Annotated in this window: 56 protein-coding genes and 2 tRNA genes (2 of these 58 running past the window's edge); 28 read left to right on the top strand and 30 right to left on the bottom strand. The window is 52.9% G+C overall.

Annotated features, from left to right (window positions below; translation table 11 throughout):
• The 7 genes from pqiB to ACT3RP_RS14195 form a co-directional block, all read left to right on the top strand.
• Positions 1-429: the 3' end of an intermembrane transport protein PqiB gene (pqiB, locus tag ACT3RP_RS14225; RefSeq protein ID WP_096279802.1), read on the top strand. Its footprint begins 1,269 nt before the window's first position; the window shows 429 of its 1,698 coding nt (coding positions 1,270-1,698); its start codon lies beyond the left edge, outside the window; its stop codon occupies positions 427-429.
• An 11-nt stretch (positions 430-440) separates the two neighbouring features.
• Complete coding sequence (locus ACT3RP_RS14220) at positions 441-1,046, top strand: PqiC family protein (RefSeq protein WP_096279800.1); 606 nt, start codon at positions 441-443, stop codon at positions 1,044-1,046.
• Between the two features lie 319 nt (positions 1,047-1,365).
• A complete protein-coding gene (locus ACT3RP_RS14215) occupies positions 1,366-2,625 on the top strand; it encodes a DEAD/DEAH box helicase (protein ID WP_096279798.1) in 1,260 nt (419 codons plus the stop codon).
• Between the two features lie 106 nt (positions 2,626-2,731).
• A complete protein-coding gene (locus ACT3RP_RS14210; protein ID WP_096279796.1) occupies positions 2,732-3,235 on the top strand; it encodes a hypothetical protein in 504 nt (167 codons plus the stop codon).
• 7 nt (positions 3,236-3,242) lie between these two features.
• Positions 3,243-4,454 carry an MFS transporter gene (locus tag ACT3RP_RS14205; RefSeq protein WP_444672473.1) on the top strand — a complete coding sequence of 404 codons (1,212 nt, stop codon included), beginning with the start codon at positions 3,243-3,245 and terminating at the stop codon, positions 4,452-4,454.
• A gap of 28 nt (positions 4,455-4,482) precedes the next feature.
• Positions 4,483-5,559, top strand: coding sequence for an asparaginase (locus ACT3RP_RS14200; protein ID WP_444625581.1), 1,077 nt, complete (start codon positions 4,483-4,485; stop codon positions 5,557-5,559).
• A gap of 84 nt (positions 5,560-5,643) precedes the next feature.
• Complete coding sequence (locus ACT3RP_RS14195) at positions 5,644-5,883, top strand: DUF2789 domain-containing protein (RefSeq protein WP_483394026.1); 240 nt, start codon at positions 5,644-5,646, stop codon at positions 5,881-5,883.
• A gap of 8 nt (positions 5,884-5,891) precedes the next feature.
• On the opposite strand, the gene ACT3RP_RS14190 is transcribed toward ACT3RP_RS14195, so the two are convergent.
• Positions 5,892-6,560: a TVP38/TMEM64 family protein gene (locus ACT3RP_RS14190; protein WP_483394025.1), complete on the bottom strand. Its 669-nt coding sequence runs from the start codon at positions 6,558-6,560 to the stop codon at positions 5,892-5,894.
• Positions 6,553-6,969, bottom strand: coding sequence for an SRPBCC family protein (locus ACT3RP_RS14185; RefSeq protein WP_483394024.1), 417 nt, complete (start codon positions 6,967-6,969; stop codon positions 6,553-6,555). The genes ACT3RP_RS14190 and ACT3RP_RS14185 overlap by 8 nt, the downstream gene beginning before the upstream one ends.
• Positions 6,970-7,177: 208 nt before the next feature.
• Between ACT3RP_RS14185 and queC the strand changes: the two genes are divergently transcribed.
• The 4 genes from queC to ACT3RP_RS14165 are packed head-to-tail and all read left to right on the top strand — an operon-like array spanning position 7,178 to position 9,637.
• Positions 7,178-7,888, top strand: a complete 711-nt coding sequence (gene queC / locus ACT3RP_RS14180; RefSeq protein WP_483394023.1) for a 7-cyano-7-deazaguanine synthase QueC — start codon at positions 7,178-7,180, stop codon at positions 7,886-7,888.
• Positions 7,888-8,532 (top strand): 7-carboxy-7-deazaguanine synthase, encoded by a 645-nt coding sequence (gene queE, locus ACT3RP_RS14175; protein ID WP_441686616.1) that lies wholly within the window; start codon positions 7,888-7,890, stop codon positions 8,530-8,532. The genes queC and queE overlap by 1 nt, the downstream gene beginning before the upstream one ends.
• The gene (locus ACT3RP_RS14170) at positions 8,532-9,383 is read left to right on the top strand and encodes a 6-pyruvoyl trahydropterin synthase family protein (RefSeq protein ID WP_483394022.1); all 852 of its coding nucleotides are present in this window, start codon (positions 8,532-8,534) and stop codon (positions 9,381-9,383) included. Before queE ends, ACT3RP_RS14170 begins: the two co-directional genes overlap by 1 nt.
• Entirely contained in the window at positions 9,380-9,637 is a 258-nt protein-coding gene (locus tag ACT3RP_RS14165; RefSeq protein WP_096279779.1) for a YkgJ family cysteine cluster protein, read from the top strand. Before ACT3RP_RS14170 ends, ACT3RP_RS14165 begins: the two co-directional genes overlap by 4 nt.
• Before the next feature lie 17 nt (positions 9,638-9,654).
• Here ACT3RP_RS14165 and ACT3RP_RS14160 read toward each other — a convergent pair whose 3' ends face one another.
• Together ACT3RP_RS14160 and ACT3RP_RS14155 are read right to left on the bottom strand one after the other, a co-directional pair.
• Positions 9,655-13,554: an ATP-binding protein gene (locus ACT3RP_RS14160; RefSeq protein WP_483394021.1), complete on the bottom strand. Its 3,900-nt coding sequence runs from the start codon at positions 13,552-13,554 to the stop codon at positions 9,655-9,657.
• Positions 13,555-13,584: 30 nt separating this feature from the next.
• Positions 13,585-14,241: a MiaE family protein gene (locus ACT3RP_RS14155; protein ID WP_441684287.1), complete on the bottom strand. Its 657-nt coding sequence runs from the start codon at positions 14,239-14,241 to the stop codon at positions 13,585-13,587.
• A 510-nt stretch (positions 14,242-14,751) separates the two neighbouring features.
• Between ACT3RP_RS14155 and acnB the strand changes: the two genes are divergently transcribed.
• The 3 genes from acnB to ACT3RP_RS14140 all read left to right on the top strand — a co-directional run bounded on the left by acnB (position 14,752) and on the right by ACT3RP_RS14140 (position 19,982).
• Positions 14,752-17,355, top strand: coding sequence for a bifunctional aconitate hydratase 2/2-methylisocitrate dehydratase (gene acnB, locus ACT3RP_RS14150; RefSeq protein ID WP_441684288.1), 2,604 nt, complete (start codon positions 14,752-14,754; stop codon positions 17,353-17,355).
• A 126-nt stretch (positions 17,356-17,481) separates the two neighbouring features.
• A complete protein-coding gene (rraA, locus tag ACT3RP_RS14145; RefSeq protein ID WP_441684289.1) occupies positions 17,482-17,979 on the top strand; it encodes a ribonuclease E activity regulator RraA in 498 nt (165 codons plus the stop codon).
• Between the two features lie 116 nt (positions 17,980-18,095).
• Positions 18,096-19,982, top strand: coding sequence for a glycerophosphodiester phosphodiesterase family protein (locus tag ACT3RP_RS14140; protein WP_483394020.1), 1,887 nt, complete (start codon positions 18,096-18,098; stop codon positions 19,980-19,982).
• 4 nt (positions 19,983-19,986) lie between these two features.
• Here ACT3RP_RS14140 and ggt read toward each other — a convergent pair whose 3' ends face one another.
• Together ggt and ppsA are read right to left on the bottom strand one after the other, a co-directional pair.
• A complete protein-coding gene (gene ggt / locus ACT3RP_RS14135) occupies positions 19,987-21,777 on the bottom strand; it encodes a gamma-glutamyltransferase (protein WP_444625717.1) in 1,791 nt (596 codons plus the stop codon).
• A 205-nt stretch (positions 21,778-21,982) separates the two neighbouring features.
• Complete coding sequence (gene ppsA, locus ACT3RP_RS14130; RefSeq protein WP_096279764.1) at positions 21,983-24,358, bottom strand: phosphoenolpyruvate synthase; 2,376 nt, start codon at positions 24,356-24,358, stop codon at positions 21,983-21,985.
• Positions 24,359-24,652: 294 nt separating this feature from the next.
• On the opposite strand from ppsA, the gene ppsR reads away from it, so the two are divergent.
• Positions 24,653-25,486, top strand: a complete 834-nt coding sequence (ppsR, locus tag ACT3RP_RS14125) for a posphoenolpyruvate synthetase regulatory kinase/phosphorylase PpsR (protein WP_096279762.1) — start codon at positions 24,653-24,655, stop codon at positions 25,484-25,486.
• Between the two features lie 17 nt (positions 25,487-25,503).
• Here ppsR and ACT3RP_RS14120 read toward each other — a convergent pair whose 3' ends face one another.
• The 4 genes from ACT3RP_RS14120 to ACT3RP_RS14105 all read right to left on the bottom strand — a co-directional run bounded on the left by ACT3RP_RS14120 (position 25,504) and on the right by ACT3RP_RS14105 (position 28,458).
• Complete coding sequence (locus tag ACT3RP_RS14120; RefSeq protein WP_096279759.1) at positions 25,504-26,082, bottom strand: hypoxanthine-guanine phosphoribosyltransferase; 579 nt, start codon at positions 26,080-26,082, stop codon at positions 25,504-25,506.
• A gap of 51 nt (positions 26,083-26,133) precedes the next feature.
• On the bottom strand, positions 26,134-27,165 hold the full coding sequence (gene nagZ, locus ACT3RP_RS14115) for a beta-N-acetylhexosaminidase (protein ID WP_483394019.1): 1,032 nt from the start codon (positions 27,163-27,165) through the stop codon (positions 26,134-26,136).
• Between the two features lie 101 nt (positions 27,166-27,266).
• Positions 27,267-27,803, bottom strand: coding sequence for a L,D-transpeptidase (locus ACT3RP_RS14110; RefSeq protein ID WP_096279755.1), 537 nt, complete (start codon positions 27,801-27,803; stop codon positions 27,267-27,269).
• Positions 27,781-28,458, bottom strand: coding sequence for a TetR/AcrR family transcriptional regulator (locus tag ACT3RP_RS14105; RefSeq protein ID WP_483394018.1), 678 nt, complete (start codon positions 28,456-28,458; stop codon positions 27,781-27,783). The genes ACT3RP_RS14110 and ACT3RP_RS14105 overlap by 23 nt, the downstream gene beginning before the upstream one ends.
• A 278-nt stretch (positions 28,459-28,736) precedes the next feature.
• Here ACT3RP_RS14105 and lexA point away from each other — a divergent pair, with 278 nt between their 5' ends.
• Positions 28,737-29,414 (top strand): transcriptional repressor LexA, encoded by a 678-nt coding sequence (gene lexA / locus ACT3RP_RS14100; RefSeq protein ID WP_096279751.1) that lies wholly within the window; start codon positions 28,737-28,739, stop codon positions 29,412-29,414.
• A 102-nt stretch (positions 29,415-29,516) separates the two neighbouring features.
• On the opposite strand, the gene purU is transcribed toward lexA, so the two are convergent.
• Complete coding sequence (gene purU / locus ACT3RP_RS14095; RefSeq protein ID WP_483394017.1) at positions 29,517-30,371, bottom strand: formyltetrahydrofolate deformylase; 855 nt, start codon at positions 30,369-30,371, stop codon at positions 29,517-29,519.
• 269 nt (positions 30,372-30,640) lie between these two features.
• Here purU and ACT3RP_RS14090 point away from each other — a divergent pair, with 269 nt between their 5' ends.
• A complete protein-coding gene (locus ACT3RP_RS14090; RefSeq protein ID WP_441684326.1) occupies positions 30,641-32,224 on the top strand; it encodes a ribonuclease J in 1,584 nt (527 codons plus the stop codon).
• Positions 32,225-32,264: 40 nt separating this feature from the next.
• Here the strand turns inward: ACT3RP_RS14090 and moaE are convergent, their stop codons facing one another.
• The 10 genes from moaE to ACT3RP_RS14040 form a co-directional block, all read right to left on the bottom strand.
• A complete protein-coding gene (moaE, locus tag ACT3RP_RS14085) occupies positions 32,265-32,726 on the bottom strand; it encodes a molybdopterin synthase catalytic subunit MoaE (protein WP_096279745.1) in 462 nt (153 codons plus the stop codon).
• A gap of 2 nt (positions 32,727-32,728) precedes the next feature.
• On the bottom strand, positions 32,729-33,526 hold the full coding sequence (gene moaC / locus ACT3RP_RS14080; protein ID WP_096279743.1) for a cyclic pyranopterin monophosphate synthase MoaC: 798 nt from the start codon (positions 33,524-33,526) through the stop codon (positions 32,729-32,731).
• A 5-nt stretch (positions 33,527-33,531) separates the two neighbouring features.
• Entirely contained in the window at positions 33,532-34,155 is a 624-nt protein-coding gene (gene mobB / locus ACT3RP_RS14075; RefSeq protein ID WP_441684292.1) for a molybdopterin-guanine dinucleotide biosynthesis protein B, read from the bottom strand.
• A gap of 72 nt (positions 34,156-34,227) precedes the next feature.
• Positions 34,228-35,460 (bottom strand): uracil-xanthine permease family protein, encoded by a 1,233-nt coding sequence (locus tag ACT3RP_RS14070; protein ID WP_096279739.1) that lies wholly within the window; start codon positions 35,458-35,460, stop codon positions 34,228-34,230.
• 86 nt (positions 35,461-35,546) lie between these two features.
• A complete protein-coding gene (upp, locus tag ACT3RP_RS14065) occupies positions 35,547-36,176 on the bottom strand; it encodes a uracil phosphoribosyltransferase (RefSeq protein WP_235039476.1) in 630 nt (209 codons plus the stop codon).
• 94 nt (positions 36,177-36,270) lie between these two features.
• A complete protein-coding gene (gene ung / locus ACT3RP_RS14060) occupies positions 36,271-36,954 on the bottom strand; it encodes a uracil-DNA glycosylase (RefSeq protein ID WP_483394016.1) in 684 nt (227 codons plus the stop codon).
• 2 nt (positions 36,955-36,956) lie between these two features.
• On the bottom strand, positions 36,957-37,436 hold the full coding sequence (gene gpt, locus ACT3RP_RS14055; protein ID WP_096279733.1) for a xanthine phosphoribosyltransferase: 480 nt from the start codon (positions 37,434-37,436) through the stop codon (positions 36,957-36,959).
• 5 nt (positions 37,437-37,441) lie between these two features.
• Positions 37,442-37,987 (bottom strand): adenine phosphoribosyltransferase, encoded by a 546-nt coding sequence (locus ACT3RP_RS14050; RefSeq protein ID WP_096279731.1) that lies wholly within the window; start codon positions 37,985-37,987, stop codon positions 37,442-37,444.
• A 69-nt stretch (positions 37,988-38,056) separates the two neighbouring features.
• Positions 38,057-39,355 carry an NCS2 family permease gene (locus tag ACT3RP_RS14045; protein ID WP_096279729.1) on the bottom strand — a complete coding sequence of 433 codons (1,299 nt, stop codon included), beginning with the start codon at positions 39,353-39,355 and terminating at the stop codon, positions 38,057-38,059.
• Between the two features lie 246 nt (positions 39,356-39,601).
• Entirely contained in the window at positions 39,602-40,228 is a 627-nt protein-coding gene (locus ACT3RP_RS14040; protein WP_444625590.1) for a riboflavin synthase subunit alpha, read from the bottom strand.
• 499 nt (positions 40,229-40,727) lie between these two features.
• Here ACT3RP_RS14040 and ACT3RP_RS14035 point away from each other — a divergent pair, with 499 nt between their 5' ends.
• The 4 genes from ACT3RP_RS14035 to ACT3RP_RS14020 all read left to right on the top strand — a co-directional run bounded on the left by ACT3RP_RS14035 (position 40,728) and on the right by ACT3RP_RS14020 (position 43,941).
• Complete coding sequence (locus ACT3RP_RS14035) at positions 40,728-41,801, top strand: methionine ABC transporter ATP-binding protein (protein ID WP_483394015.1); 1,074 nt, start codon at positions 40,728-40,730, stop codon at positions 41,799-41,801.
• Entirely contained in the window at positions 41,782-42,435 is a 654-nt protein-coding gene (locus ACT3RP_RS14030; RefSeq protein WP_096279723.1) for a methionine ABC transporter permease, read from the top strand. Before ACT3RP_RS14035 ends, ACT3RP_RS14030 begins: the two co-directional genes overlap by 20 nt.
• Positions 42,436-42,550: 115 nt before the next feature.
• Positions 42,551-43,342, top strand: coding sequence for a MetQ/NlpA family ABC transporter substrate-binding protein (locus ACT3RP_RS14025; protein ID WP_096279721.1), 792 nt, complete (start codon positions 42,551-42,553; stop codon positions 43,340-43,342).
• A gap of 113 nt (positions 43,343-43,455) precedes the next feature.
• Entirely contained in the window at positions 43,456-43,941 is a 486-nt protein-coding gene (locus ACT3RP_RS14020) for a GAF domain-containing protein (protein WP_444672460.1), read from the top strand.
• 52 nt (positions 43,942-43,993) lie between these two features.
• Here the strand turns inward: ACT3RP_RS14020 and ACT3RP_RS14015 are convergent.
• Both ACT3RP_RS14015 and ACT3RP_RS14010 read right to left on the bottom strand, forming a co-directional pair.
• Positions 43,994-44,070, bottom strand: a tRNA-Val gene (locus tag ACT3RP_RS14015).
• A 21-nt stretch (positions 44,071-44,091) separates the two neighbouring features.
• Positions 44,092-44,168 (bottom strand) — tRNA-Val (locus tag ACT3RP_RS14010).
• Between the two features lie 209 nt (positions 44,169-44,377).
• Between ACT3RP_RS14010 and ACT3RP_RS14005 the strand changes: the two genes are divergently transcribed.
• The gene (locus ACT3RP_RS14005; RefSeq protein ID WP_483394014.1) at positions 44,378-45,448 is read left to right on the top strand and encodes an endonuclease/exonuclease/phosphatase family protein; all 1,071 of its coding nucleotides are present in this window, start codon (positions 44,378-44,380) and stop codon (positions 45,446-45,448) included.
• Between the two features lie 25 nt (positions 45,449-45,473).
• On the opposite strand, the gene ACT3RP_RS14000 is transcribed toward ACT3RP_RS14005, so the two are convergent.
• Positions 45,474-46,850, bottom strand: coding sequence for a class II fumarate hydratase (locus tag ACT3RP_RS14000; RefSeq protein ID WP_096279715.1), 1,377 nt, complete (start codon positions 46,848-46,850; stop codon positions 45,474-45,476).
• Positions 46,851-47,171: 321 nt separating this feature from the next.
• On the opposite strand from ACT3RP_RS14000, the gene ACT3RP_RS13995 reads away from it, so the two are divergent.
• The gene (locus tag ACT3RP_RS13995) at positions 47,172-47,546 is read left to right on the top strand and encodes a phasin family protein (protein WP_096279713.1); all 375 of its coding nucleotides are present in this window, start codon (positions 47,172-47,174) and stop codon (positions 47,544-47,546) included.
• A 119-nt stretch (positions 47,547-47,665) separates the two neighbouring features.
• On the opposite strand, the gene hda is transcribed toward ACT3RP_RS13995, so the two are convergent.
• Positions 47,666-48,373 carry a DnaA regulatory inactivator Hda gene (gene hda, locus ACT3RP_RS13990; protein WP_483394013.1) on the bottom strand — a complete coding sequence of 236 codons (708 nt, stop codon included), beginning with the start codon at positions 48,371-48,373 and terminating at the stop codon, positions 47,666-47,668.
• The gene (locus ACT3RP_RS13985; RefSeq protein ID WP_096279709.1) at positions 48,370-49,500 is read right to left on the bottom strand and encodes an AI-2E family transporter; all 1,131 of its coding nucleotides are present in this window, start codon (positions 49,498-49,500) and stop codon (positions 48,370-48,372) included. The genes hda and ACT3RP_RS13985 overlap by 4 nt, the downstream gene beginning before the upstream one ends.
• A 208-nt stretch (positions 49,501-49,708) precedes the next feature.
• On the opposite strand from ACT3RP_RS13985, the gene purM reads away from it, so the two are divergent.
• The gene (gene purM / locus ACT3RP_RS13980) at positions 49,709-50,776 is read left to right on the top strand and encodes a phosphoribosylformylglycinamidine cyclo-ligase (protein ID WP_441684298.1); all 1,068 of its coding nucleotides are present in this window, start codon (positions 49,709-49,711) and stop codon (positions 50,774-50,776) included.
• Positions 50,773-51,528: a phosphoribosylglycinamide formyltransferase gene (gene purN / locus ACT3RP_RS13975; protein WP_096279705.1), complete on the top strand. Its 756-nt coding sequence runs from the start codon at positions 50,773-50,775 to the stop codon at positions 51,526-51,528. Before purM ends, purN begins: the two co-directional genes overlap by 4 nt.
• Before the next feature lie 98 nt (positions 51,529-51,626).
• Here purN and dcd read toward each other — a convergent pair whose 3' ends face one another.
• The 4 genes from dcd to cobA form a co-directional block, all read right to left on the bottom strand.
• Positions 51,627-52,193, bottom strand: coding sequence for a dCTP deaminase (gene dcd / locus ACT3RP_RS13970; RefSeq protein ID WP_096279703.1), 567 nt, complete (start codon positions 52,191-52,193; stop codon positions 51,627-51,629).
• Between the two features lie 11 nt (positions 52,194-52,204).
• Entirely contained in the window at positions 52,205-53,005 is an 801-nt protein-coding gene (apbC, locus tag ACT3RP_RS13965; protein ID WP_483394012.1) for an iron-sulfur cluster carrier protein ApbC, read from the bottom strand.
• A gap of 188 nt (positions 53,006-53,193) precedes the next feature.
• Positions 53,194-54,231, bottom strand: coding sequence for a coiled-coil domain-containing protein (locus ACT3RP_RS13960; RefSeq protein WP_483394011.1), 1,038 nt, complete (start codon positions 54,229-54,231; stop codon positions 53,194-53,196).
• Positions 54,232-54,436: 205 nt separating this feature from the next.
• Positions 54,437-55,252 (bottom strand): uroporphyrinogen-III C-methyltransferase, encoded by an 816-nt coding sequence (gene cobA / locus ACT3RP_RS13955; protein WP_225734427.1) that lies wholly within the window; start codon positions 55,250-55,252, stop codon positions 54,437-54,439.
• Positions 55,253-55,379: 127 nt separating this feature from the next.
• On the opposite strand from cobA, the gene ACT3RP_RS13950 reads away from it, so the two are divergent.
• From ACT3RP_RS13950 to ACT3RP_RS13940, 3 genes are all read left to right on the top strand, one after another.
• A complete protein-coding gene (locus ACT3RP_RS13950) occupies positions 55,380-55,502 on the top strand; it encodes a diguanylate cyclase domain-containing protein (RefSeq protein ID WP_407647811.1) in 123 nt (40 codons plus the stop codon).
• Between the two features lie 73 nt (positions 55,503-55,575).
• Positions 55,576-55,914, top strand: coding sequence for a 4a-hydroxytetrahydrobiopterin dehydratase (locus ACT3RP_RS13945; protein ID WP_096279697.1), 339 nt, complete (start codon positions 55,576-55,578; stop codon positions 55,912-55,914).
• A protein-coding gene (locus ACT3RP_RS13940) for an amino acid aminotransferase (RefSeq protein ID WP_096279695.1) crosses the window boundary here: on the top strand, positions 55,915-56,593 show its 5' portion. Its footprint extends 512 nt past the window's final position; the window shows 679 of its 1,191 coding nt (coding positions 1-679); its start codon is at positions 55,915-55,917; the stop codon falls past the right edge of the window. It begins immediately after the preceding gene.

The following is a 56,593-nucleotide window of genomic DNA, read 5'->3' as shown; positions in this document are numbered from 1 at the left end:
AAAGTATTTCCAACGGTGGCTGGTGGTTTTGCACAAATACAGGCGCAGGTGACCGACTTACTCGACAAGCTCAACTCGCTGGAAGTAGAGCCCCTGTTGACCGGCCTAGATCGTAATCTGCAGGCCTCTGAAAGCGTTCTCAACGAAGTGCGTGACGTTAGTGCCTCTATCAATCAGCTGCTTAGCAACCCTGAAACTCAAGCCGTAGGCGGCAACCTCAACGCCACTCTTGAAGAGCTGCGTAGCACACTGCAAGGATTGTCCCCGTCTTCACCCGCTTATCAGGATCTTACGGCGGCTATTGAACGCCTCGACCGCTTGATGCGTGATTTACAGCCATTGACACGCACGTTGAGCGATAACCCAAGGGCGCTTCTGTTTGATAATTTAGATACCCAAGATCCCATTCCGCGCGCACCACGCGACTAAAGGAGACAAATATGTTGATAGGGACAAGTTGGTTGACGTGGCTGAGGTGCCTACCGGCACTGCTGATTTGCCTTTTGGTGTCAGCGTGCGCCAGTAGCGTTTCGCCACCGGCCCGCTATATGCTGCCGAGCGATCAGGCGGTTATTGCATCAGGCCAGCCCAGCAATACACTGCGGCTGAGCGCTCCACGACTCGCCCATTACCTAGATGTCGACGGCATCGTAATGCAGCTGGACGACATTACGCTGAACGCCGCGCGTGAGCATCAGTGGGCCGAGGGTCTGGGTAGGCAGCTTGAACGCGGGCTGCGCGCTCGCTTAACTCAAGCACTGCCGACGGTCAGGGTAGTCCGTGCCGAAGGCTCACAGTCAGATGCCCTCACGCTACGCCTAGATATTGATCAGTTCCAAGGCCGCTTCGATGGTTTTGCCGTGACGAGTGGCCAGTGGCAACTGCTGGATAGCCAGGGTGAGCTGCTGGTAATGGAAAACTTCTATGCACAAACAAGGCTTGAGGAAGACGGCTACCCCGCGCTGGTGCGCGCCCTAGGCAGTAGCTGGGATCAAGCCGCTGAGCTTATCGCCCAAGAGATACGTCAAGGCGGTTACGTCGACTGACCTGTGACATCAGGTCATCACGGATACTAGGCAGCTAAACAAGCTGCCTAGTTATAACCGTGTTACACTGCCCGGCTTATTACCGACACGTAAGTTTTCTGATGTGTCCGTGCACATCAATCCGCAGCGCTTCTCAGCGCTGTCGCTTTCATGTCACCTGTCACGGTCACACACGGCTAACCAACGACCATCGCTGTCCAGTGAATTATCTGACACACTTCGCTGCCGCGCTGGTGAATCAACCTCGCTTTTTGAACATTACATCTAGTGGCACCCACTACTTACCAGTACTGACTCACTAGGTGGCTGCGGAGAACGCATGAGCTTTTCTGATCTTGGCCTGCACGCCGATTTGTTACGCGCTGTCACAGCGCAAGGTTACACCGAACCTACTCCGATTCAACGACAGGCTATCCCTGTCGTACTAGAAGGTCGTGACATGTTAGCCAGTGCCCAAACGGGCACTGGCAAAACAGCTGGTTTTACACTTCCCATGCTGCAACGACTTAACGACGGCAAACGTCCGGCAAAACGTCAGGTGCGTGCGCTAGTGCTGACACCGACACGCGAGCTTGCCGCTCAAGTAGGTGAAAGTGTTTCCACCTACGGCCAGCATCTCTCGCTGCGCTCACACATTATCTTTGGTGGCGTTGGCCAGCAGCCTCAAATCGATGCGCTTAAAGCCGGTTTGGATGTGCTCATCGCAACGCCCGGCCGCCTGCTCGACTTACACCAGCAGGGGCACGTTGACCTGTCCGCGGTTGAAATTTTAGTGCTTGATGAAGCCGACCGTATGCTCGACATGGGCTTTATTCACGACATTAAGCGCCTATTACGCTTAGTGCCTAAAAAACGTCAAAATTTACTTTTCTCGGCAACATTTTCTAATGAGATTCAAACGCTTGCTCAGCAGCTTCTGGACAACCCTGCGCTGATTGAAGTGGCACCGCGCAATACGACTGCCGAAAAAATTGAGCAAGCTATCTATCGCGTCGATCGTGAGAAAAAACGCGAGCTGCTAGCCCATTTAATCCAGCAGAACGGCTGGTTCCAAGTACTTGTTTTCACACGTACCAAGCATGGCGCTAACCGCCTAGCCGAGCAGCTCTCCAAACAAGATATTCCTGCTATGGCTATCCATGGCAATAAAAGCCAAGGTGCCCGCACTCGCGCACTAACGGCGTTTAAGAGCGGCGACCTGCAGGTGTTGGTAGCGACCGATATCGCTGCGCGCGGCCTGGATATTAACGAACTGCCTCACGTGGTCAATTTTGACCTACCCAACGTGGCTGAAGATTACGTCCACCGTATTGGCCGTACGGGGCGCGCTGGCAGCAATGGCGAAGCTATTTCGCTGGTATGTGTCGACGAAGACGCATTGCTGGGCAGCATCGAACGCCTGATCAAACAGACGCTGCCAAAGCATATTGAACCCGGATTTGAGCCTGATCCTAGCATCAAGGCTGAGCCGATCGAAAACGGCCGTCGTAACCAGCGGCAGCCGCGAGCTAAACGTAAACCCGAAGGCCAAAGTGCCAATGCCGGTGGCGGTGAACGTAAACGGCGCGCTCGTCGTTAATTGATACTGTCGGAATATGTAAAGGGCAACCCTTTGCATATTCCAAACAGCTGTTTTAGCATCTCTTTCCAGCCTTTTGGCGTGAACAATTTTTCATGGAGTGATTATGGCGTCATCCCACCTTATGGCCGACTACCGCCAATGGCTGACCTTTCAACGTCAAGAACAGCTCAGCCGTGAACATCAAGGCATTGTGCAGCGTCTCGAAGATGCGCGGGCCTCCGCAAAGCAAGTGATGCAGGCCTATCGCAGCATGGCTGAAAAGGCATCCGTTGAAGGTGCCTGCTACCGCACACTGTTTTTACGTCAGCGTGACGATGATCATGCTCTGCCTTGCGAAGGCTGGCTGTTCGTGCGGCGCGTGCTGAGCGAAGGCAACAGCACTCGCGTTCGGGTCACTCTGCTGGAAACCTTCACTCTTGAAGATGGCATTATGGCGCCCGGTGATAAGCCTGCACGCAAGCTGACCTTAGAAATATTTGATCAGCTGCACATGGATAAGGGTATGCGCACTAGCGTTAAAGTGGACAGCCTGGATACCGCACAGGACTATCACTTCATTACGTTACTTGATGCGGTTCGCGGGGACTTGCGCCCTCACCTCAAGTAACTCGTCAATGGCTAATCGTCGTTCGATTACGTTTATTTTACTGATGGTAGCGGTGGGGCTGAATTTACGCCCCGCCATGTCATCGGTTGCCCCGTTATTAACTCGCCTGCAAGAAAGTGCAGGGCTTTCTGCTACTGCCGCGGGGTTGCTAACAACGCTTCCAGTGCTATGCCTAGGCCTGTCTGCCCCGCTTGCCCCTTTGCTAGCTAAACGCATTGGCAGCGAACGTACGCTTAGTGCCGCGCTGCTATTACTTGCTGCAGGACTGATTTTGCGCGGCTTACCCGTTCCCGGTGCGCTTTTTATCGGCTCGGCAATGGCTGGCAGCGCAATCGGCATTGGCGGCACGCTACTTCCTGCGTTGGTTAAGCGGGAACTTCCCGATAGCGCAGATCTGCTCACCGGCTTATACACCATGGCGCTGTGCCTAGGGGGAGCCTTAGGGGCCGGGCTTAGCGTACCGCTAACGCAGTTGCTTGGCAGTTGGCAGGCAAGTTTAATGAGCTGGTCGCTACTGGCACTCTTTGCGCTCGCTTTATGGCATTTTCAAATGCCCCGCTCTGTGCTGACAGCCTCCCCCACTCGCTCAAAAAGTGGCACATTACGCCTGCTTAAACAGCCGCTCACTTGGCACGTTATGCTGTTTATGGGATTACAGTCCTCCATGGCCTACATTGTTTTTGGCTGGCTGCCGACGCTGCTAGTTGATCGCGGCTATAACGAAGCCGATGCGGGCTGGACAATGGCCGTTTCGATTATGTGTCAGCTTGCCTCTGCTTTGGGCGCACCATGGATTGCACGAATGGGCCGCGACCAACGCCCTGCGCTGCTGCTGGTCCTGCTGTGCACGGGTGTCGGCCTATGGATGTTACTGGTTGCACCGTTAATGTGGAAATGGCCTGGCGCGGCAATATTAGGCATTGGACAAGGCGGCAGCTTTAGCCTTGCACTAAGCCTATTAGTGTTAAGAACCGCCAACTCGCGTCTAGCCGGGCAGCTTTCGGGCCTCGTCCAGGGCGGCGGTTACACCTTGGCAGCTTTAGGCCCTTTCGGCGTCGGAGTATTGCTTCAAGCCGGTGCCGACACATCGACCATCGCCTGGCTGTTGATTGGACTCATCGGCGTTTGCTGCGGTTTTGCCCTGCTGGCAGGTCGCAACCATCGCTTAGACGATCAAACCGGCGAACTGCTAACACAGGGCGTTGGTCGCATCGGCTGATCGTCGATTTCCTACAAAGCCACAGGAGATGGCTATGGCCACCTACTCCCGTCTTGCAGACAACATTCCCCGTCAAGAACGCATTTTAGTTATCTACACCGGCGGAACCATAGGCATGCGCCAAGAGGCGCAAGGGCTTGCACCCAGCGGCGATTTCGCCTCCCGCATGGACTCAGCCTTGGCCCGACTATCTCTGGCACAGCGCCAAGCCCTACCGTCTTATGAGGTCATTAGCTACGCTACCTTGATTGACTCAAGTGCGGCAACGCCACTTACCTGGCAACAGCTAGCCAGTGATATCAATGAGCGGCTGATGGCCTACTCAGGTTTTGTGATTATTCACGGTACCGATACGCTGAGCTGGACAGCTGCTGGCCTTGCTTACCAGCTCCTAGGTTTGGATCGACCCGTGGTTCTCACCGGCTCTATGCTGCCGCTAGAAGCACCCGGCAGTGACGCACTGGATAATTTACACGGTGCGTTGCAGTTCGCCGCCAATCCCGCATTACAAGAAGTGGCTATTTACTTTGCGGGACAGCTTTTGCGCGGCACCCGCGCCATTAAGCACCACAGCCAAGCGCTGAAGGCGTTTGCGAGCCCAAACTATCCACTACTTGGTGAGCGCGTGGGCGACGATTTCGTTTATTACCCTAGCCGCGGGCTTGGCCTGCAGCAGCGCGGCGCTCCTCGGTTTGAATTACCCGATTACCGTTTGGTCGACCGTGGAGAAATCGTACGAATTACGCTTTGGCCAGGCATTTCAGCCTGGCAACTCGGCACATGGCTAAGCGATTCGCGAGTTAAGGGCGCGCTACTGGAGCTATGGGGTGCTGGCAATCTGCCTGACGACCCTAGCTTGCTGAACGTGCTCGCCAAAGCCAGCGGCGAAGGCAAGCTATTAGCCGCAATTAGCCAGTGCCAGCAAGGTAGCATCCACCTGGGTGCTTACGCGGCCGGGCATGGGCTTAGCGATGCAGGCATCCTTTCAGGCGATGACATGACGCCCGAAGCGGCGTTCACTAAGCTTGCGCATCTGCTAGCGCAGCCACTATCTCTAGACGATCAACGCCAACGCTTTTTGACGCCCCTCGTCGGTGAACGATAGCGCACTGATCGTTTTGCACACTGGCTTAAGATGAGATTCACGCTATGGTGTAGAGTAACGTCCCCTTTGCAGGAGCAATAGATCATGGAAAAGCCGGTTCACCATTTCAGCGAGCTCTTCGAGCAGCTAGGCCTTGCATCTGATGCCGATTCCATAGAACGCTTTATTCAGCGTAATGCGCCACTGCCCGACACAATGCCCCTTGCCGAAGCGCCCTGCTGGAATGAAGGGCAAGCCGAGTTTCTGCAAGAAGCGGTCGCTGAGGATGCCGACTGGGCTGAGGTGGTTGACCACTTGGACGCCTCTATGCACAAATCCCATTGACGTATTCTCTAACGATTAACTTGCGCTGCTTCGATTCGACGCCTGAACCAAGCCCCTATTAGCAGCAATAATGCTAAGGCGATGAGCGGCAGCACGACATCAAACTGCAGCGCATTTTCTTCTTCAATAGCCTCTAACGCGCCGTAAATGGCGCTACTGTAAACACTCCATTTCACGGATAAGCCTAGCGCCGCCGCCAGCAGAAACGTTTTTAGCGAAATGCCTCGCAACCCGGCTGCAAAATTAATCACCGAGTGTGGAAAGCCTGGCAATAATCTCAGCGCCGTCTGAGTCATCAAATCACTGCGTTGCTCTAGCGTGTGCATGACTTTTAACGTCAGCCCGCCCGGGTTCCAGCGTTTGCCTGCCCTCGCCGCTATTTTATAAGCGCCCAATGCACCCACAATGCTACTTAGCGTCAACATCATAGTGGCCATTAACGGCGGGTAAAAGGGCGCAATCAGCCATAGGCCGATACTGCCGGGCAACCCTATCGCTAAGGTCGCTGCCATAATCAGCATCACTGAAACGATCACCGCCGGGTGATGCGATGCTTGTGATGCCCACTGCTTAATCGCCATCAAATCAGGCGAATACCATAACCACACATAAGCCAGCATGGCACAGCATGCAAAGCCAAGCGCCCATCGCCACGGATGTCGCGGCGCTTTATTCATTCAGCCTTGCCTCTACGCGCTCAAGAATCTGCCGGCTTACTTTTCCGACCAGCGGCTTAGCAGCTTTATTAACGGCTTTTTCCATTAACCGATTGCGAATTTCATAGCTCAGCGTCAACGCTACTTCAGTACCTTCAGGCACGCCTCTAAGCTGGTAGCGGCCCTGGTTCTTAACGCCGTCCAACGACTCCCAAGCGAGAACATGCGGGGGCTGAATGTCAGTGACCTGCACATCAAATGCCCAATCCATACCTACAGCGCGAACGTGCCACCGATAGCGGTTCTCACCCAGCGTATCTATAGAGCGAATTAAATCTGAATAATCAGCAAAGTCTTCCACACGGCGCAGCAGTTCAAACACACGCTCTGGTGATGCATTAACGATTTCACTGTGCTCAATGGTAGCCATTGGTTGCCCTCTAACAGCATGGACGATTAGCGTAGCATGTTGGTATTAATGCTGCCCGCCAACTCTGCATTCCGCATAATTATGCGCTAAAACTGGTCAGTTTAGCGGTGATTGCGTAAAATGCTGCCCTTCCGGACCGGACCCCGGAACGCCGCAGCCGTTAATCACGGCCCGCGATCAATAAATTCTCCGACAAAGAGTATTTCTTATGTCATCAACACCCCCAGTGGCTGCTGACAGCACCACGACCGTTGTTATCTATTCCGGCGGAATGGATTCTTACACCGTGCTTCATCGCGCGCTGCGTGAAGGGCTCAATGTCCATGCGCTGTCTTTCGACTACGGTCAGCGCCATGCCCGCGAGCTCGATACGGCCCGACAAGTTTGTAGCGCGCTTGGGCTACCTCATCAAGTTGTCGATATTCGCGCCATTCATGGTTTGATCGATAATTCAGCGCTTACTAATCCACACCAGGCCATGCCTCAGGGCGACTACGCCGAAAACAATCTTCGCTCCACCGTCGTGCCCAATCGTAATATGATTTTGATCTCGTTGGCGATTGCCAAGGCGGTTAATATTGGCGCTGGGCGAGTCGACTATGGCGCCCATGGTGGCGATCATATTCTTTACCCCGACTGCCGCCCTGAATTTGTTGACGCTATGAACCACGTAGCGGGCATTGCCAATTTCGAACCTGTAAAGCTGCACGCTCCTTACCTTTCTGCCAGCAAGGCAGATATTCTGCGCGACGGTTTGGCCATGGGCTTAGATTATCGCCATACCTGGACATGCTATGAAGGTAGAGAACTGGCCTGTGGCGTTTGCGGCAGCTGCACTGAACGACTCGCGGCCTTTGCCGCTAATGGCGTGACGGACCCACTACCCTACAGCGCAGATGTCGCAGCAGGTCAGCGCTGATGTATCACGTCAAAGAAGCCTTTTACACTCTCCAGGGAGAAGGCGCTCAGGCGGGCAGAGCGAGCGTATTTTGTCGCTTTAGCGGATGTAATCTGTGGTCAGGCCGAGAGGCCGATCGCGCAACGGCGAAATGCACGTTCTGCGATACCGATTTTATCGGTACTAACGGCCTAAATGGCGGAAAGTTTGCAGACGCCAACGCCCTCGCTGAACACATTGTATCGCTGTGGCCCGAGCTAAATAATAAGGCGACTCCCTACGTGGTATTCACCGGTGGAGAGCCGTTATTACAGCTTGATGAGGCGCTCATAGAGGCCCTACACAGCCATCGCTTTGAAGTGGCGGTAGAAACCAACGGCACTCTAGCGCCACCGGCTGGTATCGACTGGCTATGCGTTAGCCCAAAAGGCAACAATCCGCTAGCCGTTACGCAAGGGGATGAGTTAAAGCTGGTTTTCCCTCAGACGGATGCACCTCCAGAACAGTTTAGCGGCTTTAGCTTTACTCACTTCTACCTACAGCCCATGGACCTTGCGCCACTGAATAAAACTGCGTCTACCGTTGCCCAAGCGACGGCCTATTGCATGGCCAACCCCCAGTGGCGCCTATCGCTGCAAATACACAAATTAGCAGGTTTTGATTAATGTCCTTATTCGTTCAACAACTGACGCATATCGACGTCTCTCTTTGGTGCCCCACGCAAGGTTTGGTGGGCTGCAGCTGGCAAGTAGACGCCATACTCGATGGCGAGCTCGGCGAAGACGGCATGCTGTTTGACTTTGGTGAAGTAAAACCGTGGATTAAGCGCACGCTGGACAGCGGGTTAGATCACACTCTGCTAGTGCCGACGCTTGCACCCGGCGTAAGCATTACGGACTGCGCGGAAGGTATCTGCGTTAATGCTACCGCGCCTTACACGATGGAAGTCCGCGGCCCTAAGGAAGCATTTACTTTACTGCCCTGGCCTGCCATCACCGCCCCCCGTATAGCCGAGCACTTAAGCCAGATACTTACCGAACGTCGGCCTGATAATGTCCATAGCGTTACGCTAACGCTAAGCGAAGAGGCCACTGAAGGTGCCTCGTATGGCTATAGCCACGGCCTCAAACGCCATATCGGTAACTGTCAGCGCATTGCTCACGGGCATCGTTCCAGGCTGTATATATGGCAGCAAAATGCACGTCAGCCACAGCTTGAACAGCAATGGTCGGAGTGGCTGAATAACCGCTACTTACTCGAAGAGGCTGATATCGCCGCCCAGGATAACGAGCGCCTTACCTGCCGCTATCAGGCAGCTCAAGGCGATTTTGTCATTACCCTGCCTCAGCAGCAGTGCACGATATTGCCGGGCCCTACCACGGTGGAAAATATAGCGGTTTGGCTAGCGAAACAAGTTGCCATGCAAAGCGGACAAGCAACGCGAATCCAGGCATTTGAAGGTATTAACAAAGGCGCTATTGCTATGTCTACGCCCAGTCCCAGTGTTACGCCATGAGTGAAGGATGCCGTGCGGGGTGCGGCGCGTGCTGCATCGCGCCTTCAATTAGCTCTTATATTCCCGGCATGCCGGCAGGCAAACCGGCGGGCGTAAGATGCGTGCAGTTGGATGAGCATAACCTGTGTCGCCTATTTGGCGATCCTAGCCGCCCAAGCGTTTGCACGCGCTTTAACTTTGACCCCAGCGTCTGTGGCGAGCACCGCGATGAGGCACTCGCCACACTGACCTGGTTAGAACAAAGTACCTGCTAAAGCGGCGAAGCTCGCCACTAACCTTCCGCACCCACCGGAATAGCCGTACGGCGGTCTAATAAGCTGACCCAGCGCGTCAGCACTGGCGCATCGCTGTGGCTGACCTCGCTCAATAACCGTCTAAAGCTGTCTTTAGCCTGCTGATCATTAGGTTCAATGTGCGTCAGCCATAGCTCTAAGGCCGCTAGTTCCTGATGACGATTGCCGTGCTCTCGAGACTGATTAATAGCCATTTGTGCAAGCGCCTTCACCTCATGAGCCGGGTAGCCAAGCAAGCCGCGAACTTTTGCCAGCTGGGTGGCAAGCTCAGGTAAAAAGAGCGTCGTACGCTCACGGGCAATCACCAAGCACTGCTCAAGATAATCGTCTGCAGCGCTTAATTCGCCTAGCTCAATACAGGCGTCAGAATACCAGAATGCCGGCCGCTGATAGCGGTCGCGCCCATTAAGCTCAGCCATTTGGTCCAAACTGTCGCGAATATGCACTAAGCCTGCTGCGTCTCCCACCAGCGCTCGCTGCCAGCCAAGAATGCTCTGTGCGGAAATTTGCCACAGCTGCAGGTCTGGGGTGGCCGTCATGGCCGCTGCCCGCTCGGCGTGACGCGCGGCTAAATGCACATGACCTATTTGACGGTAAAGCGCCGCGGCGACGAGTAGAGCCATTGCCAACGTACCCGGATGAGCAATCTTTTCAGCCAAGCGAATGGCGGCAGACACTTGGCGCTCGGCGCGTTGATAATCGCCGCGCAAACAAAGCGCCCAGCCTTGAAAGCAGGCGGCCGACACCTGCGGATGATCAGAGAAAGGCAGCCACTCAATCATCATCTGCGCATTGAGGGGATCAATTTCATCTAAATGATCGTGCGCCTGCTGAATACATCCTGCCCAATACTCACAGTTAGCGCGCGCATAGTCCGCCAAACGACGATAACGTGGGTCTTCAAGGCGTGCGGCAATATCAGTAAGCGTTGAAGCCAATGCAAACGCGTCCGCATGAGCATATCGTTGGCTTCGCCCTACCCACAGCCCCCACTTCACTAAAAATACCTGCTCTAAGTCTTCTGGATCTTCCAAGCTATCAATGCCTGATTCGCGCAGCAGCTCACGGGCGCGCACAAAGCTCTCATGGGCGATAGGCGAACCATGGCCTTCTAATGAAAACGCCGCTTGGCCACGCACGGTTAGTAGGCTCACTTCACGCTCAATTTCGTGATCTACGTGGCGTAAACTGGCCAAGCCAGCATCGGCCATACGCAGCGCAGTACGATTAGCACTCACTTTAAGCGCTTCCCGAGACGCCAATTCAAAATAGCGTGCGCCACGGGCATAGTGACCGCTACGCCGGAGGTGCGTTGCAAAATCGCCTGGATGACGACTAATCCACACCGGAAAGCGTTCCTCAATTAAAGTGACTACCTGTTGGTGTAGCTTGACACGCACATCACGCGGACAAGAGAGATAGGCCGCCTCCTGAAGCAGCTGATGGCTAAACTGATACTCGTGCACACCGCTGTCATTCTCGACCGGTTCGACAATTTCTAGTAGCCGCATATGTTCAAGCGCCTGGCCAAGGCGCGCTTGATCCCAACCGCTGCACTCAAGCAGAAAGTCCAGCCTGAAGCGCTTGCCAAGCACGGCAGAGACATGGGCAATTTCGCGATCACCTTCTAGCTGATCAATCCGGCTAGCCAGCAGCCCCAACAACCCTTTGGGAAGCTCATCAAAATGGACGCTGCGCCCTTCTCGACGGTCCATATCTAGACGACGACAAATCTCCTGCATATAAAGCGGCACGCCATCGCAGCGCTCTATAATTTGATTACGCAGCCGCGGGCTTAGGTGGATTCGGTAGCGACGTGAAAGCTGTGACAGCAGCCGCGATGATTGCAGCGCATCAAGATTGCCCAAGCTAATTTTCTGATCCCAATGCAGCTTCACCGGTAGAGCATCACGCCCATGGTGACTAGCAACCAGCATAAAAGCGGTATTGATAGGCAGACGTGCCTGCAGCCCGGAGAGCACTTTAAAAGAAGGTTCATCTAGCCACTGAAGATCATCGATCATCAGCACTAGCGTGCGCGTTTCTGCCTGGCGCTCAATTAAGCGATGCAGCAGCATGACAACTAGCTCTACGGCTTCACCGCTTTGCGCCAGCTGAGTAATCTCTTGCACTTTATGTACGCCCAGCGCCTCTTCCAACAAATGCTGACGATCAGGATCGAGAGGCTCTAATTCTAGCGTTATTTGTAGCGCCTGGATGATCTCTACACTTAACGGCTGCTTTAGATACCAGCTAACCAGCGTACGGGCGACGCCATAGGCATCAAGTGCTGACATACGCGTCGTAGGCTGCCAGCAGATAGCCGCATCGCGGCTAAGCTCCAGTTGGCGAAAACCCACCATGAGCGCAGATTTACCCATGCCCGAGGGCCCGCGAACCAGCACGCTTTGACGCAGGCCAATACCAGCCCGGGCTAACGCATCGCGCAGAGTGCGCAGTGCGGTTTCGCGACCGACTAAGCTAGGCGGCAGCGCATCGCGGCCGCCTTCATTTTGCCCCAGCACCAGTGCGCGTAATCGCACGCGACCATCACTGGCCATCAAACGAGATACTAACCGTGGCTGAAGGTCGAGTGCTGGCGGCATGTGCTGGCTCGCTTCTTGAGAGATAACCAGCTCACTGCCTTCAGCCGCACTCATCAGTTCCAGTGACGTTTGCGTGACCTGGCCCAGCGGGTCAGCCAATTGGCGCTCGGGCAAATACACCACTCGCCCACTGTGCAAACCAGCGGCCAGCTCAAATTGCGGTACGCTGCCTTCACCGGCCCAGTGACGCACGATTTCTAACGTCAGCGCCTGACGGCAATGCTCATAAAGCGCGACTAATTCAGCCAGCTGGTGTGCAGGGCCATGGGTGCCAAAGCAGGCTAACCCTAAACCACCGGTCGCGCCCGGCAGCCAGAAACCGCCTAAATGGCGGCACTGCTGCTCCAGCCAGCGCAATAGTTCTAGCTGTAGCGCAAGGCAGTTACGCATCGCCGCACGGTCTTGCCAATCCCCTTTTAAGCGCAGCCGAATAGCCATGACCGAAAGCTGGCGAAGCTCTATTTCATCTTCACGTAGTGGTTTACTGTCAACCGCCAGTGCGCGAGAAAAAGCGCCCTGAGGACTCATCAAGCGCGAATCGTGATGGCCGTCAGACCAAAAGCTGGCCAACTGCACAAAGCTGGGTTCTGGCTGCTGCCCTGACAGCGCCAATAGCTGTAAATAGCTATTGTAGTGCTCATGAGCAGCGGCCATTTTGTTCTGCTCAGCCAACTGGCGAACCAAACGTTCGTGAAACGGACCGTAGCCGGAAAACCGACTCACCAGTGCTTCTAAAATAGCGCCCGGCAAATCAGCGTGAGCCTCCAGCACTTGCTCAGCAAAGCGAACCACGCGCTGGCGCCATTCATTACGTACCTGCACTAGCCAGCGCTGAAACTCACTACAGCTAGACAGTTGCAGCTCTTCAATGAGATCGCCTTGATAGCAGCACATTAGTGCCTCAAGGGTATCTAAATCTCGCGGCCCCTCAAGCAGCTGCTGCAGGGTATGCAAATCCACCTGCCAGTTTGCCGGCAGTTGAAAGGCAATCGTTTGACGAGACACGCTTAGCACCTGGTCAGCGCTCTCACCAAGCGACTGGCGCAAGCAGTGCAACGCATGACGCAAATTGGTTCTACCGGAGGACAGCCCTTGGTCAGGCCACAAAAGCTCTGCTAGCGCCGCCCTATTAACCGGCTGGCGATGCAGCAGCAGATAAACGAGCAAGGCTTTGACCTTGTCGTAGCTGAAATGGGTTAACGCATCCTCGCCTTGAGTGAGCGAAAAATGGCCGAAAAGAGTTAATTGATCAGTCTCACGAGCATCGCGCATGATAGACATCCTGCCTAGGCTAGTAGCGGCTTAAGCGGGCACACCGCTATGAAAACGAAAAGCCGTATCGGGCGAAGTAATCAGCTCCGCTTCACGCGCCACAAAAAAAGCGATTCGATCATCGATTGCATTCGATGTTTGCTGGCGAGCCAGCATTAGATAATCTTCAAAATGACGACCTTCTGACTTCACTAGCGTACGGTAAAACTTGGCGAGCTCTTCGTCTAAATAGGGAATTAAGCAAGCAAAGCGCTCACAGCTACGTGCTTCAATCAGTGCCCCGATAATTAATATATCGATCAAACGCTCAGGGTCATTGCTGCGCATATGCCGCCGAAGTCCCTCAGCGTAGCGGGAGGCCGTTAAATGCTGATACGCCACTCCTCTCGACTCCATCAGCGAAATCACTTGCTCAAAATGCAGCAGCTCTTCTCGCGCCAGCTGCGACATTTTGCTCAGCAGCAGAGGTTGATCAACGTAGCGATAGAGCAGGCTCATTGCCGTCGATGCGGCTTTCTTTTCACACTGCGCATGGTCAATCAACAGCGTCTCAGGATGTTCGATCGCCCATTGCAGCCACGCGACAGGCGTGGCGCAGGCTAGGAACTGATTGAGGCTTTCAGGCAGAAGATCATCGGCTCGCAGCCCATGAGGGGCGGCCTGCAAAGCACTTAACTGTATCGACATAACACAACCACCGACCCCACGTATCATTATGGTATAGCACATAAGCGCTTGGCGCTTAGTTCCCAGAGACTTACTTAGCACGCTTACTTGCATGACTCATGACTAATATAGTAAAGAGATTAAAAATCCTCCATGCCTTTTATTAGCGCATCAACAGCCTATAGCAGCTCAACCCATGGTAACGCGCTGTAACCACAATCACACCCGCCAAACGCCTAGCCTGTCACCAAAAATGCAAAAATTGCCCTATTTAGTGGCTGAGAAGGTTAATTAAACATGCTTTTAGTGGGTTGCCGTCGCAACATCAGCACAAAGCACAAGTGTCTGTTCTGCTTGCCAGCTTAACATTGTCGACAGTTTGTCGTAGAATCTCAGCCATCCAACCAGGCGCTGTTTGTCAAGCGTGTACCACATGCTATCGGCCACACTTTTGAACGCTGTGCAGCTCACACCCTGCAACGTGCAGACCGTTACCATGAAAATGAAAAAAGCAAATGAGAGGGCCCCAACGTGATTGAAGCTTACCGCCAGCATGTCGAGGAACGTGCCGCTGAGGGCGTCCCGCCCAAGCCCCTAAACGCTGAACAAGTCGCTTCATTAGTTGAGCTACTGAAAACACCGCCGGCTGGCGAAGAGGAATTCATCCTCGAGCTGATCACCAACCGGATCCCGCCAGGCGTTGATGAAGCCGCTTATGTCAAAGCGGGCTTTTTAACCGCTATCGCTAAAGGTGAAGCAACGTCTCCGCTGATCGATAAAGTGCATGCTGTCAAATTACTCGGCACCATGCAGGGCGGCTACAACATCGTTTCTATGGTTGAGCTGCTCGATAATGAAGAGCTAGCCCGTGAAGCTGGCGAACAGCTTAAGCACACGCTACTTATGTTCGACGCCTTTCACGATGTTGAAGCGCGGGCCAAAAATGGCAATAGCGTTGCAAAAGACGTTATTGAATCCTGGGCAGAGGCTGAATGGTTCCTGTCTAAACCTGCATTAGCAGAGAAAATCACCCTCAGCGTGTTTAAAGTACCGGGTGAGACGAACACAGATGATCTGTCACCGGCTCCAGATGCCTGGTCACGCCCCGACATTCCGCTACACGCCAATGCGATGCTCAAAAACGAGCGTGATGGCATTGAGCCAGCAGTGCCTGGCACAACGGGCCCGCTAAAACAGATTGAAGACGTTAAAGCACAGGGCTTTCCTGTCGTATACGTGGGCGACGTTGTAGGCACCGGCTCTTCACGTAAATCAGCAACCAACTCCGTTTTATGGTTTTTCGGTGACGATATTCCTTACGCACCGAATAAGCGCGCTGGCGGCTTCTGCTTTGGCAATAAAATCGCGCCTATCTTCTTCAATACGATGGAAGATTCCGGTGCTCTGCCGGTTGAGATGGACGTAGCCAACCTGCACATGAACGATGTTATCGACATTTATCCCTACCAGGGAAAAGTGTGCAAGCACGGTACCGACGACGTCGTCACCACGTTTGAGCTTAAAACGCAGTTGATTCTTGACGAAGTACGCGCAGGTGGTCGTATTCCGCTGATCATTGGCCGTGGCTTGACAGGCAAAGCTCGTGAATCACTGGGGCTGCCAACATCAGAGGTTTTCCGCCTACCCGACCAGCCTAAAGATACTGGCAAAGGCTTTACCTTAGCGCAGAAAATGGTGGGTAAAGCGTGTGGTCTGGAAGGTGTTCGTCCGGGCATGTATTGCGAGCCGAAGATGACCACCGTTGGCTCACAGGATACGACTGGCCCGATGACCCGCGATGAGCTGAAAGATCTTGCTTGTCTTGGCTTCCAAGCTGATTTGGTCATGCAGTCTTTCTGCCACACCGCCGCGTATCCTAAGCCGGTCGATGTAGACACTCACCACACTCTTCCCGACTTCATTATGAACCGTGGCGGCGTATCGCTGCGTCCTGGCGATGGCATTATCCACAGCTGGCTGAACCGCATGCTGCTGCCTGACACTGTCGGCACCGGTGGCGATTCACATACGCGCTTCCCGCTCGGCATTTCCTTCCCTGCAGGCTCAGGCTTGGTAGCCTTTGCCGCGGCGACGGGCGTTATGCCGCTGGATATGCCGGAATCGGTACTGGTTCGCTTTAAAGGCCAGCGCCAGCGAGGCGTTACGCTGCGCGATTTGGTTCACGCCATTCCGCTTTACGCCATCAAACAAGGCTTGTTGACCGTCGACAAGTCGAATAAGATCAACGCTTTCTCTGGCCGTGTGCTAGAAATCGAAGGCCTTGAAGACTTGACCGTTGAGCAAGCGTTTGAGCTTTCCGATGCATCTGCCGAGCGCTCAGCGGCCGGCTGTTCGATTACGCTTTCGGATGAGAGCGTCACACAATATCTGAAGTCCAACATTACGCTGCTGAAGTGGATGATGGGCAACGGCTATGGCGATGAGCGCACGATTAGTCGCCGTATTGAAGGCATGGAAGCATGGCTTGCCAATCCAAGCCTGATGCGGGCTGACAAAGACGCCGAGTACGCTGAAATTATCGAAATTGATCTGGCTGAAATTAAAGAGCCGGTTCTATGTGCGCCGAATGATCCAGACGATGCGCGCCTGCTATCTGACGTAGCGGGCCAGAAAATCGATGAGGTCTTTATCGGCTCATGCATGACTAACATCGGCCACTTCCGTGCGGCCGGAAAATTGCTTGAAAAGCAGCCGGCAGGTAGTTTAAAAACTCGCCTTTGGCTGGCACCACCGACTAAAATGGATCAGCATCAGCTGACCGAAGAAGGCTACTACGGTATCTACGGCCGCGCCGGTGCGCGGATGGAAATGCCGGGCTGTTCACTGTGTATGGGTAACCAGGCCCGCGTTGCTGCCAAGAGCACCGTGGTGTCCACGTCTACACGTAACTTCCCGAACCGACTTGGCGATGGTGCTAACGTGTACCTCGCCTCTGCGGAGCTGGCTGCCGTTGCCGCAGTAGAAGGACGCCTACCCAGCGTTGAAGAGTACCAACGTTATATGGGTGAATTTGACGCCATGGCTGGCGAGATTTATCGTTACATGAATTTTCACGAAATTGAGGAGTATCAGAAGATCGCCTCAAACGTGATTCCGGTCTCGCAAGAAGCCTGACCGCCCCATCGCCGATGCTCGCACCATCACAGCCAGCGTGACTTATCACACTGGCTGAGTCGATGACCGAACGCCCCGCCACTGTGTAACAGAGCGGGGCGTTTTTTTCTTTTGCATAAGGAGCGCATGATGCCCCATTCCATTCAAATCGTGACACCGGACCTATGCGACGCACATCCTGACGTTGCGGTGCTTGACCCCATGTTTGCCAATTTTGGTGGTCTCGACGCTTTTTATGGCCCTATCCGCACCATCAAATGTTTTGAAGACAACTCACTGGTTAAGCAAGCTGTTACCGAACCCGGCAACGGTGCCGTATTAGTAGTAGACGCAGGTGGATCATATCGCTGCGCCATGCTGGGCGATATGCTAGCAGAACAAGCGGTAGCAAACGGCTGGGCGGGCGTGGTGATGTACGGCTGCGTACGCGATGTTGATATTCTTGCCAACCTTCCACTCGGCGTTCAAGCACTAGGCAGCCATCCGCGTAGAAGCAATAAACACGGTGAAGGCCAGCGCGATGAGCCAGTGGCGTTTGCTGGGGTCACGCTTAAACCCGGCCAGTGGCTGTATGCAGATAACAATGGCATCATTCTTGCTGAGCGCGAGCTGCCGCTATCTTAAGCGAATTTTGCCATAACGGACCAATGCTTGCTTAACCACGTTGCTCTTCTACGATCCTCTTGCCAGGCGTGGCAGTTGCTGCCACTCTGGTAATTCATTCTAAACATTTAATGACAATGCAGCCGTTGACCCACCTTGGCTCTGCCTTACTACGCACATTGCGCGATCATCTGCGTCCATTGATCGCCTATCATTTATTTTTCACTCTGCTCGCTTCGGCCCTGCTGCTGCCCGCTATTACCTGGGTGATACGTGGCTTGCTTGCCCAGCTAAATCGCACCGTAGTTACCAACGATGAACTGATCGCCCTGCTGTTTAGCCCGCTGGGGCTTATCGGCATGCTGGTTGGGCTTGGGTTCACGTTTCTAATTATTTACTGGCAGCAAGCCGGCATGCTACAAGTAGCGGTCAGGCCGCGAGACAACCATTATCGTCTCGCGCTTGAGGCACTCTGGCTAAGCACCCGCCGGCTGCCTGCCCTAGCGGGCCTGGTCTTTCTCCAGGTCGGTACGCATCTACTTCTGCTAGCGCCCTTTATGGCAGCCCTTGCTTGGCTCTATAGCGTGTGGCTAAGCGGCATAGATCCCTACTATTTACAGCGTGTGCATCCACCCGCACTATGGTATTTCATTGCATGCGCCCTGCCGCTAATCGCCGTTTGGATATGGGCAGCATCGTGGCTCTATCTACGCTGGCTGCTGGCCCTTCCATTAGTGGCGCTGGAAAATTGTCCCCCTTGGCTGGCATTAAAGCGTAGTGTTAGCCTAACACAAGGCTGGCGGCGCTCTATTGGTGCGGCTGTACTTCTACTGTTAGTGATTATTATTAGCCTACCTTTCCTGGCTACTTTGCTGTTCGACCGCCTTTTCACGCCAATGTTGTGGTGGCTTCCCGAGCACAGCGCAGTACTTATTCCCGCCATGTTGGCGTATTTAATTGGCTATGTACTACTCACGCTCACCATTACCTTTGTCGGCATTGCGACTAATGCGCTGCTTTCTGCATGCCTCTATATGCAGCTGGCTCATCATGAGCCTCGTCCCGCGCCCCCAGCGACAGATGCCAATGCAGGCAAGCTTGCCTGGGCAGTTGAGCTTAGCGTGTTTATTTTTGCGGGTCTGCAGGCCTGGTGGATACTCAATAGCTTTGAGATACGAGACAATGTTGCCGTCATTGCTCATCGCGGCAGCTCTATAGTGGCGCCTGAAAATACCCTGGCAGCCGTCGATCAGGCGCTAATCGATGGCGCTGACTATGTCGAAATTGACGTCCGCTTGAGCACAGATCAACAGGTTATGCTTTACCATGACCGAAGCTTGGCAAGATTAACCGGTGATAACCGTGAGTTTGATGATTTAACCCGAGAACAGCTTAGCCAATATGATATTGGCAGCTGGTTTGGCGATGCTTTTCAAAACGAGACCATACCGGGCTTAGATGAAGCACTCAGCCTTGTGCGCGGTAAGGCAGGCTTAATGATCGATATGAAGCCGTCACCTGGGCAGGAACAGGCATTAGCCGATGCCGTGATAGATACTTTAAATGCCGAGAGTGATCTGCGCTACCGCTGCTGGGCAACCCAACAAAGCGCCTTCGATGGATACACTGCGTGCGGTTTTCCCAATGCGCTTTTAGCTACGCGCGTTGCCACCATGTCGCCGTCCTTACTCACGCATATTCATGAACGAGCGCCAGCCCTGCGCGTCACGCTGCTGGCACAGCTAATTCTTCCTGGAACGCTAGATAGGCGCGAATTTGATGCGCTCGGGTTAAGACACAACCGTATCACTGAAGGGGAAATTCGTTTAGCGAGGCTATATGGTTACGAGATACACGCCTGGACGGTTAACAGCAGTGCCCGAATGTCGACCTTAATCGACCTGGGTGTCGATGCCATTATCACCGACTACCCAGATCGTTTAACGGCGCTTATTCACGACCGCCGCGAGTTAAGCGACGGTGCGCTAATGCTGGTGAAATTGCGTAACTGGCTACGCCAATAAACCGCTAATCACCCATAACGACGCCTTCACGGCGCGGGTCAGCACCACCAAACAGCGTGCCGTCCTTACGACGCATAATGGCCTGCAGCCCGCTAGTCAGCTCACGTTCGCTGACGGTGTGTCCGCGCTCGCGCAGCGCATCTATCGTGGCTTCAGAAAAACGTCCCTCCTCAACAAACACATCACCGCCCAAGGTAATCGCATGAGGTAGATTCAGTGCTTCTTGCGCATTGAGCCCCCAGTCGCGCAGCGCAACCAATGTACGGGCCGTGTAGTGAATAATCGCTGCGCCACCTGGCGAGCCTAAGCTTGCCACTAGCTCGCCGCTTTCTTGGTCAAACACTAGCGTTGGGCTCATGCTAGAGCGCGGCCGCTTGCCCGGCTCTACGCGATTGGCCACTGGCTCACCATCCACCTCAGGTTCAAATGAGAAATCGGTCAGCTCATTATTGAGGAAGAAACCACCGGCTAAGCCTGTACCACCGTCGGACAAAATTCGTGAGCCAAACGCTTGTTCAATGGTGGTGGTCATGGCTACGGCATTGCCGTCTTCGTCGATAATACTAATATGGCTAGTGCCATATTCAGGCTGGTCTGGCTGAGAAGCCCATGTTATCGCCAGTTCACCAGGATTACCTGGCTCGGCGCTGTCGCCCATGCTCATCTCGCCAATCAGCGCGCTGCGCTGCTGAAGATAGCTTGGTGCCAGCATCAACGACCAATCGCCACCGGGTGCGTCTACAAAGTCGGGGTCTGCAATATAACGACCGCGGTCCGCAAATGCTAAACGCGAGGCTTCTAAGAACTGATGCAACCACCCACTGCTAGAAGCACCATTATTTAACGGCGCTTCAAGCAACGGCTGCTGGTCGAGCATGCCTAGAATCTGCATGACGGTTAGATGGCCAGACGACGGCGGTGGAAAACCACACACTTCCCACTGCTGCCACGGTGTGCACAGCGGCTCGCGGTCAACGGCTTCATAGCCGCTCATATCCTCCAGAGTCAGGGTGCCGGGACGCTCAGGATGGCTCTGAACCAGCGCTACGATATCCTCTGCCACCGCGCCTTCATTTAAAGCATCGCTGCCTTGGGCAGCTACGCGTCGGAAAATTTCTGCTAAGGCTGGGTTTTTAAGCGTTTCACCCACGGCGATGGGCTCGCCTTCCTCATCATAATAAAATTGGCTGGCTAGAGCGTCTTGACGCAGGTATTCATCGCTAGCAAGGGTAGTATGCAGACGATTGCTAACAGCAAACCCTTCCTCTGCTAGCGTAATGGCGGGCTTAAATAGTTCTTCCCAAGCCAGCTCACCATGTTCAGCATGTGCTTTTTCAAGCATTCGAAGCGTACCCGGCACACCCACTGAAAGCCCGCTGGCCACCGCGTCCATAAATGCTATGGGCTCGCCGTCTTCCATGAATAGCTCACCGGTTACGCCTTGTGGCGCCGTCTCGCGGCCATCGTAGGCGCGAATGTCTGCGCCATCGTAATACATCAAAAAAGCACCGCCGCCAATCCCGCTGGATTGAGGCTCAACCAAATTTAATACCATCTGCACTGCGATGGCGGCATCTATCGCGTTACCACCAGCTTTTAAAATCTGGTAGCCCGCGTCGGTCGCCAACGGGTTAGCTGCAGCGACTGCAAATGAGTCGGCGGACCAACCCGGCTTTTCTTCATAGCCCGACTCGACTTCAGGCGAGATTGAAGGTGCTTCATAGCTAAAGCCCCAGCCATATATCGGCACTACCAGCAAACTTGGCAGTGCAAATTTTATCTGTTTTGGGGACATCACAACGCCCTCCCGCGTTTTTTTGAAATGACCAAACTGGCGATAACAGTATCTATAAAAGCTACTTATAAAAATCACTGATGATAGCGATCTTTTGAAAGAGACTACCAGTCAACGGCAAAAACTACCCCTAGCAGGATAGCTTATGGAAACATTAACGCCCGACACACTGGCCGGACGCAACATAAAGACAAGCATTTGTAGATTAATCGATTTTTTGACCTGCCAGCATAAACCATGTTTCCAATACCGCATCTGGATTGAGCGATACAGAGTCAATACCTTGCTCCATCAGCCATTTCGCTAAATCAGGATGATCAGAAGGTCCTTGGCCGCAAATGCCCACGTACTTGCCCTTGGCTTTACACGCCTGAATCGCCATGGCGAGTAGTTTTTTAACCGCTTCATTTCGCTCATCAAAGAGATGAGCCACAATGCCCGAATCACGATCTAGCCCCAGTGTTAGCTGAGTGAGGTCATTGGAGCCAATCGAGAAGCCGTCAAAATACTCAAGAAACTCATCCGCGAGTAGCGCATTTGCCGGCAGCTCACACATCATGATGACTTTCAGATCGGAAGGCCCGCCGCGCTTCAAGCCATTAGCCGCCAGCAGTTCAACGACGTTACGCGCCTCATCTGTGGTACGTACAAAGGGCACCATAATTTCGACATTTTCAAAGCCCATCTCGTCACGCACCCGCTTCAGCGCACGGCACTCAAGCTCAAAGCAGGGGCGGAAGGCCTCTGAAATGTAACGTGAGGCGCCACGAAAGCCCAACATCGGATTTTCTTCGCCAGGCTCATACAGCTTTCCGCCGATCAGATTCTCATATTCATTGGATTTAAAGTCGGACAGCCTCACGATCACGCGCTGAGGGTAAAACGCAGCGGCGAGCGTTGAAATCCCTTCGACCAGCTTGTCGACGTAAAAACTGACAGGGTCCGCATAGCCTGCCGTACGCAGATCGATAACCTGCTGCAAATCCACAGGTAGCGTGTCGTACTCAAGTAGCGCCTTAGGATGGACACCGATCATACGGTTAATAATGAACTCCAAACGCGCTAAGCCAACACCCGCGTGAGGCAAACTTGCAAACCCAAAGGCACGATCCGGATTACCGACGTTCATCATAATTTTAAAGGGAATTTCCGGCATGGCATCGACGCTGGAAATTTTGCAGTCAAAATCCAGCAGCCCAGCATAGACATTACCGGTGTCACCTTCCGAGCACGACACGGTGACATCAATACCCTCTCGCAACTGAGTCGTGGCATCGCCACAGCCAACCACCGCAGGAATACCTAGCTCACGGGCAATAATGGCGGCGTGGCAGGTACGCCCGCCACGATTAGTGACGATAGCCGACGCACGCTTCATGATCGGCTCCCAGTCTGGATCCGTCATGTCCGTGACTAACACGTCACCATCGTTAATCTTGTCCATGTCATCTGGGCTTAAAATGACTTTAACGGCACCGCGTCCAATGCGCTGCCCAATCGCCCGTCCGGTGATCAGCGTGCGGCCTTTCTCTCGCAGTTGAAAGCGCTCAAGCTTGCCGCCCTCCTGCTGGGAAACCACCGTTTCAGGGCGGGCCTGAACGATATACAGCTCACCATCATCGCCATCCAGTGCCCATTCAATATCCATTGGGCGCTGGTAGTGCTGCTCTATCGTCATTGCCTGACGCGCTAAATCCATTACCTGCTGATCATTTAGACAAAAACGCCCACGATCTTTGTGCGGAACATCGATAGTTTCTACCGACTTGCCGGCACTGGTTTCTTTGCCGTAAACCATCTTAATCAGCTTTGAGCCCAAATTGCGGCGCAGGACTGCGGGGCGACCTGCTGCTAACGTCGCTTTATGCACATAGAACTCATCCGGGTTAACCGCACCCTGCACGACCGTTTCGCCCAAGCCCCATGAGGCCGTTACAAACACGGCATCGCGAAAGCCAGATTCAGTGTCAAGAGTAAACATGACGCCAGCTGCGCCGGTTTCAGAACGCACCATTTTCTGCACACCGGCAGACAGCGCAACGTTCTCATGAGCGTAGCCGCGATGCACTCGATAGGAAATCGCGCGATCATTGAATAAAGAGGCAAAGACTTCATGCACCGCGCGCTTAACATTGTCGAAGCCTTCAATATTCAGGAAAGTTTCCTGCTGACCGGCGAAGGAGGCATCCGGTAAATCTTCGGCTGTCGCCGAGCTGCGCACGGCTACTTTTAGCTGAGAATGTTGCGCCTGCAGCTGAACGTAAGCATCACGCAGCGCTGCTTCAAACGCTGGGGGCAGCGGCGTATCAATGATCCACTGACGGATATTGCTACCCGCTTCGGACAGGGCCTTAATATCGTCTACGTCTAAGCGAGCAAGCGTTGCATTAATGCGTTCATTCAGCCCTTCGTGAGAGAGAAATTCACGATATGCGTGGGCAGTAGTGGCAAAGCCGCCGGGCACGGTGACGCCAGCACCTGACAAATTAGAAATCATTTCACCTAGCGAGGCATTTTTACCACCCACGCGCTCGACGTCCGTCATACCCAGCTGATCGAACCACAGAATGTACTCTTCCACGTAACCCCCTCGCTCTTAGACGTCGACATGACCACTGATACAGTCACGAAAACCACGGACCATGAATTATTGACTGAGACACCGTAGCACCGCGCTCACGCATTCGCCATTGGTCTAATAGCGAAGGCAGTGGAGGATTTTTACAACAGCAAGCCGTTTTAGGCCAATTCTGTAGTCAGCGCTATTTTTGACAGACTTTTTTTGCAGGGCCATTTTAGACAGGAGCATTGCGCACGTTGTGCTGTTAAACCGCTCAGCCCACAATAAAGGAATCACTCACAGGCGGATTTTATTATGAAGCGCACGGCTTTTTTTATTTCTGATGGCACCGGCATTACGGCGGAAAGTTTAGGGCGCAGCCTGCTAGCCCAGTTCAGCGATGTTGACATCAACATGCTGACAAAGCCCTATATCGATACGCTAGAAAAAGCACAGGCGCTGGCAGAGATTATTGAAGCAACGGCCAGCCGTGACGGCCAGCGACCTATCATCATTGACACCATTGTTGATCAACAAATTCGCAACGTTATTCGTCAGGCGTCGGGCTTTAAAGTGGATATTTTTTCAACGTTTTTAGAGCCTTTAGAACAAGAGCTGGACACCCACTCATCGTATAGCGTTGGCCGAACGCACTCGATTGGTAGTGACGATGTGTATATGGACCGCATTCACTCGGTGCACTTCGCGCTGGACAACGACGATGGCGCACGAACCCATCAATACGACAAGGCAGACATCATTCTGGTGGGGGTTTCACGCTGTGGTAAGACGCCGACCTCGCTCTACTTAGCGCTGCAGTTTGGCATTCGGGCCGCGAACTACCCGCTGACCGAGGATGATCTGGATGAAGACGGCATGCTAAAACTTCCCAAGGCGCTCGCGCCCCATCGACAAAAACTGTTTGGGCTGACCATTGATCCACGTCGTTTGGCCGCCATTCGCAATGAAAGACGCCCTAACAGTCGCTATAGTTCAATCGATCAATGTTTGCAGGAGGTAGATCAGGCGGAGTCGCTATATCGCACGATGCATATCCCTTTTATTGATGCGACACGCTTCTCAGTTGAAGAGATTTCGACACGCATGATTGCCGAAACTGGGTTAGCGAGGCGCTTTTCACCCCGCTAATATTGAATGGCGAATCGTCACATGCCTTTGGGTGCAAAAATACCCGGAGCGTTGCGCCAGTAGCCTTTATAGTCCATTCCAAAACCAAACACATAGCGGTCGGCCACTTCCAAGCTGCAGTAGTCGGCCTTTAAGCCGGGCACCGCTTTGCGATTGTGCTGTTTATCGACCAGTACAGCCGTCGTAACGCTGGCGGCCTTCGCTTCTTGGCAGTAGGCCAAGATACCGGCTAACGTTGCGCCTTCATCTAAAATGTCATCGACAATAACTACATGGCGTCCGGCCATAGGGACTTCCGGCGAGACGCGCCAAAAAAGCTCGCCGCCGCGCAGCTCATTGCGATAACGGGTGGCATGCAGGTAATCCACTTCTAGGGGGAACCCCAACCGGGTTAGCAGGTGGCCGGTGGTAATCAAACCACCATTCATTACGCAGTAAAAAACAGGTAGCTTATCGCCTAAATCTCGGGTGATCGCTTCCGCCATACGATCAAGCGCCCGCTCTACCTCTTGCTGAGAGATTAAGCAGTCGGCGTTATCCATTAACTCACGCATTGAGTCCAGTGACTCCAACGCTTCTTTATCCAACTTCGACATCTAACAACTCCGCGGCGGTTTAAAAATCGTCATATAGGTTAGCAAGTGCGCTTAAAGAGTACTGGCATTCGACTGGTTGGCCAGCGCTTCTAATTTAGCGTGGGTGCGACGCCAGCGCCCTAACGCGCTGAGTGCATCTAAATCTGGTCGTGCGCGGCTGTAACGAAGCTTGGCGGCACGCTTAGCGTCGATATCTTGGCAGGCGTTCATTACCTCAAGTGCCGCGACGCGGTCATTGCATACCAGCAGCATGTCGCAGCCTGCGGCTAAGGCTGCCCGGGCGCGATCCTTGGGTTCACCGGCTTCGTGGGCACCCGCCATGCTTAAATCATCAGAAAAGACGCAGCCCTTAAAGCCCATCGACTCACGCAGCATGCCTAACCAGCTAGGCGAAAAACCAGCGGGTCGGGAATCAAACGCGCTGTAAATAACGTGGGCGGGCATAATCCCTTCTAGCTGACCTGCCAGGTGATAAAAGGGCACTAAGTCATCCTGTTTAATCACATCAAGCGGCCGATCATCCACCGGCAGCGCGACGTGAGAGTCAGCAGCGACACTGCCATGACCTGGGAAGTGCTTACCGACAGCGGCCATCCCCGCCTCATGAAGACCTTGCACAAAAGCACCGCCAAGCACGGCCACTTGCTGCGGATCATGGCTGAAACTGCGATCGCCAATCACGCTTGATATACCGCTTTCAACATCAAGCACCGGGGCAAAGCTTAAGTCCAAGCCACAGGCGGCCATTTCCATACCCAGCAGCCAACCAGCATCTTTTGCCAACGCGAGGCCGTCTTCTGCGTTAGCGCTATAGCACTCGCCAATGCGCGCCATGGCAGGAAGGCGTGTCAAACCCTCTTTAATGCGCTGAACGCGCCCGCCCTCCTGATCAACCGCGATCAATAAATCCCCCCGCACGCGGCGAATATCACTACAGAGCTTGCGCACCTGGTAGGCGCTTTCGACGTTACGGGCAAATAAAATGACGCCCCCTACCGTGGGTTCAAGCAGCAAGTGCTTTTCATCGCGAGTTAATGCTTGGCCTTCAAGGTCAAGCATGACCGGGCCTAGAGGTTGAGTCATCGTGAGAAGTCCAATAAGAGGGGCAATGATTTTAGACGATCGTTTATCAGTGTCAAAGATGGGGGCATTTGAAGCCCGCCCCCAATACAGCTCAGCGTCGTTTAGTCAAAGCACTGCCTTTCTCCGTGCAACCAAACGGGGGTGCCGGGCAACGACAATGCAAAGATATGTAGCAAATCGCTGTTGCGTAGCCGAATGCATCCGTGCGAAGCGGCGACGCCCATCGGCTGATCGGTAGGCGTACCGTGCAGATAGATATAGCGCCGCTGCGAATCAACCTGACCGCCACGATTCACGCCTCTTTCTAACCCACAAAGCCACAGAATCCGCGTCAAAATCCAATCACGCTGCGGGTAGGCTTCGCCTAACGCTGGCGAGAATACTTCCTCAGTCCAGCGGCGGCCACGAAATACCGCATTCTCGGGCAAGCCACTGCCAATCGCGGCGCGCACATAGTGCCAGCCATGCGGCGTCTTACCGCTGCCATTATGCTCACCAACACCGGCAACGCCAGAAGAAATAGCGCACTCATGCAGCACTTTAGGCCCCCGCCAACAGCGCAGCAGCTGCTCGGTAGTATCTATCTCAAGCCAGATGTTCTCGGTTGGGGGTAGCTCAGCTAACCTTGGCGTTCGCATGGTGTCCTTCTTCTAAAGTTGGGGGTAGTGGCGCATTCATCGCAGCCACGACTACCGGGCGCAAGCGCCGGATTAAGTCCCGCACCGATACCTGCTCGTGGTAATCCTTTTCCGCAATATCACGCAGGGCATCAAGGCCTGACAGGGTGAAGATAACAGTGCCTAGCATGAAGTGTAGCCGCCAAAAGCGCTCTGCATCGGGCAGTTCAGGGGTTGCTTGGCGCACTAGCTCAGTGAAGCGCGTAAATACATCCCCATATTCTTGCTGTATATGTCGCCTTAAATGCCCTTGAGCCTGACTGTAGGCTAAGCCTAGCAGGCGCATAAAGACCTTCAAGCTATTACGCTCAGCGGGCACCGCAAGAACCGTCGTTGCCATAGTTTCAAGCAGCGTTTCCAGCGGTATCACCTGCCCATCATGCTGAGTCTCAAGCTCATCAAGCGCAGTGTGAAAACGCAGCGTAAAAGGATCCAGATAGCGGGAAAAAACAGCCTGAATTAAGGCTTTTTTGGAGCCAAAATGATAATTCACAGCAGCAAGATTGACGCGCGCCTTGCTAGTGATGTTGCGCAGCGAGGTTTCAGCAAAACCACGCTCTGCAAACAGCACTTCAGCGGTATCAAGTATACGGGTCACCGTATCAGATTGAGCCATGATGCTCTCCAGAGAAACAGGTGTTTAAAACATCGCAAAATACTATGCCATAACCTGGGTAGTCTCAACGCTTGATTTGTCACCACAATGCCTCGGCACTTATAAGGAAAAGCTGCATAAGAAAAAGCTTAGTTTCAAATCATTGAAGCTCCCAGAGCGGTAAATATTGGTATTGACAAGGCCATATACTGGACAGAGACACATACTGTATACTTAAACACTTACTGTTTAAGTTACCTTCATTTTATGACTGTCTATTCACAATTCTGGAGCTTGGTATGTCGCGTCCACTAACCGCTCGCCAACAGCACGTATTTGATTTTATTGTTAAAACCATGGGCGAATTTGGCTACCCTCCGACGCGCGCTGAGATCGCTAAAGCACTCGGCTTTCGCTCACCTAACGCCGCTGAGGAGCATCTACGCGCACTTGAACGCAAGGGTGTGATCCGCATCATTCGCAACACGTCACGCGGTATACGCTTGCCTAACCAAGAGCCTCAAGACGTATTGGACACATCTGTCAGTACGCTGTCTGCCACGATCGAGCCTGCTCAGGCGGGCCTGCCGGTCATTGGTGAAGTTGCCGCCGGCAGTCCTATTTTGGCTGCCGAGCATATCGACCGCTACTGCCCGCTACCTGCTGAGTACTTCACCCCCAAAGCGGATTACTTGCTGCGCGTACGTGGCTTATCCATGAAAGATATCGGTATTTTAGAGGGTGACCTGCTGGCCGTGCACCGTACTGAGCGTGTCCGCGACGGTCAGATAGTCGTTGCCCGCTTAGATGATGAAGTCACGGTTAAACGCTTTAAGCGCCAAGGCCATCAGGTCACGCTGTTCGCAGAGAACGCCGACTTTGCGCCGATTGAAATCGATCTACGTTCCCAGTCGCTCGATATAGAAGGCGTTGGCGTTGGCGTGATTCGCGGCGGCAATGGCCAGGCGTTAGGTTAAGCCAGGCATAACGTCATTTATCAATGCCTTCATCAGACCTAATAGAGGTGGTCGCAAAAGCGGCCACCTCATAGCGATAAAGTAGCCTTATTGATAAGCCGCTTAGCTAAATACCACCGTTTTATTGCCATGGATCAACACGCGGTCTTCTAAGTGCCAGCGTAAACCGCGTGCCAGTACCGCTTTCTCAACATCACGCCCAAAGCGCACTAAATCAGTAGGCGTATGGCAGTGGCTGACACGGTGGATATCCTGCTCAATAATGGGGCCTGCATCAAGCTCCTCGGTGACATAATGGCAGGTAGCGCCAATCAGCTTAACGCCCCGCAGGTAGGCCTGGTGATAAGGTTTTGCTCCCGCAAATGAGGGCAAAAAGCTGTGGTGAATATTGATCACTTTGCCTGAATAACGCGCGCACAGTTCGGGCGGTAGGATTTGCATATAGCGTGCGAGTACGATGCAGTCCGCCTGCGCGCTATCGATTTCAGCCTGTACCTTCGCAAATGATGCCTGTTTATCGTCAGGGTCTACCGGCACGTGGTGGTAAGGAATTCCGTACCACTGCGTCAGCGAACGCAAGTCGTCATGATTGGAAATAACGCCGACAATATCGCAATCCAACTCCCCCGACTGCCAGCGATAAAGAAGGTCTACTAAGCAGTGCGATTCTCGCGACACCATCAGCACTACGCGCCGACGCTTTTGAGTATCAACCAATGCCCATTGCATGCTGAATTCGCGGGCTACCGGTTCAAAGGCGGCACGCAGCGCTTCTACCGAGATGCCTACTGAGTCTGCCAAGATTTCATAACGCATAAAAAAGCGGCCGGTCTCTAGGTCCGAATGCTGGCTGGCTTCAGTAATCGACCCGCCTTGCTGAGCAATAAAGCTCGACACGCGTGCAACAATACCCACCCGATCAGGGCAAGAAACAACTAAACGATAATAATGCGACATGTGGGCTACTCTTGACCTATTTCAAACATCACTAATGAAAAACTAACCGGATAAACCGGCTTAACAAACCATCACCTTGGCATGTTAACGACGCTGCATAGTGTATCGGAAGGACAACGATGATTGTTAGCCGCCCCTGCCTTCCCGTATAGTTAAGTCACTACTTTTTAGGCTTTTCATAACTGATGCATTCTTCACGCGTTCAAATTCGTCCCCGTCGTCGTCCACCGCTGCGCATATTGCCGCTGGGGGGATGTGGTGAGATCGGAATGAATCTAACGCTATACGGCTATGACAATCACTGGATTGCCGTTGATTGCGGCATGATGATTCGCCAGGATCTTCCTAACTCACCGCTTCAAGTACCCAACGTAGATACGCCGAAGGCGCTGGGGATCGTACCCAAAGCACTGTTTATCACCCATGGTCATGAAGACCACATTGGCGCAGTCGCTTGGCTCTGGCCCATGTGGAACTGCCCTATTTATGCCACGCCGCTGGCAGCAGGGCTACTCAGATTAAAATTCGCCGAACATCAGCTTAGCAGTGCGGCAATACACGTCATTGAGCCTGGCGAAGCTCTAGAAAGCGGCCCATTCACTCTACGTTATTTGCTTTTAACGCATTCCATTCCCGAAAGCTGTGCCCTGATGATGCTGGCCGGTGGCTACCGCGTTTTACATACCGGCGACTGGAAACTTGATCCCGAGCCGCTGATTGGCACGCCCATCAGTGCCGCTCAATTTAAAGCACTTGCCCCCATCGATTTAGTCGTCGGCGACTCAACCAACGCCCCTATGCCCGGTCACTCAGGCAGCGAGGGGGACGTCGCTCGGGCGTTAGCAAAAACGCTCAGCCGCTGCGAAGGCCGCGTCGTGGTCTCGTGCTTTGCAAGCAACTTGGCCCGCGTGCTGGCTATAGGCCGCGCCGCACACCAGTGTGGCCGGCGTATCAGCTTAATGGGCCGCTCGATGGAGCGCATGGTCAGCGTAGCGCGCGGGCTGGGATACATGGATGACTTACCGCCCCTGGTGCCCAATCACGACTTGGGCTACCTGCCGCCCGATGAAGTCGTCATTATTGCGACAGGCAGCCAAGGTGAGTCCCGGGCAGCGCTGCAGAGGCTGGCTCAGGGCCGCCACCCTTCTGTCGACTTACAGCCCGGCGATAACGTTATTTTTTCGGCCAAGGTCATACCCGGTAACGAGCGCCCTATTGATCAGCTTAAAAAGCGCTTAACCCAGCTGGGTGTACGTATTTACGACGAGGTGAATCACCCTGAGCTGCATGCGACCGGCCACCCTGCTCAAGAAGAGTTAATTAAGCTCTACCAGTGGCTGAAGCCTAAACACTTGATGCCTGTTCACGGCGAAGCAAGACACCAGCAGGCGCATCAGACAATCGCTGAGCAGTTGGGTATTAGCGCACCGCTAACGCCGGTCAACGGTGATTTATTACGCTTTGACAACTACGGCCTTCACTGTGAAGCACACCATGTGCAGCCACCCTGCATTGTTAATCAGAACAGCGTTGTTCCACACCCCGGATTAGATGCGGCCATTTCCACGGCTCGACGCGGTAGCCTATATTTAGCACTGCCCGTGACCATTAGCGATCACGGCTGGGCGCGTATTGGCCGCTTAATGCTAGATGCAACGAATGCCTGCCCGCTGGATGAAGACAGCTTTATTGACTGGCTTGATGAGCAGCTTGATGAGATTGCCGCCGACACGCTCGCAGATCTGCGACAGGCGCTGCAGCCACGCTTGATTCATTGGCTGGCAGATCATATGCAGCACATGCCTGACGTGCACCTGCAAATTACCGCGGCTGAAATGCAAGAGACGTCCTAGCAGACCAGCGTTCTTAATCGTTAGATTTTTTTCTGGGTAGCTAGATGTTTTTCCAACGCGCCACATCCTGTTGATCAGAGTGACGCTCTGCGACCCAATACTCGCCCTGTGCGGAATGCTCTTTCTTCCAGAAAGGAGCCTGAGTTTTTAGATAGTCCATAATAAAATCACAGGCTTCGAATGCTTCACGGCGATGAGCGCTGGCTACAAGCACCCGCACAATTGCATCGCCTGGCTGCATATGTCCTACGCGATGAATAATGCGCACAGCGTTTAGCGCCCAGCGCTGCCCGGCCTGCTCACCGATCGCCTCGAGCGTTCGCTCAGTCATGCCAGGATAGTGCTCAAGTGTTAAACCGGTGACATCGGGCGTTTCATTGAAATCACGCACCAGGCCCGTGAAGCTCACCACCGCACCAATATCGGTGCGCTCTGATAATACCTCATCATATGCGTAGGCCATCGAGAAAGGCGCTGCTTGAATGGCAACCTTAATATCCACGCTTAGCCCCCCGTGACCGGCGGAAAAAATGCCACTTCATCGTTATCGGTCACCAACGCATCATCATTCGCCATCACTTGATTGATCGCGCATAGGGTACGCTGATCGGCCAATAGGTTGTATCGCGAATCGCGTGCAGCCAGTGTCGCTTTTAATCCGCGAATATCACGGCTGGAAAGTGTATCCAGCCCCACGAAGGTCTCGCTCTCGCCGACGCGCTCGCGTAGCTCGGCTAAAAACTTAACGCATACGCACGGCGAAGGACAGCGCTCACTCACGCTGACTTCACCTGCAGAGCCCTCGCCGGTGACAATGGGTGCCTGCTCGCTTAAACGCTGGTAATTACCGCGTTGTCCGCCCTGCTTGCTATCGAGCTGAATGGCATCGATACGCATATTTTTATCGACCGCTTTGCACATATCGTAAAGGGTCAAACAGGCGACGGAGACAGCTGTCAGCGCCTCCATTTCAACTCCTGTACGGCCATTTAAGCGACACAACGATGTGACGTGAACACAAGATTGTGCCACATCAATTTCAAACTCAACCGATACCTTAGAGAGCGCTAAAGCATGGCAGAGAGGTATTAGCTCATGGGTTCTCTTCGCTGCCTGAATACCAGCGATACGCGCAGTTGCCAGAACATCACCCTTGGGCAATTGTCCGTCACTGAGTAGCGTTAATGTTTCGGGCTGCATCACAATACGCCCTGAGGCAACGGCTTCGCGGCGGGTTTCTTGCTTATCGCCAACGTCTACCATATTGGCTTCACCACGGGTGTTGAGGTGGGTTAGATGCATAGTAATCACCTTTGCTTTTGTGAAGGCCGCGTCGTTGAGGATTGGGGCATTGAAGGTTGGGTCATTGAAGAATCGGATGCTGAAGGCAGCGCCTTATTTTTTGCATCTACCCAGGTCACGATCCAGCGCGCGATAGCATCAATATCATCAAGATCTAGCCGGGGCACACCGTCAGTCACATCAATTGAAGGCGGCTGGTTCGCTGCTATCGCCGCCACCCATGTCCCCGTCAAAATTGACGCATCGCCAATGCCATCCCGGTACAGTACCAGCTTAGGTATTGGCCAGGTTTTAAAACCTTCGACAATCACAAGGTCGGGGTGATGCGGCACCAGCATGGCGATCAACTTAGCCAAGTCAGGCTCAGCCTGCCCGGGCGTTTCCTGCATCAGTGCAAACCGCTGATGTGAAGCCACCAGCACCGGAGCCGCACCGGCGCAGCGTAGCTTATGACTGTCCTTGCCGGGCTGATCTACATCAAACGAGTGATGGGCATGCTTAATCACGGCCACTTGTAGGCCATGCTCATTCAACTGCGGCAATAGCTTTTCTAATAGCGTCGTTTTACCGGTGCCACTCCAAGCAGCTATCCCCAAAATGGGAAAGGGTGCCGCTAGTTCATTTTTCATGCTGCCGACGCTCCTGGTTACCACTGGCGCGCTGTCATCCAAGCGATGCACGCGGTGTTCAAAACGCTAATGTTATTCGCCCTCTTGCTCTTGGGGTAGTAGCCAGTTCAGCACAATACCCACTAGCGCAGCTAAGCTGACGCCCTGCAGCGTAAACTGGCCATCCCCAAACTGCATACCACCAATTCCAAACACCAGTATCAATGAGACCACTACTAGATTGCGGGGTGCCGTTAGCGATTGCCCAGCACGTACAAGTGTATTCATTCCTACCACTGCGATAGAACCAAACAACAGCGTCATAATGCCGCCCATCACAGGGCCCGGAATGGTTTGCAAAAATGCGCCTAGCTTAGCAACAAAGGCTAATATAATGGCGACGATCGCGGCGACTATCATGTACTTTGGGTTAAATGCTCGCGTGAGAGTCACTGCCCCCGTTACTTCTGAATAGGTTGTATTGGGCGGCCCACCAAATAAAGCAGCTACCGTCGTTGCTAATCCATCGCCGAGTAAAGTGCGATGCAGACCCGGCTTTTCAAGATAGTTTTTGCGCGTCACCGATCCAATAGCCACCATATCACCAATGTGTTCAACCGCCGGGGCAATAGCAACGGGGATCATGAACAGGATAGCGGCCCAATGAAAACTTGGTGCTGTAAAGCTGGGCATCGATAGCCATGCGGCCTCATGAATCGGCGTAAAGTCGACCACACCCATTAGTAGCGCTAGCACATAGCCCGTAAAAATCCCGCCAATAATCGGCAATAATCTTAGCAGCCCACGCCCAAAAACGGCGAGCAGCAGCGTCACCAGCAAGCTGGTCATTGATAAGAAAATGGCGGCACCATAGCCAATGTTATCGCTAGTTTCACCTGTGGCCATACTCACAGCGACGGGCGCCAGCGCAAGACCAATTACCATAATGACTGGCCCGACCACGACCGCAGGCAGTAGCCGGTGCAGCCAAGCGGTACCTTTTAAGCGCACGGCTTGTGAAATAACCACATACACCAAGCCAGACGCCATTAGCCCACCCATCGTAGCTGGAATGCCAAAGCTGGCTACCGAGCCTTGAATAGGTGCAATAAAGGCAAACGATGAGGCTAAAAACACCGGTACGCTTTGGCTAGTGACTGAATGGAACACCAGCGTGCCCACACCAGCTGTAAACAGAGCGACACTTGGATCAAGCCCGGTTAAAAGAGGCACTAATACCAAGGCACCAAACGCGACAAAGAGCATTTGCGTACCGGTTAATAGCACTTTTGCCCACGACTCAGTTTGGCCGGCAACGTCACGCATCGGTGATATCCTAGAGATGATTAAATTGTAATGTGCAAAAAAATGCCCCTAACGCAGAACGTAAGGGGCAGTCTGAAAAAGGACGCTTAGCGCGTTCCGAAAATCTTATCGCCAGCGTCGCCTAGCCCTGGAACGATATAGCCATTTTCATCCAATCGGTCATCAACGGAAGCGGTATAAATTTCGACATCAGGGTAGGCTTCCTGCACCCGCTTAATGCCTTCCGGTGCGGCGACTAGCACAATCACTTTCATGTGTTCACAGCCGCGCTCGCGCAACATATCTAACGTGGCGACCATAGAACCGCCTGTTGCCAGCATAGGATCAATGACAATCGCCATGCGCTCTTCAATATCGTTGGCAAACTTGGCGAAATAAGGAACCGGTTGCAGCGATTCTTCATCGCGGTAAAGCCCTACGACGCTGACCCGCGCACTGGGGATAAGGTCCGTTACGCCTTCCAACATGCCAAGTCCGGCACGTAAAATGGGCACAACGGTGACTTTTTTACCCTTTAACCGACGCGTGGCGATCGGCTCGCCGTTCCAGCCCTGAATCTCATGGTCTTCAAGTTCCAGACCTTTGGTTGCTTCATAGGTCAACAGTTTGGCGACTTCACCTGCTAGTTCACGAAAGCTCTTAGTGCTCAGATCAACTTCACGCATCAGCCCCAATTTATGTTGAACAAGCGGATGGTTAATAGCGTAAACACTCATGGGACTTCCTCACTGCAGGGGATTCAGAATGGCAACCTGAGATCTTTCATTAGGCGCAAAATTGCGCACATTCTAACCGCAACCCGTTTCTAGGTTAAGGGGTTTCCGGTAATTGCCACTCAATAGGCGCTCGCCCCTGCGCTTGCAGGAACTGATTTGCTTGTGAAAAATGCCGTGTGCCGAAGAAACCTCGGTACGCTGAAAGCGGTGAAGGGTGAGGTGCTTCGAGTATTAAATGCCGGCTTTGATCAATTAACGCGATCTTCTGGCGTGCATGGCTCCCCCAAAGGAGAAATACACAGGGCGGCGAATGCTTGCTAACCGTCTCGATAGCGCGATCGGTAAACGGCTCCCATCCTTTTCCTCGATGGGATGCCGCATTACCCTGCTCAACGGTGAGCGAAGTATTCAATAACAGCACGCCCTGTCTCGCCCACGCTTCCAGATGACCGTGGCGCACCGGCGTAAAGCCGACATCGGTGGCCAACTCTTTATAGATATTAACCAGCGACGGCGGCACGGGAATACCGGCCTGCACAGAGAAACACAGGCCGTGCGCCTGATGGGGGCCGTGGTAAGGGTCCTGGCCTAGAATGACCACTTTCACTTCGCTTAACGGGGTCAGTTCGAAAGCACGAAACCACTGCGTAGAGTGCGGGTAGATAACTTTTTTGGCCGACTTTTGCTGTGCTAAAAATGCCTTTAGCGCCAGCATGTAATCTGCCTCAAACTCATTACCCAGCCACTGACTCCAATCGTTGGGAAGTGGATTGGCCATGCTTACCTCTTCAGTTGATCAACAAGCGGCTCAACGTAAGCGACGCCCATGTCCCAGGGAAACTGGATCCAACACTGCTGAGCCACTTCTGTCAGATATTGATCGACTAAGGGGCGGCCGTCCGGCTTGGCATAAATAGTGACAAAGTGCGCCTTGGGTAGCATTTTACGCACTGCCCGCGCCGTTTTACCGGTGTCGACTAAGTCATCAACCAGTAGCCATCCGTCGCCGTCGTGCTCGACGCCCTTCATAATATCCAGACCGCCCTGATCCATATGGTCATAGCTTTTAATGCACACGGTATCGATCAGCCGGATATCCAATTCCCGCGCAATTAATGCAGCAGGAATTAAACCGCCACGCGTAATCGCCACGATGCCTTTAAAATCACGCTCGATCATCTGGTGACAAAGCGCACGCACATCGCGGTGCAGCTGATCCCAGGAAACAGTGAAGTGTTGGTGATAACGGTCGCTGCTCATGGGGATTACTCGTCTTCGTTGAAAGAACAAACTGCGAATACGCTGTAACCGGCATCGCGAATTTTCTGTGAACCACCCAGCTCAGGCAGATCAATAATAGTGGCTGTCTCAACGACGTTGCCACCGCTGCGTTGAATGAGATTTGCCGCTGCCATCATCGTGCCACCGGTCGCTATCAGGTCATCCATCAACAGAATGCGGTCATCCTTTTGGAAAGCATCGGAATGTAGCTCGACCTCCGAGTGGCCGTACTCAAGCGTGTACGTTTCACTGATGGTTTTGAACGGCAGCTTGCCCTTCTTACGCACCGGGACAAAGCTGCAACCCAATTCATATGCCAGCGGTGCGCCAATGATAAACCCACGAGCATCGATGGCCGCGATGGCATCCAGGTTCATTTCTTGATAACGATGAACAAAGCTATCAATCAGCTTGCGAAAAGCCGCGCTATTTTGTAACAAAGGAGTGATATCACGAAAATTTACGCCCTGCTCAGGCCAGTCAGGAACCGTGCGAATGACGGACTTAATGTAGTCGCCGTAGATACTCATCGCGCCTCTCATCGATTAGTAGAAAAAGTAGTAAAAAAACAGTAGAAAAGAGTCAAAATCAGGGGGTCATCACCCCATGAATAGATATCTCGCGGCAAACAGCAGCGACAAAATAATGACAGCTGGATTCAGATCGCTGAAACGGCCCGACAATGTTTTGATGGCAACATAGCTAATAAAGCCCAGCGCAATCCCCTCAGCAATGGAGAACGTCAGTGGCATCGCCAGGGCTGCAATCAAAACCGGCGCGGCATCGGTAGGGTCATCCCAGTTGGCATGCGCCAAGCTACCCGCCATCAATACCGCAACGTATAGCAGCGCACCGGCGGTGGCGTAGGCAGGAATAGAGCCGGCTAGCGGTGCAAAAAACAGGCTGATAAGGAACATCACGCCAACCACTACTGCGGTCAAACCGGTACGGCCGCCCGAGGCAATACCCGCGGTTGATTCAATATAGCTCGTCGTGGTTGAAGTACCCAACGCAGCACCCGCCATAGACGCGGTACTGTCGGCCATCATGGCGCGACCAATGCGGGGCAGCTTGCCGTCTTTATCTAGCAGCTTACCCCGATGAGCAACGCCCACTAAGGTGCCCGAAGTATCAAATAGGTCCACAAACAAGAAAGCGAAAATCACGCTGAGCATCGCTACATCTAACGCACCCATCAAATCCATCGCCATAAAGGTAGGTGCAATGGAAGGCGGCATCGACATTAATCCACCGTACTGGTTATGCCCAAGCAGCATCGCCAGTACGGTGATGCCCAAAATACCGATCATTACTGCGCCGGTTACCCGCAGGTAAGAGAGAGCGGTAATAACAAAGAAGCCCAGCAAGGCATAAATAGCCGGCGGCTGAGAGAGATCTCCCAGCGAAACGAAGGTGGCAGGATTAGCAACGACAATCCCTGCGTTTTTAAGCGCAATCATCGCCAGGAACAGCCCGATACCGGCCGCAATCCCCAGCCGCAACGACATCGGAATGGCATTAATAATCCATTCGCGAATTCTGAAAATACTGAGTAAAAAGAACGTCAGACCAGAAAAGAACACCGCTCCCAACGCTGCTTCCCAGGTGTAGCCCATCCCTAGCACTACGCCATAGGTAAAGAAAGCGTTCAATCCCATACCAGGCGCCTGGGCGATGGGGTAATTAGCCCACAGCCCCATCACGAAACAACCAATAGCCGCCGCTAAGCAGGTGGCCACAAACACTGCGCCGTAATCCATCCCCGCTTCAGAAAGGATGCTTGGGTTGACAAAAATAATGTAAGCCATCGTCAGGAACGTGGTGATCCCTGCGATAACTTCTGTCTTTACATTGGTTTTGTGCTCGGAGAGCTTGAAGTAGTTATCCAGACGTTTCATGAATATTGTTGTCCTTAGCGCTAACGCCGCATCAGCATGCGTTCCGGTGCCCAGAAAAGCCGCACATACTACCGAAACGCTCCACGTGATGCGAGCGCCCCAGCATAGCGGCCCCTAATCGCGAGAAAGTCCCGCGGCTTAATGCCAAGCAATCTTCAGGCCATGGGCTAACCAATTGGTCAATTCCATAACGCACCAATATAATAATCACCGCTGCTATAGGCCTTACTATGGAAGGCCTACCTGTTAAACCCGCGGCTGCGTAGCCAGAATACGCTCTACAGTTTCAACGATGACCTGCGTTTGTGGATCGATTTCAATATTGACCTGATCCCCAGGCGCCCGGTCTTGAAGAGTAGTGCGTGCCAGCGTTTCAGGAATTAAATTAACGCTAAACTCAGCGCCGGCCTCTGTTTGGCGCACGTCGCCTATCGTCAAGCTAATGCCATCGACACCGATATAGCCCTTCTCAAATACGAAGCGGCCAAGCCGTTCGGGAAGGGCAAACCACAGGCGACGATTATTGGGTGCCTCTTCAATCGCCACCACGTCTGCCATAGAAATAATATGACCCGACATCGAGTGCCCGCCAATTTCATCACCAAAGCGCGCCGCCCGCTCTATATTGACGCACTGCCCTGGCGTAATGGCACCAAGATTGGTCAAACGCAGCGTTTCGCGCATTAAATCAAAGCTTACGTTATCACCCTCGATCGACGTTACCGTCAAACACACTCCGTTATGGGCAACCGATGCGCCGATCTCAAGGCCCGCTCGCATTGAGAGAGGCATTTCAACTATGTGCACGCGAAACTCATCCAGTTCACGCACTGCCACTACCTTCGCAACCCCTTGCACAATGCCAGTAAACATAAAGCTCTTATCTCCTAAATTTCAGCGCTAGCGGAATTCTGGGCACAAGCTTACTACTGGTGCCTCGCTCTTGCGCACTCTTCTCCAATATATTGCCTGCTAAGCCGATAATGCTGAATGGCTAAGCAACCTCTCACCCAGCCAAGCCAAACATATGACCAAGCATATTGATTAGTAAAAAATACGAAAAAAGTGACCAATGTCAGGAAATATCGCTATTTTTCCAGCTTAAAACATACAATCAGACGGATGTGATTGACAGGGCATGTCGGCATATTTAAACTTTGGTCGCAAATTTAATGACGCCGATTTGTACCCATATTGCGGGCGTCCACCTACTTATTGGCCAAGCCATTGTTAGGTGAAGTGCAGCTAATAGGGTGTGTCCAGCGCTGATGGTCACCCAGGCGGGTGGCTTTTTTTATTTTCAGCCCTCCCCTTGGCCACTTGAAATTTGCACCCCCGCACCCGTCTTCGGCCTACCGTTAAGGCAGACGCTATGATTGAACTTAGCAACGTCAGTAAAACCTACTTCAGCAACACCTCTGTCGGCAAAAGAAAGGACAACGACAAAAACGCTGTCCATGCACTCAAAAATGCCAGCCTTAGCGTTCCAAAAGGCGCAATTCATGGCGTCATTGGGCTTTCCGGCGCAGGCAAGTCCACGCTGATTCGCTGCGTCAATCTACTTGAGCGGCCCACGAGTGGCAGCGTTAAGGTAGATGGTCAAGAAATGACGCGCTTAAGCAACGCAGAGCTTAATCGGGCACGCCACCGAATTGGGATGATCTTTCAGCACTTCAATTTGCTCACCACACGTACAGTATTCGACAACGTCGCGCTTCCCCTTGAACTAATGGGTCAAAAACGTCACGCCGTGCGTGAGCGTGTTATTCCGCTGCTGGAAATGGTTGGGCTGGCGGACAAAGCCAATCAGTACCCTGCTCAGCTTTCTGGCGGACAAAAACAGCGCGTGGCCATTGCACGTGCGCTGGCTAGCAAGCCGCAGGTTCTACTTTGCGATGAAGCGACCTCGGCACTCGACCCGCAAACTACCAGCTCAATTCTGGAGCTGCTGCGTGACATTAATCGTCAGCTTGGCATTACCATCTTATTGATTACTCATGAAATGGAGGTGGTGAAATCGATTTGCCATCGAGTGAGCCTGATTTCTGACGGCAAACTGGTTGAAGACGCTGAAGTGGGCGACTTTTTCACCGCACCGCGCACTCAGCTGGGCCGAGAATTCCTCAATGATTTCCTGCAGCTAACGCCGCCTAAAGAGCTGATTGAACGACTCATGGACGCGCCCGGCCATAATACTCACCCTGTAGTCCGTCTCACCTTCTCGGGCGACGCGGTCTCAACGCCGCTCATTTCGCGCCTTGCCCGTGAATGCGGTGTCGACGTCAGCATTTTGCAGGCTAAAGTAGAATCTATTCAGGAACGCACCCTGGGCTTAATGATTGCAGAGCTATTAGGTACGGCGGCGCAAACTCAGCAGGCCATGGCGTATCTTGAATCTCATCAATTGCAGGTAGAGGTACTTGGCTATGTCCAGCGCAATGATTGATCTTATTTTACAGGCCACGCTGGACACTCTTTACATGGTGGCCATATCGGGGCTGATTTCAACGCTGGTTGGCCTACCGCTAGGCGTATTGCTTTACGTCACGCGCCCCCGCCAAATATTAGCAAAGCCTGTGCTTAACCAAGCGCTTAGCGTCATTACTAACATTGGCCGTTCAATCCCTTTTATCATTTTGATGGTGGCCATCATTCCTTTTACGCGCATGCTTGTTGGCACGTCGATTGGCATCAATGCAGCTTCGGTGCCGCTAACGATTGCCGCCATTCCGTTTATTGCACGCTTGGTTGAAGCGGCGCTCAATGAGCTTTCACCGGGGCTCATTGAAGCCGCACAAGCAATGGGCGCCACGCCCTGGCAGATCATTTGCAAAGTACTCATTCCAGAGGCTCGCGGCGGCATCATGACGGGCTTAACGATTACCGTCGTAACGCTGGTGAGCTACTCGGCCATGGCAGGTGCAGTCGGTGGCGGTGGCCTAGGCGATTTAGGCATACGCTATGGCTATAACCGCTTCAACCCGACCATTATGCTCATTACGGTCGTGATTCTGGTCATCATGGTGCAAGGCTTCCAGAGCCTAGGCGACTACCTGGTTCGTAAAAGTGATCGCAAGTAGCTATTTATTTGGCCCATTATAATTACTCGGCCACATATAACCAAAACGAATTAGACACAGAGTTTTTATTCCCGCATCATTGCAGCATTATCTACAACGTGATTGGAGAAACGCCATGCAAAAGCTCATTATCGGTAGCCTGACAGTCCTAGCCCTTGCGGTGAATGTCGCCAACGCAGAGACTCGCAGCATCAAAATGGGTACCGTTGCGGGCCCTGAAACAGAAGTAATGGAAGTAGCGGCACGCATCGCTAAAGAAGAATACGACCTTGATGTCGAAATCATTGAATTTACTGACTTCGTCACACCTAACGTTGCGCTCGCGGATGGCAGCTTAGATGCTAATGCCTACCAGCACGAACCCTACCTAGACACCATGATTAACGACCGTGGTTACGAGCTCGCGGTGGCAGGCTACACTTTCGTTTATCCGATTGGCGCTTACTCGGAGAAATACGACAGCATTGATGACTTGCCTGACGGCGCACAAATTGCTCTACCCAATGATCCGACCAACGAAGGTCGTGCGCTGATCTTGATGCACAATGAAGGCCTGATCACCCTTAACGATCCGGAATTCCTTGAAGCAACGCCTATCGATATTGCTGAAAACCCGCGCAACTTCCGCTTCCGTGAAATTGAAGCAGCTCAGCTACCGCGCGTACTGCCCGATGTTGACATGGCGTTCATCAACAATACCTTTGCACAGCCAGCGGGCTTAAGCCTTGATGACGCCCTGATTAAAGAAGGCCCTGAGTCGCCTTACGTCAACCTGATCGCCGTGCGTGCGGGTGATGAAGAGCGCGAAGAGATTCGCCAACTGGTCGATGCCTATCAGCGTGATGAAGTCATTGAAAAAGCGGAAGAGTTATTCAAAGGCGCGGCCGTTCCCGGCTGGACTAAGTAACGCCAAGCACTGCCTCCTTCGCAGTAAAAAGATATGCTAAGCCGGCCCTGCGCCGGCTTTGTGCGCTTTGAAAAAAACACCGGTCTTATCCGGTTTCTAAACAAGGAAGCCACATGCAAACCACAGTCGATTTCTCGATGCTTAACCGCCAGCTGGAAGCGCTGCTGGACACACGGGACTGGCTAACCAACAGCGCACAGACAGGCGCGTTTATCGCTCAACAGCTTAGCGATTTAAACTGGGTAGGTTTTTACCTTCAGCGTCAATCTGACGTACTCAGCCTGGGGCCCTTCCAAGGCCATCCTGCATGCCATCCGATCCCCTTCAGCAAAGGTGTCTGCGGTGCCGCTGCGCGCCAGCAAACCACTCAGCGAATCGACGACGTACATGCAGTTGAAGATCATATTGCCTGCGATGCCAACTCACGCTCCGAGCTCGTGGTTCCTATCGTTGTCAATGGCCACCTCTGGGGCGTACTAGATTTAGATAGCCCACTGCACGGGCGCTTCACGCAGCAAGATCAAGCTGGCATTGAAGCGCTTGTTGCCACCTTTATTCAGCAAACTGATTTACCCAATTTCACCGCCGAAGCTAACTAGCACAAATACAAAAACACCTCATGCGTTATTGCACGAGGTGTTTTGAGATAATTGGTAGGACCAGGCGGATTTGAACCGCCGACCTCCACGATGTCAACGTGGCGCTCTAACCAACTGAGCTATGCTCCTAAAATTGATGCTTGTAAAATTTGGTAGGACCAGGCGGATTTGAACCGCCGACCTCCACGATGTCAACGTGGCGCTCTAACCAACTGAGCTATGGTCCTACTGGCACTGCTCGCAGACACAATCGTGCCAAGCAACGGATGCGAATTGTACGTCCTTACCACTGAATTGCAAGCTTTTTCCCTGCTCTGCTTCGCTTCTTTGTACGACTCACTCGATAACAAATTATCGTCTAACCCGTGCACTTATATTATTACATCGCAGGCTAAGTATTTTAGTATGATGGCCATTATCTATAGGGAGGTAAGCCATGCTCGGTATTTTGCTAGGAAGCATCGCCATCGCGCTGTTATTAGCCACGCTCATTGCGCGCATCGAATTGCACTGGTGGTGGATTCGCAGTTTTGAATTTCCACGCTTACAGATTGCATGCGTAGCGCTCGCGGACTTTATACTGGCGGCTAACTTTGTTGATTCAGGACGCTGGCAGTGGATTGCACTAGGCGCATCAGGCATTACCTTTTTGGTTCAGGCCTATTACATCTTGCCATGGACACCGCTTTGGCCTGTGCAGGTTCAAGCGGCAGAAAGTCCAGATAAAGGCCGCACCATTACGTTGCTAATCGCTAACGTTTTAACGCCAAATCGGCAGGCCCAATCGCTTATCGACATGATAAACAAGCATCAGCCTGACATCGTACTGACGCTTGAGTCTGATCAGTGGTGGGAAAACCAGCTAGACCCCGCATTGAAAGAAAACTGGCCCAATAGCGTTAAAATCCCGCTCGACAATCTTTACGGCATGCACCTCTACTCGCATTTGGAGCTAACCAATACTTCCATAGAGTGGCTGATCCAAGATGATATTCCGTCTATTCATACTACCGTCACGTTAGAAAACGGTGAGAAGCTTTGCCTCTACGCACTGCACCCACGCCCGCCTGCGCCCAGCGAGAGTGAGAAATCTTTGTGGCGCGACGCGGAGCTGTTACTCGTCGGCAAGAAGATTTATGACAACCCACAGCCGACGCTAGTAGCTGGCGATCTTAATGACGTAGCGTGGTCACGGACAACACGGCTCTTTTGTCGCGTTGGCGGCATGCTCGACCCACGCCGAGGCCGCGGGTTATTCAGCACCTTCCACGCTAAATATCCAATGTTACGCTGGCCTCTGGACCATATTTTCGTGACCGAGCACTTCACCTTGGTAGGCATGCAGCGCCTAAGCTACTTCGGCTCAGATCACTACCCTATCCTCGCGACCTTTTGCTATCGCCCCTCGCGCAAAGACGAGCATGAAACGCCCGAAGCCAGCGCAGAGGAACAGGAAGAGGCCAGCGAAACGATTCAAGAAGGCAAAACCGAACATCAAGAAACCTAATTGCTGACGCCCCCCAAAGGCCGGGTTACTCGGGAATACCGCCTTGCGTCAATACGGCCGGATCTAACAGGCGCTCAAGCGTTTCCCTATCCAGGTCTGTATTCTCCTCAGCAACATCAATGATCGGCCTACCCGCCTGGTAGGCCTTTTTGGCAATAGCGGCCGCTGCGTTATAGCCAATCACACCATTTAACGCCGTTACCAGAATAGGGTTGCGTGCCAGGGGCGCTTTCAGATTCTCTTCACGCACCTTAAAGGTCGCAATTGCGCGATCAGCGAGCAGTCGAGAAGTATTGCTCATCAAGTTAATTGAAGTGAGCAAATTGGAAGCCACTAGCGGCAGCATGACATTCAATTGGAAGTTACCGCTTTGTCCCGCAACGGTAATCGCCGCGTCTAAGCCAATAACCTGTGCAGCGGCCTGAGCGGCTGACTCGGGAATCACAGGGTTTACTTTACCCGGCATGATTGAGCTGCCGGGCTGCAGCGCCTCAAGCTCAATTTCACCCAGCCCAGCCAGCGGTCCTGAATTCATCCAGCGCAGATCATTGGCAATTTTCATAATCACACAGGCCAGACCTTTTAACTGCCCTGACAGCTCTACCGCCGCATCTTGTGACGAGAGACTGGCAAAAAAACTATCGTTAGGAGCAAACATTAACCCCGTCTGTTCACTGAGTTCCTGAGCAACCTGCTCAGCGAATCCATCAGGGGCATTGATGCCAGTGCCCACCGCAGTGCCACCCTGCGCTAAACGGCAAAGCCTTTGCATTGCGCTATCAAACCGCTCGATGGCTTGATTGAGCTGGCTTGACCAAGCGCCTAGCTCTTGATCCATGCGTAGCGGCATAGCATCCATTAAATGGGTGCGGCCCGTTTTAACGATATGGCTTAGCTCACTAGCACGGCGGTCAATCGTGTCACGCAAATGTACCAGCGCGGGCCGGAGAGTTTCATGCACACCAATGGCGGCCGAGAGATGAATAGCGGTTGGAATCACATCGTTGCTCGACTGCCCCATATTGACGTGATCATTGGGAGTGACGTCGACACCCTCTCGGGACGCCAGGTTGGCCAACACCTCATTGACGTTCATGTTAGAGGAGGTACCTGAGCCGGTTTGAAACACATCAATGGGAAAATGCTGATCATGAATACCGGTTAGCACTTCACGCGCAGCTTTCTGGATCGCTTCTCCCCGCTCATTATCAAGCTCCCCCGATGCTTGATTGACACGTGCTGCGGCTAATTTGATGCGAACAACCGCATGAATAAAGGCCGGGGGCATGGGCGTGTGAGAAACCGGAAAGTTATTAATTGCTCGCTGCGTTTGCGCACCGTAAAGGGCATCTGCGGGCACTTCCAACTCACCCATGCTATCGCGTTCAATACGTGTTGCCATTGCTGGTCCTCCTATGAATATGACGACTCCTCCTGGTCTGAGCGCAAAGCCGTGATATCGTTCGCCAAGGGTTGCCAAACGCTTATCAAATAAAGCCTGCTTCAAAAAAAGACGTCTTCAATAAAGTCTTAACGAACTGCTCAGCACATGCGTTTAAAGCCAATGTTGCACCGCACAAAAGTCTTTGCTATGCTGCATGGCAAGATAACGCGTATAGATGCCAGTACGTAAGCAGTACCCACCTCTGGATGGCTGTTTCTGGCAATCTATTTTAGCAGTGCTGTCTCTGGCCGTGCTGTTGCAACCCTAGAGGGAATGGATATGAATACTGTTAATACGAATGAAATGACCCAGCAGTTTGACAATATGTTTATGGCGCCTGCACGTGCTTTTATGACATTAAGCGTTGATTACGCTGAAAAAATGATCAATGCTCAGATGGATGCCAGCAAAGCCTATACAGACACAGGCATCGCGCAGATGCGTCAGATGATGAACGTAAAAGACGCGGAAGGCCTGCGTAGCTATATGGAAAGCCAGCAAAACGTTGCTAAAGAATTGGCCGAGCGCGCTAAGGGCGATGCGGATAAAGTAGTGTCATTGCAGCAGGATTTTATTCAGAAAAGCCAAAAATTGACTGAAGACAATGTCAAGCAAGCGCAAACCGCCGCTAGCAAAATGAGCAAAACCGCTTAACGCTTTACCCATATTATAAGCGGGTGAACCAGCTCGTTAAAACGCCACCGCAGGCCCTGCCTACGGTGGCGTTTTAGTGGTTGTCGAATCATTTTTTACCCCTATTGATAAACTAGTCCTTACCAACCCAGGGCAGACTTTACAAACGGTATCGTCAGTTTACGCTGAGCCGTCAGCGACGCCTTATCAAGCGTTTCAACCGCACGACAAAGCTCACCTAGCTCACGCGGGCCTCGATGTAGAATATAGCGACCCACGTCGTCGGGTAGCTGTATGCCTCGCACGCTGGCACGTAGCTTTAGAGCAGCCAAACGCTCGCTGTCGTCATCTAGCGGATGAACGTGAAAAGTAACCCCCCAGGTTAACCGCGAAGCGAGATCAGGCAACTGCACATTTAATTGGCGTGGAGAGGCATTAGCAACAATCAATAGCCTTTTACCTGCGTCCCGCAGCCGATTAAAAGCGTGAAACAGGGCCTCTTCCCAGCGCTTGCGCCCGATTACGCACTCCAAATCATCGATAGCCACAAGATCCAGCCGCTCGATATCTTCCAGCATCAGCGGCGGAAAGTGGCCTAAGTCGCCCAGCGGCAAATACAGCGCGCGCTTATCTGCATCTGACGCTGCGTGACAGGCCGCTTGAAGCAGGTGACTGCGCCCTACGCCAGGCGCCCCCCACAGGTATAGAAACTGCTCACCCTCTACCGTTAGCTGCTGGGTGACATGCTCTACTAGCGAAGCGTTCGCACGCCCCGGATAGTAGTTATCAAACGTGGCATCATCACGTAAACCAATGCCCAGAGGAAGCTGTGCCGGTGTTCGGCTCATGGTGACTCCCGTTTATCATCACGACTCAACTCATCATGATATGACGAACTTACCTCGATAATTTTTGGCTGATCGTCGGTATTTTTATCGTCGTACAGCTCGCTGTGCTGATAGCGTACTTTGACTTCTTTAAGCAGCACCAAAATCACCGCAGCCACCGGTAGTGCCAACAATACCCCGGTTAAACCAAACAGCTTTCCACCCGCCAACACGGCAAAGATAACCGCTACCGGATGTAGGCCAATTTTATCGCCCAACAGCTTAGGTTGAAGTACCACGCTCTCAGCCATTTGACCAATGCTGAAGACTAAAATCACGCCCACCACAGCCCACCACGTGGCGTATTGAAAGAGCGCCACCACAAGCGCGATCACCAAGCCGACAATAAAACCCAAGAACGGTACGATGCTCACCAGCCCAGACACAAAGCCGATCAGCAGGCCGAAGTTAAGCCCCATCAGCGTCAAACCTACTGCATAAATAATCCCTAAGCAGAGCATGACCAGCAGCTGTCCGCGTAAAAATGAGGAAAGTACATCATCGCAGCGGCGCGCTAAGCGAAAGGTATCATCAGCCCACTGACGGGGGATTAAATTAGCAATATTGTCGAGCAACCGATTCCAGTCTAAAAGTAGATAAAAAGTCACCACGGGAATCAATGCAACGTAAGTCACCCAGGACGCAAACGCCATCCCCGAACGACCAATCTGGCCCAGTGCCTGCGCTAAATAACCACCCGCATCGCGCCAGTTCTCAGCGAGCGTTTCACGGGCATTGGTTAACTCTGCGGTCAAGTCATAACCTGTCCATTCCTGCACCTGGGGAGCCAGTATGTTTTCGACCCAGTTGAAAATACTCGGAATAGCTTCTCCCAACTGCTTAAGTTGCTGAACAACCAGCGGTATCAATATCAGCAAACTCACCACTAGAATGATGAGCAGGACTAAAAACACACTACTCACCGCCAGGGGCCGATTCATACCCCAGCGCTGGAAGCGATTAGCCAGCGGGTCGGCCAAATAAGCGAGAATCATCCCAGCAATAAAAGGCATCAGCACTGAATCTAGCAAATATATAGAACCGCCTATCACTACCAAAAACAGGACACCCCACCAAGAATTGCGCATGCTTCCCTCTCAAATATGGATTTAAATCGATCATTTTCACTAAGCGTTACTATGCCGTATATCAGCAAAACCTGCTCGTAAGCTTTTCAACATGTTACACAGCGGTGCGGCCTGCGCCACTGAGTGTTACAATCCGCTTCAGTTATCGTCCAGCACTGGCCATGTCGCCAGCACTACCAGCACCGCTATTTGCTTCACAGGATCTGTCATGACCGAGACCTCTTCTTCTTCGGCTACTCCTTCCCTCAGCTACAAGGACGCAGGCGTCGATATTGATGCCGGTAACGCCCTGGTTGACCGCATTAAACACGTTGCCAAGCGCACTACTCGCCCAGAAGTAATGGGTGGACTTGGCGGCTTTGGCGCACTGTGCGAAATACCGGCAGGCTATCGGCAGCCCGTTCTTGTCTCAGGCACCGATGGAGTCGGTACCAAGCTGCGCCTAGCCATGGATCTTGGCAAACACGACACCATTGGGATTGATTTAGTCGCGATGTGTGTCAACGACTTGATCGTCGCCGGCGCCGAGCCACTGCTATTTCTTGACTACTATGCCACGGGTAAGCTCGATGTGGATATTGCTGCCGACGTTGTCACCGGAATTGGCGCTGGCTGCGAACTGGCGGGTTGCGCGTTAGTCGGTGGCGAAACCGCCGAAATGCCGGGGATGTATGAAGGTAGCGACTATGATTTAGCAGGCTTTTGCGTCGGCGTCGTTGAAAAAGCAGACATTTTGGATGGCAGCAAAGTCTCTGAAAACGACGTTGTGTTGGGCCTTGCGTCATCAGGTCCGCACTCCAACGGCTACTCGCTGATCCGCAAAATTCTTGATGTTAGCAACGCCTCGCTCGACACCGACATTGACGGTACGACCCTAGGCGATGCGCTAATGGCGCCTACCCGCATCTATGTTAAATCACTGCTGTCTTTAATGCGCGAAAGTGATATCGCCGTGCACGCGCTATCGCACATCACCGGTGGCGGGCTGCTGGAAAATATTCCCCGCGTTCTGCCTGATGACCTGGCTGCCCACATTGATATTAATAGCTGGACACGCCCCGCCGTGTTTGATTGGTTACAGGCACACGGCAATGTCAACGAAACCGAAATGCATCGCGTCCTCAACTGCGGCATTGGCATGGTGGTGGTGGTCTCACAGCAACAAGCGGATGAGGCAGTCGCTTACTTAGAAACGCAGGGCGAAACCGTGTACCGCCTGGGCAAGATCGTTAAACGCCAAGAGGAAGCCGTCATTCTGGAGAGCCTCTCGGCATGACCAATACGGACTACCAAAGCGACACCATTAAAGACGTAACGCCAGAACCTGTCGGTGCTCGACGTATCGTTGTACTGGTTTCTGGCAATGGCAGCAATCTGCAGGCGCTGATTGATGCTCAGTCACATGACCGCTTAGGCGGTGGTGAAATCGTTGCGGTCATATCCAATATCGCTGATGCCTACGGCTTAAAGCGAGCCCATGAAGCAGGCATTGAAGCGGTCGCGCTGCCCCATCGCGAATATGACAGCCGCGAAGCCTATGATGGCGCATTGATTAAAGTCATTGAACGCCACGAGCCGGATCTCATCATTCTGGCAGGCTTTATGCGTATTTTAACGCCTCGCTTTGTGCAACGTTTCCTGGGACGTATGCTCAACATCCACCCGTCGCTGCTGCCCAACTACCCGGGGCTTAATACCCACGCGCGGGCTCTGGCCGACAGCGTGGAAAGCCACGGCTGCAGTGTCCACTTTGTGACCGAAGAGCTAGACGGCGGCCCGGTGGTATTACAAGCCGAGCTACAGGTAAGTACTGATGACACGGTAGAAACGCTTCAAGAGAAGGTACGCTCGCGCGAACATCTGCTTTATCCGATTGCGGTACAGTGGTTCTTAGAAGGCAGGCTGCAGTTCAGTGCAGATGGCGCCAAAATGGACGGACAGCTGCTACCCGAATACGGAATGCGCCTCTCCCATGCCGATGCGGCGGAAGAGCTTGATGAGGAGCCTGACGACGAATCGCACCTGTAATAGCGTTCAGCAAACGCGCCAGGACTGAGTTGAAAAAATTGAAACAAAAAACGCCTGACGGAGATTGATATTCCGTCAGGCGTTTTTCATAGCGAGCCTTAAGTGCGCGGCAACGTAACCCCGCGCTGGCCCATGTACTTGCCACCACGATCTTTATACGAAGTAGCGCATACTTCATCGGACTCTAAGAATAGCATCTGCGCAACGCCTTCATGAGCATAGATTTTCGCAGGCAAATTCGTCGTATTAGAGAACTCAAGCGTCACATGGCCTTCCCACTCAGGCTCAAGCGGCGTGACGTTAACAATAATGCCACAGCGCGCGTAGGTAGATTTACCTAAGCAAATAGTGAGTACATTACGCGGAATGCGAAAGTATTCTACCGTACGCGCTAATGCGAATGAGTTTGGCGGAATAACACAAACGTCGCCTTTAATATCGACGAAGCTTTTCGCGTCAAAGGCTTTAGGATCGACAATCGCCGAGTGAATATTAGTAAACACTTTGAATTCATCAGCACAGCGAACGTCGTATCCGTAGCTTGATGTGCCATAGGAAATGACGCGCTGATCGTTCACATAGCGCACCTGTTCAGCCTCGAACGGCTCGATCATTGCATCGCTTTTGGCCATGCGACGAATCCAGTTATCAGATTTGATACTCATCTAGTACGTTATCACTCGCTAAAGGAAATGGTAGGGCCTTCGTTTTGGCTCATGTTTACCGCTTCGGCTACTTTTTTGGCAATCGCTGCAAAGGTTTGGCTCACCGTACCTTCTGGCTCAGATACGACGCTCGGCCTGCCTGAATCCGTTAACTCACGGATAGAAAGCGTTAATGGCAGCCGTCCAAGCACTTGGGTATCGTACTCTTGGGCAATGCTATCACCGCCTCCGGCACCAAAAATAGCTGCTTCATGGCCACAATTTTCACAGTGGTAAAGACTCATGTTCTCAACAACGCCCAACACCGGCACGTTAACTTTGCGGAACATTTCAATCCCTTTACGGGCATCTAATAGAGCAATATCTTGCGGCGTTGTGACGATCACGGCGCCTGCTACCGGCACTTTTTGCGCCAGCGTTAGCTGGATATCACCGGTGCCTGGGGGCATGTCAATCAGCAGAAAATCTAGGTTATCCCATTGGGTTTGCGTCAACATCTGCTGAAAGGCACCCACCACCATCGGTCCACGCCATACCATTGGCTCACGGGTGTTAACCATAAAGGCCATCGACATGGCTTGAATACCATGGGCCTCAAGCGGTAGGAATTTATTATTGGCCGCGGCCTGTGGGCGTACGCCCTCTTTAACACCGAGCATTTGTGCTTGGCTGGGTCCGTAAATATCAGCATCAAGAACGCCCACGCGATAATTCTGTGCGGCTAACGCCAGCGCCAAATTAACGGTGACGGTAGATTTACCCACGCCGCCTTTGCCTGATGCCACTGCAATAATATGCTTAACCCCATCCATCCAATGGCACTCCTTTCATTGTTAGGCGCTTAATTAAAATAGCCCCTTAGATTAATCATTGAGTGAATGATACTCCTCAGCGCAACAATCATAAACCAACAAGCAAAAAGCGGACGCCGGTTGCCCGGCACCCGCTCTTATTTTCAGCATCAGCGCTTAGCGATAAAGGGTAAGCGCTTAGTCACGTTTCAGCCAGCATTCTGCTCTGATTCTTGACTGCCGCCGTCGCTATCGTTGGCGCTTTCATCGCTATTGTCAGGCGTATTCTCTTCATCAGAGCTGTCTTGCGAAGTTGCTGCGGCTTCGCTGACTGAGTTTTCTGCATCCGCTAAGCGGCTGTCTAGTGTGGAAAGCTCATCACGCCATTCACCTAGCTGGCTCTCTAAACGCTGCAGCTGACTTTCACGCTCCTCAAGATTACTCTCGACACTCGCCACTTCTTCGCGTCCAGCGTCTAGAGCCGTCATCAAATCGTCAAGCTCACCCTGAGCAGTGGAAACGTCCTCATTTAGGCTAGTTTGCTGCTCGGTCGTTTGGCTAATCTGCTCTTCCAGTGCAGACAGCTCTTCTTCCTTAGCACTTAAATCGTCTACCGCTTGCTGACGCTGCTCTTCAGCCTGCTGGCGTGCAGCTTCGGCCTCTTGACGGGCATCCTCAGCGCTCTGGCGAGCTTCCTCAACCTGCTGCAAATTACTTTCTGCTTCGTCACGGGTGTTGGCGATTTCATCTCGCTCTTCGCGCAGTCCCGTCATATCGTTTTCAGCATTTTCTAACTGCTCATTCAATGCTGAAATCTCTTCTTGTAGCTTATCCCGCTCAGCTTCAAGCTCTTCTAAGCGCGTCTGAACCTCGCTGACGTCACCCTGAGCACTCTGGAGCGCAGCGTTAGCCTCATCCTGCTGTGCCTGCAAGGAATCCCGCTCTTCCTGCAACGTAGCGAGATTCGTTTCGGCTTCATCAATTTCGCTAACGCGCTGTTTCATCTGACTGTTTTCTTGCTCAGCACTGGCTAGTTGCTCTTCAAGGCTATCGACACGATCTTGACGTGTGCTCGCATTAGACTGCGCCATGATTGCCCAAATAACCGCGATTGCCGCGATGCCTGCAATGGCTTTTACTCGATTGTCTTGAAAGAGCGCTTTCATATCCGCTTGTTTGACCGGCTCCGGCTTGTTGGCTGGCGGCAGATTGTCTGAATGGTTATCTGAATGATTGTCTTCTGACATTATGCGTTCCTCTATGATCTACGCTTAGATTGGCAAGCCAAGGTGTGTCCAAACTGAAGAAATGCTTTAGCAACAGTGATTCCCTAGCGGCGGACGATTACCCTTTCAGCATACACAGCTCACTGCATCTAGCCAGTCTGTTAGTAAACTCTTATAGCCATGCGACGACCGGGCTACCGCTTAGCTTAAAAGCTAATGCTGCTGACTAAGGTGAATGTTTACCTTCATGAAAGCCTGACGCCTGTCCCTCCAGCACGTCAAACCATGCAAGGGTCGTGTGTAATGACACCACGCTGCCGACTATAAGCAGCGTAGGTGGTTTTATGTCGCCCGCCAAGAAAGCATCGGGCAGCGATGAAAGGGTTCCCACGTGCGTGCGCTGCTGACGCGTAGTGCCTTGCTCGATAAGCGCAAGCGGCGTTTCTGGTGGCAGTCCGTGCTCTATCAGCGCCTGACTAATGACTCTAACGCTGCCTAACCCCATATAGAACACAAGCGTTTGCGCGGGTCGGGCAAGTGCATCCCAGTCAAGCTCGCACTCCCCCTGTTGCAAGTGTCCGGTAACAAACCGAACCGACTGCGCATGGTCCCGATGGGTAAGCGGAATACCCGCATAAGCGGCGCAGCCTGAGGCTGCCGTGACGCCAGGAATAACTTCCACGCTAACCTTGGCGGCCCGCAGCGCTTCTAGCTCCTCGCCTCCTCGGCCAAATATAAATGGGTCACCGCCTTTGAGGCGTACGACGCGCTTTCCTTGATGAGCCCATGCCACCAACGCTTGATTAATCTCATTTTGAGGCACGCTATGCAGCGAACGAGCCTTGCCAACATAGTAGCGCTGCGCTTCGCTAGGTATAAACGCCAGAATTTCATCACTAACTAAGCGGTCATAGAGCACCACTTCGGCCGCTTGCAGGCGTTTATAGGCCTTGAGCGTCAGTAATTCTGGGTCACCAGGGCCGGCTCCGACCAAACTCACCCAGCCATATGGCTGATCACCGTGCTGTCGTCCTGCTTCCAAGAAACCACCTCGAGGAATAAAAATTAGATTCTATATATTAAAAAGTAATTAATTTTATCATTAAATACCGATAACGCCTCGAATAAATTAGTGCGCATGACTTTGCTATGGGGCAGGCCATGTAACTCTGAGCATAGGGGTTGCCGAGTACCGCTGCGGCGAGCCTTTAACGAGCCTCATTGAGCGAGCCGATCAGGCGCTGTATAGCGCAAAAAGCGTAGGCCGCGACTGCGTTCGTCTTCTACGCTGATAGTGACACTAATAGTTCGCTAAATAAGCCGTCTTATCGCTCATCATTTCCTCACAGCAGCAGGAGCTCCATCATGGAAAAGCTCGCCAGCCTAATCTGTGAACCATGCAGTAAGAATGTGCCACCGCTGAGTCCAAAAGAGGCATTCACACGGCTAAAAAGCCTTAGCCAGTGGCAGATTGTCGAGCACGATGGCATCATGAAGCTGTCGCGATGCTTTAAGTTTCGCGATTTTGCTAGCGCCCTGGCATTCACTCAGCGCGTTGGCGATATTGCAGAGCAGGCTGGCCATCATCCCGTTATTATCACGGAGTGGGCCAAAACCACCGTTACATGGTGGACCCATACTATTAAAGGCCTGCAACTAAATGACTTCATTCTTGCCGCCAGAACTGACGAGGTAGCCGATTAAATGTTTGAGCATATTGAGCGAGTCCCAGGAGACGCCATTCTCGGGCTGATCGAAGCTTTCAAAAAAGATACCAATCCACAAAAAGTGGATTTAGGTGTTGGTGTTTACCGCGACACTCAGGGCAATACACCGGTAATGCGTGCCGTGAAGGAAGCAGAAGCTCGCCTGCTCAAGAATGAAACGACGAAAACGTATATTGGCTCTCACGGTGCCCCAAGCTATGGCGAAGTAGTGCTGCCCATGGTATTTGGCGCTGACTCCTCCGTATTAAAAGCCAATCGTGCCAGCGCTACCCAGTCACCGGGTGGTACCGGCGCACTGCGCCTAGCGGCTGACTTCATCGCATCGCAGCTGCCAGGCAAAGGCATTTGGGTCAGCGACCCCACGTGGCCAAACCACCACGGCATTTTCACCGCCGCGGGTATTGAGCTTCACAAGTATCCCTATGTGGATCCCGATAACCGTCTGGATTTTGACGGTATGCGCGCTGCGCTAAAAAGCATTCCACAGGGCGATGTCGTTGTCCTGCACGCCTGCTGCCATAACCCGACTGGCTTTGATCTTTCCCATGATCAGTGGCAGGAAGTATTAGAGATTGTTCGCGAGCGTAAGCTACTACCGCTAATCGATTTTGCTTACCAAGGGTTTGGCGAAGGTTTAGAAGAAGACGCTTACGGCG

The sequence above is a fragment of the Halomonas sp. AOP5-B2-8 genome (assembly GCF_052376475.1).
Taxonomy (GTDB): domain Bacteria; phylum Pseudomonadota; class Gammaproteobacteria; order Pseudomonadales; family Halomonadaceae; genus Vreelandella; species Vreelandella casei.
The sequence above is the reverse complement of the archived record's forward strand: the minus strand, read 5'-3'. Positions and strand labels throughout refer to the sequence as shown.

What these genes read in the sequence shown, in the direction of transcription:
- ACT3RP_RS14000 (WP_096279715.1), bottom strand. Translation starts at nt 46,850, where the DNA reads ATGGCAACACGTATTGAACGCGATAGCATGGGTGAGTTGGAAGTGCCC.
- purM (WP_441684298.1), top strand. Translation starts at nt 49,709, where the DNA reads ATGACCGAGACCTCTTCTTCTTCGGCTACTCCTTCCCTCAGCTACAAG.
- ACT3RP_RS14105 (WP_483394018.1), bottom strand. Translation starts at nt 28,458, where the DNA reads ATGGCTCAATCTGATACGGTGACCCGTATACTTGATACCGCTGAAGTG.
- ACT3RP_RS14090 (WP_441684326.1), top strand. Translation starts at nt 30,641, where the DNA reads ATGAATCTAACGCTATACGGCTATGACAATCACTGGATTGCCGTTGAT.
- ACT3RP_RS14185 (WP_483394024.1), bottom strand. Translation starts at nt 6,969, where the DNA reads ATGGCTACCATTGAGCACAGTGAAATCGTTAATGCATCACCAGAGCGT.
- ACT3RP_RS14170 (WP_483394022.1), top strand. Translation starts at nt 8,532, where the DNA reads ATGTCCTTATTCGTTCAACAACTGACGCATATCGACGTCTCTCTTTGG.
- ACT3RP_RS14165 (WP_096279779.1), top strand. Translation starts at nt 9,380, where the DNA reads ATGAGTGAAGGATGCCGTGCGGGGTGCGGCGCGTGCTGCATCGCGCCT.
- mobB (WP_441684292.1), bottom strand. Translation starts at nt 34,155, where the DNA reads ATGAAAAATGAACTAGCGGCACCCTTTCCCATTTTGGGGATAGCTGCT.
- ACT3RP_RS14050 (WP_096279731.1), bottom strand. Translation starts at nt 37,987, where the DNA reads ATGAGTATCTACGGCGACTACATTAAGTCCGTCATTCGCACGGTTCCT.
- ACT3RP_RS14110 (WP_096279755.1), bottom strand. Translation starts at nt 27,803, where the DNA reads ATGCGAACGCCAAGGTTAGCTGAGCTACCCCCAACCGAGAACATCTGG.
- gpt (WP_096279733.1), bottom strand. Translation starts at nt 37,436, where the DNA reads ATGAGCAGCGACCGTTATCACCAACACTTCACTGTTTCCTGGGATCAG.
- moaC (WP_096279743.1), bottom strand. Translation starts at nt 33,526, where the DNA reads ATGCATCTAACCCACCTCAACACCCGTGGTGAAGCCAATATGGTAGAC.
- ACT3RP_RS14005 (WP_483394014.1), top strand. Translation starts at nt 44,378, where the DNA reads ATGCTCGGTATTTTGCTAGGAAGCATCGCCATCGCGCTGTTATTAGCC.
- ACT3RP_RS14205 (WP_444672473.1), top strand. Translation starts at nt 3,243, where the DNA reads ATGGCTAATCGTCGTTCGATTACGTTTATTTTACTGATGGTAGCGGTG.
- ACT3RP_RS14140 (WP_483394020.1), top strand. Translation starts at nt 18,096, where the DNA reads ATGCAGCCGTTGACCCACCTTGGCTCTGCCTTACTACGCACATTGCGC.
- rraA (WP_441684289.1), top strand. Translation starts at nt 17,482, where the DNA reads ATGATGCCCCATTCCATTCAAATCGTGACACCGGACCTATGCGACGCA.
- nagZ (WP_483394019.1), bottom strand. Translation starts at nt 27,165, where the DNA reads ATGACTCAACCTCTAGGCCCGGTCATGCTTGACCTTGAAGGCCAAGCA.
- hda (WP_483394013.1), bottom strand. Translation starts at nt 48,373, where the DNA reads ATGAGCCGAACACCGGCACAGCTTCCTCTGGGCATTGGTTTACGTGAT.
- ACT3RP_RS14035 (WP_483394015.1), top strand. Translation starts at nt 40,728, where the DNA reads ATGATTGAACTTAGCAACGTCAGTAAAACCTACTTCAGCAACACCTCT.
- purN (WP_096279705.1), top strand. Translation starts at nt 50,773, where the DNA reads ATGACCAATACGGACTACCAAAGCGACACCATTAAAGACGTAACGCCA.
- ACT3RP_RS14025 (WP_096279721.1), top strand. Translation starts at nt 42,551, where the DNA reads ATGCAAAAGCTCATTATCGGTAGCCTGACAGTCCTAGCCCTTGCGGTG.
- ACT3RP_RS13960 (WP_483394011.1), bottom strand. Translation starts at nt 54,231, where the DNA reads ATGTCAGAAGACAATCATTCAGATAACCATTCAGACAATCTGCCGCCA.
- ACT3RP_RS14040 (WP_444625590.1), bottom strand. Translation starts at nt 40,228, where the DNA reads ATGTTTACTGGCATTGTGCAAGGGGTTGCGAAGGTAGTGGCAGTGCGT.
- ACT3RP_RS14030 (WP_096279723.1), top strand. Translation starts at nt 41,782, where the DNA reads ATGTCCAGCGCAATGATTGATCTTATTTTACAGGCCACGCTGGACACT.
- ACT3RP_RS14070 (WP_096279739.1), bottom strand. Translation starts at nt 35,460, where the DNA reads ATGCGTGACGTTGCCGGCCAAACTGAGTCGTGGGCAAAAGTGCTATTA.
- ACT3RP_RS13985 (WP_096279709.1), bottom strand. Translation starts at nt 49,500, where the DNA reads ATGCGCAATTCTTGGTGGGGTGTCCTGTTTTTGGTAGTGATAGGCGGT.
- ACT3RP_RS14215 (WP_096279798.1), top strand. Translation starts at nt 1,366, where the DNA reads ATGAGCTTTTCTGATCTTGGCCTGCACGCCGATTTGTTACGCGCTGTC.
- lexA (WP_096279751.1), top strand. Translation starts at nt 28,737, where the DNA reads ATGTCGCGTCCACTAACCGCTCGCCAACAGCACGTATTTGATTTTATT.
- ACT3RP_RS14220 (WP_096279800.1), top strand. Translation starts at nt 441, where the DNA reads ATGTTGATAGGGACAAGTTGGTTGACGTGGCTGAGGTGCCTACCGGCA.
- ACT3RP_RS14120 (WP_096279759.1), bottom strand. Translation starts at nt 26,082, where the DNA reads ATGTCGAAGTTGGATAAAGAAGCGTTGGAGTCACTGGACTCAATGCGT.
- queC (WP_483394023.1), top strand. Translation starts at nt 7,178, where the DNA reads ATGTCATCAACACCCCCAGTGGCTGCTGACAGCACCACGACCGTTGTT.
- ACT3RP_RS14210 (WP_096279796.1), top strand. Translation starts at nt 2,732, where the DNA reads ATGGCGTCATCCCACCTTATGGCCGACTACCGCCAATGGCTGACCTTT.
- upp (WP_235039476.1), bottom strand. Translation starts at nt 36,176, where the DNA reads ATGAGTGTTTACGCTATTAACCATCCGCTTGTTCAACATAAATTGGGG.
- ACT3RP_RS14200 (WP_444625581.1), top strand. Translation starts at nt 4,483, where the DNA reads ATGGCTATGGCCACCTACTCCCGTCTTGCAGACAACATTCCCCGTCAA.
- ggt (WP_444625717.1), bottom strand. Translation starts at nt 21,777, where the DNA reads ATGTCCCCAAAACAGATAAAATTTGCACTGCCAAGTTTGCTGGTAGTG.
- ACT3RP_RS14045 (WP_096279729.1), bottom strand. Translation starts at nt 39,355, where the DNA reads ATGAAACGTCTGGATAACTACTTCAAGCTCTCCGAGCACAAAACCAAT.
- ACT3RP_RS13945 (WP_096279697.1), top strand. Translation starts at nt 55,576, where the DNA reads ATGGAAAAGCTCGCCAGCCTAATCTGTGAACCATGCAGTAAGAATGTG.
- dcd (WP_096279703.1), bottom strand. Translation starts at nt 52,193, where the DNA reads ATGAGTATCAAATCTGATAACTGGATTCGTCGCATGGCCAAAAGCGAT.
- apbC (WP_483394012.1), bottom strand. Translation starts at nt 53,005, where the DNA reads ATGGATGGGGTTAAGCATATTATTGCAGTGGCATCAGGCAAAGGCGGC.
- queE (WP_441686616.1), top strand. Translation starts at nt 7,888, where the DNA reads ATGTATCACGTCAAAGAAGCCTTTTACACTCTCCAGGGAGAAGGCGCT.
- ACT3RP_RS14190 (WP_483394025.1), bottom strand. Translation starts at nt 6,560, where the DNA reads ATGAATAAAGCGCCGCGACATCCGTGGCGATGGGCGCTTGGCTTTGCA.
- ACT3RP_RS14195 (WP_483394026.1), top strand. Translation starts at nt 5,644, where the DNA reads ATGGAAAAGCCGGTTCACCATTTCAGCGAGCTCTTCGAGCAGCTAGGC.
- ACT3RP_RS14020 (WP_444672460.1), top strand. Translation starts at nt 43,456, where the DNA reads ATGCAAACCACAGTCGATTTCTCGATGCTTAACCGCCAGCTGGAAGCG.
- ppsR (WP_096279762.1), top strand. Translation starts at nt 24,653, where the DNA reads ATGAAGCGCACGGCTTTTTTTATTTCTGATGGCACCGGCATTACGGCG.
- ACT3RP_RS14160 (WP_483394021.1), bottom strand. Translation starts at nt 13,554, where the DNA reads ATGCGCGATGCTCGTGAGACTGATCAATTAACTCTTTTCGGCCATTTT.
- purU (WP_483394017.1), bottom strand. Translation starts at nt 30,371, where the DNA reads ATGTCGCATTATTATCGTTTAGTTGTTTCTTGCCCTGATCGGGTGGGT.
- ung (WP_483394016.1), bottom strand. Translation starts at nt 36,954, where the DNA reads ATGGCCAATCCACTTCCCAACGATTGGAGTCAGTGGCTGGGTAATGAG.
- ACT3RP_RS14155 (WP_441684287.1), bottom strand. Translation starts at nt 14,241, where the DNA reads ATGTCGATACAGTTAAGTGCTTTGCAGGCCGCCCCTCATGGGCTGCGA.
- ACT3RP_RS13995 (WP_096279713.1), top strand. Translation starts at nt 47,172, where the DNA reads ATGAATACTGTTAATACGAATGAAATGACCCAGCAGTTTGACAATATG.